The sequence below is a fragment of the Streptomyces sp. NPDC058145 genome, from assembly GCF_042884245.1.
GTDB lineage: Bacteria > Actinomycetota > Actinomycetes > Streptomycetales > Streptomycetaceae > Streptomyces.
The window spans coordinates 376034-430934 of the sequence record NZ_JBHVUH010000004.1; the positions used below are offsets into that span (position 1 = coordinate 376034).

Annotated in this window: 57 protein-coding genes, 5 tRNA genes, 1 other RNA gene and 3 pseudogenes (2 of these 66 cut by a window edge); 38 read left to right on the forward strand and 28 right to left on the reverse strand. The window is 71.1% G+C overall.

Going from position 1 to position 54901, the window contains the following annotated elements:
• Positions 1–638 carry the 3' portion of a TetR/AcrR family transcriptional regulator gene (locus ACFVVO_RS11685; protein ID WP_390053924.1) on the forward strand. Its footprint begins 121 nt before the window's first position, so the window shows 638 of its 759 coding nt (coding positions 122–759); the start codon falls outside the window, past its left edge; the stop codon is at positions 636–638.
• 72 nt (positions 639–710) lie between these two features.
• On the opposite strand, the gene ACFVVO_RS11690 is transcribed toward ACFVVO_RS11685, so the two are convergent.
• The gene (locus ACFVVO_RS11690; protein ID WP_390053925.1) at positions 711–1181 is read right to left on the reverse strand and encodes a PPOX class F420-dependent oxidoreductase; all 471 of its coding nucleotides are present in this window, start codon (positions 1179–1181) and stop codon (positions 711–713) included.
• Positions 1182–1386: 205 nt separating this feature from the next.
• On the opposite strand from ACFVVO_RS11690, the gene ACFVVO_RS11695 reads away from it, so the two are divergent.
• Positions 1387–2046: a GAF and ANTAR domain-containing protein gene (locus ACFVVO_RS11695; RefSeq protein ID WP_390053927.1), complete on the forward strand. Its 660-nt coding sequence runs from the start codon at positions 1387–1389 to the stop codon at positions 2044–2046.
• 66 nt (positions 2047–2112) lie between these two features.
• Here ACFVVO_RS11695 and ACFVVO_RS11700 read toward each other — a convergent pair whose 3' ends face one another.
• The 3 genes from ACFVVO_RS11700 to ACFVVO_RS11710 all read right to left on the reverse strand — a co-directional run bounded on the left by ACFVVO_RS11700 (position 2113) and on the right by ACFVVO_RS11710 (position 6065).
• Positions 2113–2934: a YceI family protein gene (locus tag ACFVVO_RS11700; RefSeq protein WP_390053929.1), complete on the reverse strand. Its 822-nt coding sequence runs from the start codon at positions 2932–2934 to the stop codon at positions 2113–2115.
• 103 nt (positions 2935–3037) lie between these two features.
• The gene (locus ACFVVO_RS11705; RefSeq protein WP_390053931.1) at positions 3038–5557 is read right to left on the reverse strand and encodes an MFS transporter; all 2520 of its coding nucleotides are present in this window, start codon (positions 5555–5557) and stop codon (positions 3038–3040) included.
• A 13-nt stretch (positions 5558–5570) separates the two neighbouring features.
• Positions 5571–6065 carry a MarR family winged helix-turn-helix transcriptional regulator gene (locus ACFVVO_RS11710; RefSeq protein WP_390053932.1) on the reverse strand — a complete coding sequence of 165 codons (495 nt, stop codon included), beginning with the start codon at positions 6063–6065 and terminating at the stop codon, positions 5571–5573.
• 205 nt (positions 6066–6270) lie between these two features.
• Between ACFVVO_RS11710 and ACFVVO_RS11715 the strand changes: the two genes are divergently transcribed.
• Positions 6271–6468: a hypothetical protein gene (locus tag ACFVVO_RS11715; protein WP_390053934.1), complete on the forward strand. Its 198-nt coding sequence runs from the start codon at positions 6271–6273 to the stop codon at positions 6466–6468.
• A gap of 79 nt (positions 6469–6547) precedes the next feature.
• Here the strand turns inward: ACFVVO_RS11715 and ACFVVO_RS11720 are convergent, their stop codons facing one another.
• The 8 genes from ACFVVO_RS11720 to ACFVVO_RS11755 all read right to left on the reverse strand — a co-directional run bounded on the left by ACFVVO_RS11720 (position 6548) and on the right by ACFVVO_RS11755 (position 11186).
• Complete coding sequence (locus ACFVVO_RS11720; RefSeq protein WP_390053936.1) at positions 6548–7483, reverse strand: RNA polymerase sigma factor SigF; 936 nt, start codon at positions 7481–7483, stop codon at positions 6548–6550.
• A gap of 312 nt (positions 7484–7795) precedes the next feature.
• Positions 7796–8632: an RNA polymerase sigma factor SigF gene (locus ACFVVO_RS11725; RefSeq protein ID WP_390054128.1), complete on the reverse strand. Its 837-nt coding sequence runs from the start codon at positions 8630–8632 to the stop codon at positions 7796–7798.
• Between the two features lie 175 nt (positions 8633–8807).
• Complete coding sequence (locus ACFVVO_RS11730) at positions 8808–9101, reverse strand: Dabb family protein (protein WP_390053938.1); 294 nt, start codon at positions 9099–9101, stop codon at positions 8808–8810.
• A gap of 10 nt (positions 9102–9111) precedes the next feature.
• Positions 9112–9291 (reverse strand): hypothetical protein, encoded by a 180-nt coding sequence (locus ACFVVO_RS11735; protein ID WP_390053940.1) that lies wholly within the window; start codon positions 9289–9291, stop codon positions 9112–9114.
• Between the two features lie 189 nt (positions 9292–9480).
• Positions 9481–9565 (reverse strand) — tRNA-Ser (locus ACFVVO_RS11740).
• A gap of 45 nt (positions 9566–9610) precedes the next feature.
• A complete protein-coding gene (gene tadA, locus ACFVVO_RS11745; RefSeq protein WP_390054130.1) occupies positions 9611–10042 on the reverse strand; it encodes a tRNA adenosine(34) deaminase TadA in 432 nt (143 codons plus the stop codon).
• A gap of 56 nt (positions 10043–10098) precedes the next feature.
• Positions 10099–10635: a hypothetical protein gene (locus tag ACFVVO_RS11750; RefSeq protein WP_390054131.1), complete on the reverse strand. Its 537-nt coding sequence runs from the start codon at positions 10633–10635 to the stop codon at positions 10099–10101.
• Positions 10636–10967: 332 nt separating this feature from the next.
• A complete protein-coding gene (locus tag ACFVVO_RS11755) occupies positions 10968–11186 on the reverse strand; it encodes a hypothetical protein (RefSeq protein WP_390053941.1) in 219 nt (72 codons plus the stop codon).
• A gap of 96 nt (positions 11187–11282) precedes the next feature.
• Here ACFVVO_RS11755 and upp point away from each other — a divergent pair, with 96 nt between their 5' ends.
• The gene (upp, locus tag ACFVVO_RS11760; protein ID WP_390053943.1) at positions 11283–11918 is read left to right on the forward strand and encodes a uracil phosphoribosyltransferase; all 636 of its coding nucleotides are present in this window, start codon (positions 11283–11285) and stop codon (positions 11916–11918) included.
• 12 nt (positions 11919–11930) lie between these two features.
• Here upp and ACFVVO_RS11765 read toward each other — a convergent pair whose 3' ends face one another.
• Both ACFVVO_RS11765 and ACFVVO_RS11770 read right to left on the reverse strand, forming a co-directional pair.
• Entirely contained in the window at positions 11931–12569 is a 639-nt protein-coding gene (locus ACFVVO_RS11765) for a LytR C-terminal domain-containing protein (protein ID WP_390053945.1), read from the reverse strand.
• A gap of 97 nt (positions 12570–12666) precedes the next feature.
• Positions 12667–12963 (reverse strand): type II toxin-antitoxin system VapB family antitoxin, encoded by a 297-nt coding sequence (locus ACFVVO_RS11770; RefSeq protein ID WP_004943146.1) that lies wholly within the window; start codon positions 12961–12963, stop codon positions 12667–12669.
• A 115-nt stretch (positions 12964–13078) separates the two neighbouring features.
• On the opposite strand from ACFVVO_RS11770, the gene ACFVVO_RS11775 reads away from it, so the two are divergent.
• Positions 13079–14650: a helicase HerA-like domain-containing protein gene (locus tag ACFVVO_RS11775; protein ID WP_390053947.1), complete on the forward strand. Its 1572-nt coding sequence runs from the start codon at positions 13079–13081 to the stop codon at positions 14648–14650.
• A gap of 17 nt (positions 14651–14667) precedes the next feature.
• Here ACFVVO_RS11775 and ACFVVO_RS11780 read toward each other — a convergent pair whose 3' ends face one another.
• The 4 genes and pseudogenes from ACFVVO_RS11780 to ACFVVO_RS11795 all read right to left on the reverse strand — a co-directional run.
• Entirely contained in the window at positions 14668–14793 is a 126-nt protein-coding gene (locus ACFVVO_RS11780; protein ID WP_390053949.1) for a hypothetical protein, read from the reverse strand.
• A gap of 45 nt (positions 14794–14838) precedes the next feature.
• Complete coding sequence (locus ACFVVO_RS11785) at positions 14839–15159, reverse strand: hypothetical protein (protein WP_390053950.1); 321 nt, start codon at positions 15157–15159, stop codon at positions 14839–14841.
• A 77-nt stretch (positions 15160–15236) separates the two neighbouring features.
• Entirely contained in the window at positions 15237–15905 is a 669-nt protein-coding gene (locus ACFVVO_RS11790) for an HdeD family acid-resistance protein (protein WP_390053952.1), read from the reverse strand.
• Positions 15906–15978: 73 nt separating this feature from the next.
• Positions 15979–16089, reverse strand: a pseudogene (locus ACFVVO_RS11795) (Fe-S cluster assembly protein HesB); the annotation flags it as partial.
• A 267-nt stretch (positions 16090–16356) separates the two neighbouring features.
• Between ACFVVO_RS11795 and ACFVVO_RS11800 the strand changes: the two are divergent.
• The 4 genes and pseudogenes from ACFVVO_RS11800 (at position 16357) to ACFVVO_RS11815 (ending at position 21691) form a co-directional block, all read left to right on the forward strand.
• Entirely contained in the window at positions 16357–18504 is a 2148-nt protein-coding gene (locus ACFVVO_RS11800) for a penicillin acylase family protein (protein WP_390054132.1), read from the forward strand.
• Positions 18497–19081 (forward strand): annotated as a pseudogene (locus ACFVVO_RS11805) (GNAT family N-acetyltransferase); the annotation flags it as partial. The gene ACFVVO_RS11800 and the pseudogene ACFVVO_RS11805, both read left to right, overlap by 8 nt.
• 94 nt (positions 19082–19175) lie before the next feature.
• Positions 19176–21062, forward strand: a complete 1887-nt coding sequence (locus ACFVVO_RS11810) for a copper resistance protein CopC (protein WP_390053953.1) — start codon at positions 19176–19178, stop codon at positions 21060–21062.
• Between the two features lie 23 nt (positions 21063–21085).
• Positions 21086–21691 carry a poly-gamma-glutamate hydrolase family protein gene (locus ACFVVO_RS11815; protein ID WP_390054133.1) on the forward strand — a complete coding sequence of 202 codons (606 nt, stop codon included), beginning with the start codon at positions 21086–21088 and terminating at the stop codon, positions 21689–21691.
• A 26-nt stretch (positions 21692–21717) separates the two neighbouring features.
• Here the strand turns inward: ACFVVO_RS11815 and ACFVVO_RS11820 are convergent, their stop codons facing one another.
• The gene (locus ACFVVO_RS11820) at positions 21718–24513 is read right to left on the reverse strand and encodes a SpoIIE family protein phosphatase (RefSeq protein WP_390053955.1); all 2796 of its coding nucleotides are present in this window, start codon (positions 24511–24513) and stop codon (positions 21718–21720) included.
• 246 nt (positions 24514–24759) lie between these two features.
• Here ACFVVO_RS11820 and ACFVVO_RS11825 point away from each other — a divergent pair, with 246 nt between their 5' ends.
• Complete coding sequence (locus ACFVVO_RS11825; protein WP_390054135.1) at positions 24760–25914, forward strand: MFS transporter; 1155 nt, start codon at positions 24760–24762, stop codon at positions 25912–25914.
• 28 nt (positions 25915–25942) lie between these two features.
• On the opposite strand, the pseudogene ACFVVO_RS11830 reads toward ACFVVO_RS11825, so the two are convergent.
• Positions 25943–26197, reverse strand: a pseudogene (locus ACFVVO_RS11830) (ATP-binding protein); the annotation flags it as partial.
• 29 nt (positions 26198–26226) lie between these two features.
• On the opposite strand from ACFVVO_RS11830, the gene ACFVVO_RS11835 reads away from it, so the two are divergent.
• Together ACFVVO_RS11835 and ACFVVO_RS11840 are read left to right on the forward strand one after the other, a co-directional pair.
• A complete protein-coding gene (locus ACFVVO_RS11835; protein ID WP_390053956.1) occupies positions 26227–26460 on the forward strand; it encodes a hypothetical protein in 234 nt (77 codons plus the stop codon).
• 44 nt (positions 26461–26504) lie between these two features.
• The gene (locus ACFVVO_RS11840) at positions 26505–26729 is read left to right on the forward strand and encodes a hypothetical protein (RefSeq protein WP_390054136.1); all 225 of its coding nucleotides are present in this window, start codon (positions 26505–26507) and stop codon (positions 26727–26729) included.
• A gap of 625 nt (positions 26730–27354) precedes the next feature.
• Here ACFVVO_RS11840 and ACFVVO_RS11845 read toward each other — a convergent pair.
• Positions 27355–27819, reverse strand: coding sequence for a very short patch repair endonuclease (locus ACFVVO_RS11845; RefSeq protein ID WP_390053958.1), 465 nt, complete (start codon positions 27817–27819; stop codon positions 27355–27357).
• Between the two features lie 89 nt (positions 27820–27908).
• On the opposite strand from ACFVVO_RS11845, the gene ACFVVO_RS11850 reads away from it, so the two are divergent.
• The gene (locus ACFVVO_RS11850) at positions 27909–29168 is read left to right on the forward strand and encodes a DNA cytosine methyltransferase (protein WP_390053960.1); all 1260 of its coding nucleotides are present in this window, start codon (positions 27909–27911) and stop codon (positions 29166–29168) included.
• Here the strand turns inward: ACFVVO_RS11850 and ACFVVO_RS11855 are convergent.
• A complete protein-coding gene (locus tag ACFVVO_RS11855) occupies positions 29161–29964 on the reverse strand; it encodes an HNH endonuclease (RefSeq protein ID WP_390053962.1) in 804 nt (267 codons plus the stop codon). The genes ACFVVO_RS11850 and ACFVVO_RS11855 overlap by 8 nt on opposite strands.
• 199 nt (positions 29965–30163) lie before the next feature.
• Here ACFVVO_RS11855 and ACFVVO_RS11860 point away from each other — a divergent pair, with 199 nt between their 5' ends.
• Both ACFVVO_RS11860 and ACFVVO_RS11865 read left to right on the forward strand, forming a co-directional pair.
• Positions 30164–30703, forward strand: a complete 540-nt coding sequence (locus ACFVVO_RS11860; RefSeq protein WP_390053963.1) for a hypothetical protein — start codon at positions 30164–30166, stop codon at positions 30701–30703.
• Positions 30700–31923 (forward strand): hypothetical protein, encoded by a 1224-nt coding sequence (locus ACFVVO_RS11865; RefSeq protein WP_390053964.1) that lies wholly within the window; start codon positions 30700–30702, stop codon positions 31921–31923. Before ACFVVO_RS11860 ends, ACFVVO_RS11865 begins: the two co-directional genes overlap by 4 nt.
• A gap of 471 nt (positions 31924–32394) precedes the next feature.
• Here the strand turns inward: ACFVVO_RS11865 and ACFVVO_RS11870 are convergent, their stop codons facing one another.
• Positions 32395–33153, reverse strand: a complete 759-nt coding sequence (locus ACFVVO_RS11870; RefSeq protein WP_390053966.1) for a GntR family transcriptional regulator — start codon at positions 33151–33153, stop codon at positions 32395–32397.
• Between the two features lie 195 nt (positions 33154–33348).
• Here ACFVVO_RS11870 and ACFVVO_RS11875 point away from each other — a divergent pair, with 195 nt between their 5' ends.
• The 13 genes from ACFVVO_RS11875 (at position 33349) to ACFVVO_RS11935 (ending at position 40825) form a co-directional block, all read left to right on the forward strand.
• Entirely contained in the window at positions 33349–33678 is a 330-nt protein-coding gene (locus ACFVVO_RS11875; RefSeq protein WP_390053967.1) for a hypothetical protein, read from the forward strand.
• A gap of 2 nt (positions 33679–33680) precedes the next feature.
• Positions 33681–35021, forward strand: coding sequence for an FtsK/SpoIIIE domain-containing protein (locus tag ACFVVO_RS11880; RefSeq protein ID WP_390053968.1), 1341 nt, complete (start codon positions 33681–33683; stop codon positions 35019–35021).
• A 10-nt stretch (positions 35022–35031) separates the two neighbouring features.
• Positions 35032–35304, forward strand: a complete 273-nt coding sequence (locus ACFVVO_RS11885; protein WP_390053969.1) for a hypothetical protein — start codon at positions 35032–35034, stop codon at positions 35302–35304.
• Positions 35301–35963: a DUF2637 domain-containing protein gene (locus ACFVVO_RS11890; protein ID WP_390053970.1), complete on the forward strand. Its 663-nt coding sequence runs from the start codon at positions 35301–35303 to the stop codon at positions 35961–35963. The genes ACFVVO_RS11885 and ACFVVO_RS11890 overlap by 4 nt, the downstream gene beginning before the upstream one ends.
• Before the next feature lie 20 nt (positions 35964–35983).
• A complete protein-coding gene (locus tag ACFVVO_RS11895; protein WP_390053972.1) occupies positions 35984–36166 on the forward strand; it encodes a hypothetical protein in 183 nt (60 codons plus the stop codon).
• A 1-nt stretch (position 36167) separates the two neighbouring features.
• Complete coding sequence (locus ACFVVO_RS11900; protein ID WP_388067065.1) at positions 36168–36356, forward strand: mobile element transfer protein; 189 nt, start codon at positions 36168–36170, stop codon at positions 36354–36356.
• A 15-nt stretch (positions 36357–36371) separates the two neighbouring features.
• Positions 36372–36671: a SpdD protein gene (locus ACFVVO_RS11905; protein WP_390053973.1), complete on the forward strand. Its 300-nt coding sequence runs from the start codon at positions 36372–36374 to the stop codon at positions 36669–36671.
• Between the two features lie 3 nt (positions 36672–36674).
• The gene (locus tag ACFVVO_RS11910; protein WP_390053975.1) at positions 36675–37223 is read left to right on the forward strand and encodes a GGDEF domain-containing protein; all 549 of its coding nucleotides are present in this window, start codon (positions 36675–36677) and stop codon (positions 37221–37223) included.
• A gap of 93 nt (positions 37224–37316) precedes the next feature.
• Entirely contained in the window at positions 37317–37496 is a 180-nt protein-coding gene (locus tag ACFVVO_RS11915) for a hypothetical protein (protein ID WP_390054138.1), read from the forward strand.
• Positions 37496–37702, forward strand: coding sequence for a hypothetical protein (locus ACFVVO_RS11920; RefSeq protein ID WP_390053976.1), 207 nt, complete (start codon positions 37496–37498; stop codon positions 37700–37702). The genes ACFVVO_RS11915 and ACFVVO_RS11920 overlap by 1 nt, the downstream gene beginning before the upstream one ends.
• A 4-nt stretch (positions 37703–37706) precedes the next feature.
• Positions 37707–39119 (forward strand): replication initiator protein RepSA, encoded by a 1413-nt coding sequence (gene repSA / locus ACFVVO_RS11925; RefSeq protein ID WP_390053978.1) that lies wholly within the window; start codon positions 37707–37709, stop codon positions 39117–39119.
• A gap of 237 nt (positions 39120–39356) precedes the next feature.
• Positions 39357–39590, forward strand: a complete 234-nt coding sequence (locus tag ACFVVO_RS11930) for an excisionase family DNA-binding protein (RefSeq protein ID WP_390053980.1) — start codon at positions 39357–39359, stop codon at positions 39588–39590.
• Positions 39590–40825, forward strand: a complete 1236-nt coding sequence (locus ACFVVO_RS11935; protein ID WP_390053981.1) for a tyrosine-type recombinase/integrase — start codon at positions 39590–39592, stop codon at positions 40823–40825. Before ACFVVO_RS11930 ends, ACFVVO_RS11935 begins: the two co-directional genes overlap by 1 nt.
• 79 nt (positions 40826–40904) lie before the next feature.
• On the opposite strand, the gene ACFVVO_RS11940 is transcribed toward ACFVVO_RS11935, so the two are convergent.
• Positions 40905–40992 (reverse strand) — tRNA-Ser (locus ACFVVO_RS11940).
• 72 nt (positions 40993–41064) lie between these two features.
• Here ACFVVO_RS11940 and ffs point away from each other — a divergent pair.
• The 6 genes from ffs to ACFVVO_RS11970 all read left to right on the forward strand — a co-directional run bounded on the left by ffs (position 41065) and on the right by ACFVVO_RS11970 (position 49872).
• An RNA gene (gene ffs / locus ACFVVO_RS11945) (signal recognition particle sRNA small type) lies at positions 41065–41163 on the forward strand.
• Between the two features lie 76 nt (positions 41164–41239).
• Positions 41240–43543 (forward strand): DNA polymerase III subunit gamma and tau, encoded by a 2304-nt coding sequence (locus ACFVVO_RS11950; RefSeq protein ID WP_390053982.1) that lies wholly within the window; start codon positions 41240–41242, stop codon positions 43541–43543.
• A gap of 106 nt (positions 43544–43649) precedes the next feature.
• On the forward strand, positions 43650–44900 hold the full coding sequence (purD, locus tag ACFVVO_RS11955; RefSeq protein ID WP_390053984.1) for a phosphoribosylamine--glycine ligase: 1251 nt from the start codon (positions 43650–43652) through the stop codon (positions 44898–44900).
• A gap of 274 nt (positions 44901–45174) precedes the next feature.
• Entirely contained in the window at positions 45175–47175 is a 2001-nt protein-coding gene (locus ACFVVO_RS11960; RefSeq protein WP_390053986.1) for a hypothetical protein, read from the forward strand.
• 232 nt (positions 47176–47407) lie between these two features.
• A complete protein-coding gene (locus ACFVVO_RS11965) occupies positions 47408–48904 on the forward strand; it encodes a N,N-dimethylformamidase beta subunit family domain-containing protein (protein WP_390053988.1) in 1497 nt (498 codons plus the stop codon).
• A gap of 68 nt (positions 48905–48972) precedes the next feature.
• Positions 48973–49872, forward strand: a complete 900-nt coding sequence (locus tag ACFVVO_RS11970; protein ID WP_390053990.1) for a phosphoribosylaminoimidazolesuccinocarboxamide synthase — start codon at positions 48973–48975, stop codon at positions 49870–49872.
• Between the two features lie 68 nt (positions 49873–49940).
• On the opposite strand, the gene ACFVVO_RS11975 is transcribed toward ACFVVO_RS11970, so the two are convergent.
• The 4 genes from ACFVVO_RS11975 to ACFVVO_RS11990 form a co-directional block, all read right to left on the reverse strand.
• Positions 49941–50016: transfer RNA gene (locus ACFVVO_RS11975), tRNA-Gly, on the reverse strand.
• Between the two features lie 332 nt (positions 50017–50348).
• Positions 50349–50421 (reverse strand) — tRNA-Gly (locus ACFVVO_RS11980).
• Between the two features lie 82 nt (positions 50422–50503).
• Positions 50504–50575, reverse strand: a tRNA-Gly gene (locus tag ACFVVO_RS11985).
• 158 nt (positions 50576–50733) lie between these two features.
• Positions 50734–51051, reverse strand: a complete 318-nt coding sequence (locus ACFVVO_RS11990) for an Lsr2 family protein (RefSeq protein ID WP_059249902.1) — start codon at positions 51049–51051, stop codon at positions 50734–50736.
• A gap of 312 nt (positions 51052–51363) precedes the next feature.
• On the opposite strand from ACFVVO_RS11990, the gene purS reads away from it, so the two are divergent.
• The 4 genes from purS to ACFVVO_RS12010 form a co-directional block, all read left to right on the forward strand.
• Positions 51364–51636 (forward strand): phosphoribosylformylglycinamidine synthase subunit PurS, encoded by a 273-nt coding sequence (gene purS, locus ACFVVO_RS11995; protein ID WP_250404436.1) that lies wholly within the window; start codon positions 51364–51366, stop codon positions 51634–51636.
• On the forward strand, positions 51633–52313 hold the full coding sequence (gene purQ, locus ACFVVO_RS12000) for a phosphoribosylformylglycinamidine synthase subunit PurQ (protein WP_390053992.1): 681 nt from the start codon (positions 51633–51635) through the stop codon (positions 52311–52313). Before purS ends, purQ begins: the two co-directional genes overlap by 4 nt.
• Entirely contained in the window at positions 52310–54568 is a 2259-nt protein-coding gene (gene purL, locus ACFVVO_RS12005; RefSeq protein WP_390053993.1) for a phosphoribosylformylglycinamidine synthase subunit PurL, read from the forward strand. Before purQ ends, purL begins: the two co-directional genes overlap by 4 nt.
• A gap of 208 nt (positions 54569–54776) precedes the next feature.
• Positions 54777–54901: the start of a sterol carrier family protein gene (locus ACFVVO_RS12010; protein ID WP_390053995.1), read on the forward strand. Its footprint extends 673 nt past the window's final position; only the first 125 of its 798 coding nucleotides appear in the window; the start codon lies at positions 54777–54779; the stop codon falls past the right edge of the window.

Sequence of the window (54901 nt, forward strand, 5' to 3'; positions counted from 1 at the left end):
TGCGGCTGCTGGACGCCGAGGGCATGGCGAAGTTCTCCATGCGGCGGCTGGCCGCCGAGCTGAACGTCACCGCGATGTCCCTGTACTGGTACGTCGACACCAAGGACGACCTCCTCGAACTCGCCCTCGACGCCGCCTACGGCGAACTCGGGCTGCCGGATCCGCGGGACGACGGCGCCGACTGGCGGGAGCAACTGCGGGAGCTGGCCGGCGAGTACCGGGCGCTGCTGGTGCGCCACGCCTGGCTGTCGCCACTGGCCGGGCGCTACCTCAACATCGGCCCCAACTCGCTGGCGTTCTCCCGCGTGGTCCAGCGGGTCGTCCGCCGCGCCGGGCTGCCCGCGCACGGCGTCACCGGCGCCATCTCGGCCGTCTTCCAGTTCGTGTACGGCTACGGCACGGTCGAGGCCCACTTCCTCGCCCGGACGGCGGACACGGGGCTGACCGCGGACGAGTACCACCGGCAGGCCATGAGCCTGGTCGCCGAGGACCCCGGGACCGCCGAGATGTTCCGGGAGTCCCGGGAGCTGATGGCGGCCCGGGGCGGCGACACGGTCGACGAGATGATGGACCGGGACTTCGGTTTCGCCCTCGACCTGCTGATCGCCGGCATCGAGGCGATGGTCGCCAGGGGCTGACCGACCGCCCGGCCGCCGTCCGGGAGCCGCACCGGGCCATCGACCGGCTGCCGCCGCTGCCGCAGCCCCTGGCTAGTCGCCCTCCGCCAGCCGTGCCGGGAACCCGCCGGTCGCCACCGGACCCCAGCGTTCCGGTGTCACCCGGATGATCGACTTGCCCTGCTTGCGCATCGCCTCGCGGTACTCGTCCCAGTCCGGGTGCTCACCGGCGATGTTGCGGTAGTACTCGACCAGGGGCTCGACCGAGTCGGGAGTGTCGATGACCTCGGCCGTGCCGTCGATCTGGACCCAGGGCCCGTTCCACTCGTCGCTGAGGACGATGAGACTGACCCGGGAGTCCCGCCTGGAGTTGCGGGTCTTGGCGCGCTCGGGGTAGGTGGAGGCCACGATCCGGCCCGAGTCGTCCACCCCGCAGGTGAGCGGAGAGCCCTGGGGGCTGCCGTCGGCCCGGCGGGTGAGCAGGATGGCGCGGTGCCTGGGGCGTACGAAGTCCAGCAGTTCGGCCTGCGATACACGGGTGTTCGTCGCGATGTTCGGTGCCATGGACGCAGCCTAGGACGAGCGGGGCCCGGTCAGCCTGACCCTGTCGGTCACAGGATCATCCGGACGTCACTTCACCTCAACGGAGCAGCTAAAGTGCAGATGTCGTGTGCTCGCAGTCAGGAATGTGCTGCGGAGCTCTCCTGAGCATGGCCGTAGGGCCATGACACCCGAGAGGTTCGTGGTGGTTACCCCTGACTTTTTCGACGTGACCCGCTCTCCGGCCGGCCTGGAGCTGGCGGAGGCGCTCACGCTGGCGGCTCGGCAACTGCACGAGACCACCACCCCGCAGGCCACGCTGCGCACCGCCGTCCGGCTGGCCGTGGAGCTGCTCCCCGGCGCCGAGCACGCCGGCGTCCTGGAGATCGACCGCGGGGAGGGCCGCCGCACGGTCGCCTGGACCGACGACATCGTGCGGGACGCCGAGGCCCCGGAGCTGCCGCACTGGGAACGGCTGTGGACCTCGCCGGTGGTGCGGCTGCCCGACGACGCCGAGACCGAGCGGGGACCGCTGCCGGACCTGGGGCTGCGCTCGGTGCTGTCGCTGCGGCTGCGCGCCGACCGGCGCCGGCTCACCGTGCTCACCGCCTATTCCGGCAAGCCGCGCGCCTTCGACGACACCACCGTCCGCCTCGGCCGCCTCTTCACCGCGCACGTCAGCCTCGCCCTGAACGCGGTGACCGTCCAGGAGCAGCTCACCGAGGCCATGCACACCAGGGACCTGATCGGCCAGGCCACCGGCGTCCTCATGGAGCGTCTCGACATCGACGCGACGGCGGCCTTCGAGAGCCTGGTGCGCGCGTCCCAGCGGGAGAACGTCAAACTGCGGGACCTGGCGCGGCGCATCGTGGGCGCCACCGACAACTGAGCCACCGGGAACGACGACGACGGCCCGCCGCCACTTCGAGTGGCGGCGGGCCGTCGGCCGTTCCCGTCAGGCGGCGGGCAGTGACTCGCCCTGGACCGCCTGGATGTCCAGCTCGACCCTGAGGGTCGTGCCGATGGCGGCGATGCCCGCCTGGAGGACCTGGTTGTAGTTCATCGCGAAGTCCTCGCGGTGCAGTTCGGTGGTCGCCCGGAAGGCCGCACGGGTGCCGCCCCACGGGTCGGCGCCGGTGCCGAGGTAGGCCAGGTCCAGGTCGGCCGGCCGCACCACGCCGTGCATCGACAGCTCGCCGTGCACGGTCCAGCGGTCCGGGCCGGCCACCGTCACGCCCGTGGAGCGGTAGGTGATCTCCGGGTGCCGCTCGACGTCGAGGAAGTCCGCGGACCGCAGGTGCGTGTCCCGCATGCCGTTGCCCGTGTCGACGGACGCGGCCCGGATCACCGCCTCGACGCGGGACTTGGTGACGTCGTCCGGGGCGATCTCGATGGTCCCGCCGAACTCCGTGAACCTGCCGTGCACACTGGAGATCCCCAGGTGCTGGGCGACGGCGGCGACGGAGGAGTGCGCCGGGTCGATGGTCCACGGGCCGGGCGGCGGCAGTTCGGTGCCGCCCTGCCGGGCCAGCGTGACGGTGCCGACCTCGGCCCGCCCGCTCGCTGTGACGATGGCGCTGGAGGCGGCGGGCGCGTAGCCGACGGCGGTCACGATCACCGTGTACGCCCCCGGTGCCAGCTCGGTGACGTCCCGTACGGCGCCCTCGGGGTCCGCCTCGGCCCGCAGCACCTGCGTACCGGTCATGTCGGTCATCGTGACGACGGCGTGCGACACGGCCCATCCGTCCCGGGTACGGATCCTCGCGGTCAGTCCCATCCCGTCTTCTCCCTGAAAAGCCAGATAAATCGGTCGTATGGAATCGGCCCGTGACGGGCGCGTCTCCGCTCAAGGCGCGCGCCGTCACGGGCCGGGGCTCGAACTACTCGCCGGGGTGGGCGAGTTCGATGTCGTGGCCGTCGACTCCGGTGCCGTTCACCGTCAGGGCCGTCGCCACCGGCGGGTAGCCCGTCGCGATGACCGTGTAGTCGCCGCCGTCCAGGTCGGTGAAGGCGTACGCCCCGTCCGTCCCGGTGGTGGCCGTGCCGACCACGTTGCCCGCCTGGTCGACCAGGGTCACGCGGGCGTCGGCCAGCGCGCCGTGCGGAGCCCGCACGACACCCTGCAGCCGGGCGCCGGCGTCCAGGTCGACCTCGATCCGGGTGACCCCGGTGGTGGCGACCTCGACCGGCAGCGCGCGCGGCCGGAACCCGCTCGCGTTGACCGCGACGGTCACCGCGCCCGGCACCAGGTCGGTGAAGGCGAACTCGCCCTGCTCACCGGAGGCGGCGGTGGCCAGCAGGTCGCCGCGCACATCGGTGACGATCACCATCGCGTCCTTGACCGGCAGCGCGCTCCCGGCCGAGCGGACCACACCGGTCAGCCCGCTGGTGCCGCTGAGCAGGATGTCGTAGGACAGCGGCTCCTCGCCCACCACGATCGTGGAGGCTTGCGGCTGGAAGCCGTCGGCGGAGGCGATCAGGACGTACGAGCCGGTGCCCGGCGCGTCCACCGCGTAGGAACCGTCGGCCTGGGCGACCGAGCGGCCCAGCTGGCGGCCGGACAGCGAGATCAGCGTGACCGCGGCCTGCGGGACCGGGGCGCTCTCGGCGCCGCGGACGAATCCGTGCACCGGGGTACCGCCGCCCGTGCCCGGCTCCGCGACCGTGGCGACCGCGGTCACCTGCTGCGCGGCGGCCGCCGGAGCGGTGCCCTCGGACCCGGTCCCGGTGGTCGCGGCGACCGCGGCCGGGATCGCTTGCGCCTCGGCGACGACCGGGGCGGCGGCCGGGTCCAGGGCGGGCGCCCCGGCGTCCGCGGCCTGGGCCAGCGCACCCTTGGTCTTCAGCGGGACCTCCTTGATGAACAGCGTGATCAGGAAGGCGACGGCGGCGAGGGCGGCCGCGATGTAGAAGACATCGGCGATGCCGTGGCCGTAGGCGCTCTCCAGCAGCGTCCGGATGGGCAGCGGCAGCTTGTCCATGTCCGGAATGGTGTCGGTGGAACCCGAGCCGGCCATGGCGGCCTGGTACTTGGGGCTCAGGGCCCCGATGCCGTCCGTGACGTAGTGGGTGATCCGGTGGGCCATCACCGCGCCGAGGGCGGAGACGCCGACCGCACCGCCGAGGGAGCGGAAGAAGGTGACCGTGGAGCTGGCCGAGCCGAGGTCCGAGGGCGCCACCTGGTTCTGCGTGGCGAGGACCAGGTTCTGCATCATCATGCCGATGCCGAGACCCAGCAGGGCCATGAAGATGGCCATCTTCCAGTAGTCGGTGTCGTACCGGATGCCGCCCAGCAGGGCCAGGCCGGCCGTCACCAGGAGGCCACCGCTGACCAGCCAGCCCTTCCAACGGCCGGTGCGGGTGATGAACTGACCCGAGACGGTGGAGGAGATGAACAGGCCGCCGATCATCGGGATGGTCAGCACGCCCGACATCGTCGGGGACTCGTCGCGGGCCAGCTGGAAGTACTGGCTGAAGAAGACGGTGCCGGTGAACATCGCGACACCGACGAACAGCGAGGCGAGCGACGCCAGCGTGATGGTGCGGTTGCGGAACAGGCGCAGCGGGATGATCGGCTCGCTCGCCTTCGCCTCGACGAGGACGAAGAGCGCGCCGAGCACGACCGAACCGCCGACCATCGCGTAGGTCTGCCAGGACACCCAGTCGTACTTGTCACCGGCGAAGGTGACCCAGATGAGCAGCAGGGAGACGGCCGCGGAGATGAGGGACGCGCCGCCCCAGTCGACCTTGACCTCGCGCTTGACCACGGGGAGGTGCAGGGTCTTCTGCAGCACGATCAGCGCGATGACGGCGAACGGGACACCGACGTAGAAGCACCAGCGCCAGCCCAGCCAGGAGGTGTCGGTGATGACACCGCCGAGCAGCGGGCCGCCGACGGTGGCGACGGCGAAGGTGGCACCGAGGTAACCGGAGTAACGGCCCCGCTCACGCGGGGAGATCATCGCCGCCATGACGATCTGGGCCAGGGCCGACAGACCGCCGACGCCGATGCCCTGCACCACACGGCAGACGATCAGCATGCCGGGGTTCTGCGACAGGCCGGCCGCCATCGAGGCGATGACGTAGATGATCAGGGCTATCTGGACGAGCGCCTTCTTGCTGTACAGGTCGGCGAGCTTGCCCCACAGAGGAGTGGCCGCGGTCATCGACAGCAGGGCGGCCGTGACCACCCAGGTGTAGGCGGACTGACCGCCGCCGAGGTCGCCGATGATCTCCGGCAGGGCGTTGGAGACGATCGTGGACGACAGGATCGCCACGAACATGCCGAGCAGGAGCCCGGACAGGGCCTCCATGATCTGCCGGTGGGTCATCGGGGCGTGGCCTGTGCCTCCCCCGTGCTTGGCGTGAGCCCGCACACCGGCTGGTGTGGTCGTTGCCATGGGCTTCCTTTACTTACGTGCTTGCGGGTGTACGGGTGGTCTCTTCGACTACGGGCGCGGGGATCCGGACCGGGGTCGAGCGGCAGTCGCCGAAGGACGCGCGCAGGCGCGCCATCAGCTCGATGAGCAGGCCGACCTCCTCGTCGGTCCAGTCGGCGAGCCGCTCCGCCAGCAGATGCGTGGTCCGCCGGGACAGCTCGTCCAGCTGCTCCAGGCCGTCGGGCGTCAGGCGCAGGATGCGCGAGCGCTTGTCCGCGGGGTCCGGGTGCCGTTCGATCCAGCCACGCGCGGCGACGTGCGCGACATGCCGGCTGGTGACCGACATGTCCACGGAGAGCAGCTCCGCGAGCTTGCTCATGCGCATGTCGCCGTGACGGCCGAGCAGGGTCAGCACGGCGGCCGAGCCGGCCGGGCACTCGGACGGCAGGATCCGCCCCAGGTCCCGTTTCACGGCTCCGAAGGCGCTGAACTGACGCACCAGCTCCTCGTACTGCGCCTGTTCGGCCATCACACCTCCCGTATTCGTTGCTTAGGGCAACCATAGAGGAGGTTGGTTGCTGCAGGCAAACAACCAGGGGTCGAGCGGCGCAAAAACTTGGCAAAGGCAAGTATTGCGATCGTAAACACGCTGTTCGGAGTGGGCGCCCGCACCCCGTCTGTCCCGGTGGACCCCCACTTGGGTCGCACCACCGGATTCGCTAGTGTCTCGGGCCATGGCTAACACCCAGGGCCCTCAGGGCAATTACGACCCCGCAGGCAGCACCCAGATGTTCCGCGCGTTCGTCGACGAGGGCCCCCAGGGGCGGCCGCAGCAGCAGCCGGCCTCCTCCGGACCCCGGGTCGGCCTGATCATCGGCATCGTGGCGGCCGTGGTCGTCGTCGCCGCCGTCGCCTGGCTCGCGCTCAAGTAGGACACCCGGCCGCCCGGACACACGAAGGCCGCCGACGCTGCCGCGAAGGCGCCTCGGCGGCCCTGTGTCCGTGTGCCCGTCAGTCCGAGATGAGGCCCTCCCGCAGCTGGGCCAGGGTCCGGGTCAGCAGCCGGGAGACGTGCATCTGGGAGATGCCGACCTCCTCGCCGATCTGCGACTGGGTCATGTTGGCGAAGAAGCGCAGCATGATGATCCGGCGCTCCCGGGGCGGCAACTTCGCCAGCAGCGGCTTCAGGGACTCCCGGTACTCCACGCCCTCCAGCGCGCTGTCCTCGTAGCCGAGGCGGTCGGCGAGGGAGCCCTCGCCGCCGTCGTCCTCGGGGGCCGGGGAGTCGAGCGAGGAGGCGGTGTAGGCGTTGCCGACCGCGAGGCCGTCGACCACGTCCTCCTCGGAGACGCCGAGTACGGCGGCCAGCTCCGTGACCGTCGGGGAGCGGTCCAGCTTCTGGGACAGCTCGTCGCTGGCCTTGGTGAGGGCCAGACGCAGTTCCTGGAGCCGGCGCGGGACGCGTACCGACCACGAGGTGTCGCGGAAGAAGCGCTTGATCTCACCCACGACCGTCGGCATCGCGAACGTCGGGAACTCCACGCCCCGTTCGCAGTCGAAGCGGTCGATCGCCTTGATCAGGCCGATGGTGCCGACCTGGACGATGTCCTCCATCGGCTCGTTGCGGGAGCGGAAGCGGGCCGCCGCGTAGCGCACGAGGGGGAGGTTGAGTTCGATCAGGGTGTCCCGGACGTACGCGCGCTCCGGGCTGTTCTCGTCGAGTGCGGCGAGCCGCAGGAACAGGGAACGGGACAGGGTCCGGGTGTCGATGTTCGCCGCGACCGGCGGGGCCGGGGCAGGGGCGGCGGCCGGGTCGGCCTGGGCCGGCACGGCATCGAGGGCCGTGACGCCCTCGATGCCGTCGAGGACGTCGAGAGCGTGGAGCTCCTTGGGCGCTGCCTCGCTCGTGGGCGTGAGGACCTTCGAGCTGCCCTGGTCTGCGGACATGCCACCCCCTTTGGGTCGCGGGACGGTCGCGGCGGCGCTGCCTTTCGAGCAACGCAGCCTTCACCTGAATACCGGCGCCGGAGCTCCGGCAAACGCGCTTCCCGCAGAATGTCACATGTCGGCAACACGCTGTAGTGACATGTCGACATGCAGGCGGTGAATCGGCCCTGGAAAGAAGGGGTCTGACGGCCTTTCGGCGCACAACTGTCGGGAACCGCCCTGGTGGGCGATTCGCTCTTACCGGTGAGTGATCGATCCCGCTTTCGATCCGCCGTGGGCTGGTGTTTTCCGGCGTGTGCTCCCGTGCGCCGGTTATGCCTCGATGCGATTCGCGGATCGCAGCCGCTGGAAGCTACGCGCGAGTAGCCGGGATACGTGCATCTGGGACACACCGAGTTCCGCGCTGATCTGCGACTGGGTCAGATTGCTGTAGTAGCGCAGCAGCAGGATTCTCTGTTCCCGTTCCGGGAGTTGGACCAGGAGATGGCGGACCAGGTCGCGGTGCTCCACGCCGTCCAGGGCCGGGTCCTCGAAGCCGATGCGGTCCAGCAGGCCGGGCAGTCCGTCGCCCTCCTGCGCGGCCTCCAGGGAGGTGGCGTGGTACGAGCGTCCCGCCTCGATGCAGGAGAGCACCTCCTCCTCGCTGATCCTGAGCCGCTCGGCGATCTCGGCGGTCGTCGGGGAGCGTCCGAAGGCCGTGGTGAGGTCCTCGGTCGCGCCGTTGACCTGCACCCACAGCTCGTGCAGCCGGCGCGGTACGTGGACCGTGCGGACGTTGTCCCGGAAGTACCGCTTGATCTCGCCGACCACGGTCGGCATCGCGAAGGTCGGGAACTGCACCCCCCGGTCGGGGTCGAAGCGGTCGATGGCGTTGATCAGGCCGATGGTGCCGACCTGGACCACGTCCTCCATCGGCTCGTTGCGGGAGCGGAAGCGGGCGGCCGCGTAGCGCACGAGCGGGAGATTGGCCTCGATCAGCGCTCCGCGCACCCGGTCGTGCTCCGGCGTGCCCGGAGTCAGATCCTTCAGCTCGGCGAAGAGCACCTGGGTCAGGGCGCGGGTGTCGGCGCCGCGGCGCTTCTCGGGAGTCGGAGGGGAGGGGCTGGGCACCTCGTCCTGGGGCGGCGCAGTACTGGCCGACACGGTCAACGCCACCTCTTCATCGGTCAGTCATCCGTCAAAAGCGGTCATAGCATCACAAGACATGTGCACTGTGTGCAAGCACCGCATAACGTCGTGTTGTGGTCAAATGGCGCCCAGTTCGGGACCCGGGACGCGGAAAAGCCCCCCATCTTTCCCATGGGGGGCTTTCGGCGCGCGCGGGTCAGAACTCGTAGTCGGCGATCACCCACGTGGCGAACTCCCGCCACAGCGCGACGCCGGCCTGATGGGCCGGGTGCTCGAGATAGCGCCGCAGGGCGTCCTGGTCGTCGACCGCCGAGTTGATCGCGAAGTCGTAGGCGATGGGCCGGTCACTGATGTTCCAGGCGCACTCCCAGAACCGCAGCTCCTCGATCAGGCCGCCGAGCGCCCTGAAGGCCTCCACGCCCGCCACGACCCGCGGATCGTCGCGCTCGACGCCCTCGTTGAGCCTGAAGAGGACCAGGTGACGGATCATGGGGTGTACCTCAGCTCTGTGCTCCGTCGGCGACCCAGGTCATGAAGTCGCCTATGGCCTTGGCCGCGTCCGATATGCCCTCGAAGCCTATCTGGACGTAGTCGGCCGCCTTGGCCGGGTCAGTGATGATCACGTACAGCGCGAAGACCGCGAGCACGTACACGGCGATCTTCTTGGCGTTCACCGCCACCGCGGCCTCCCCTGTACCTGCTGCGACTCTTCGGTGCCCTGTTGTCGGCGGTGAGTTTATCCGCCCGCTCGTGTGTTCCGGCCGGGGAATTGTGTGCGAGTCGTGGCGCACCGGAACGCGCTCCGGTGTGCGGGGAGTTGGGGAAACCGCGAGAGGCCCGGTCCACTGGACCGGGCCTCTCGTTCGGAGCGGTAGCGGAGGGATTTGAACCCTCGGTGACTTGCGCCACACTCGCTTTCGAGGCGAGCTCCTTCGGCCGCTCGGACACGCTACCGAGGGAGACCCTACAGCAAGCTGGGGCAAGGTTTGAAATCAGAATTCAGCGGTCCCGGAAGAACTCCGTGAGCACCCGGGCGCAGTCCTCGGCCAGGACGCCCTCGACGACCTCGGGGCGGTGGTTGAGCCGCCGGTCGCGCACGACGTCCCACAGCGAGCCGGCCGCTCCCGCCTTCTCGTCCCGGGCGCCGTAGACCACCCGGTCCACCCGGGACTGGACCAGCGCGCCCGCGCACATCGTGCAGGGCTCCAGCGTGACGACCAGCGTGCAGCCGGCCAGCCGCCACTGTCCGAGCGTCGCGGCGGCCCGCCGGAGCGCGAGGATCTCCGCGTGGGCCGTCGGGTCGCCGGTGGCCTCGCGCTCGTTGTGCCCGGCGGCCAGCACCGTCGTGCCGTCCGGGGACAGCAGGACTGCGCCTACGGGGACGTCGCCGCCCTTCACCGCCAGCCGGGCCTCGTCCAGGGCGAGCCGCATCGCGGCCCGCCAGGGGTCGCGCACCGGGTCGGGTGCGCCGGTGGTGTCCTCGGTGCTCAGCGGACGGTCTCCAGCACCTCCGAGGCGCCCAGGGCCTCGGCGATGGTGCCCAGCGCGTCCTCGGCCTCCAGGGTGCGCAGCTCCTTCTCGCTGATGCCCAGGTCGTCGAGGATCTCGCTGTCGCCCACCGGGCTGTGCGGCACCGCGTCGTCGTCGGCGGCGTCTCCGTCGTCCTCCTCGTCGTCGGACTCGCCGTCCTCCGTGCCGTCGAGGTCCAGGGAATCCAGGTCGGGGCCGTCGTCGGCACCCGGCTCCCGGCCCAGCAGCTCGTCGGTGAGCAGCAGCTCGCCGTAGGCGCTGCGGGCGGCGGCGGCCGCGTCCGAGACGTAGATGCGAGGGTCTTCCTCGCCGTCCACGCGGACGACACCGAACCAGGAGTCCTCCTGCTCGATCAGGACGAGCACGGTGTCCTCTTCGGGAGAGGCTTCCCGGGCCAGGTCGGCGAGATCCGACAGGGTCTCCACATCGTCGAGCTCTGTGTCGCTCGCTTCCCACCCGTCTTCGGTGCGCGCGAGCAGTGCGGCGAAGTACACCGTGACTCTCCCACTGGTCATAGGCGTGCCGGTTGGGGGTCCCCCCGGCGGAGGTTCTGGGCGGGTGGAGCTGGGCTCCGGGCCCCGCCCACTCGGCATCGTGGCAGAAACAAGACGTTCAGGGGACGTCTTCGGCTCCCTGTGTCCGGCAGTTTTGATCGTGGATCCGTGACCGGCCCACGTGTGCGTCCGTTGCCGCCACCTGCGGATCGTACGCGGCCCCACCGGCGCTCACGCACGTCCACCCGGGCAACACCGGTGCGTTCGCCGGTCTTTCCCACCGGCTTCCTTCCCACGGGTCTCTTCCCACCCGACCGTACGACGGAATCCCCCTACCAGCGGAAGGTTCGCATCCGCATGGCGTGGCGCAATCGGGCCGTCTTGGCGCGCCGGGGCTGGACGCGGTCGCGCAGTGCCCGGGCCTCGGCGAGGTCGCGCAGGAACTGGGCGCGGCGGCGCCGGCGCTCGGCGTCGGTCTCGGGCCGCCGGTGGCCTGTCGCGCTCCTGGCGTCCACGGCGGCGTCGGTCTCATGATCAGGCAGGTCAGGCACAGTCACACCACCCCGGGTCCGTCCCTCCCACTTTCCCTCGGACGGGCGGTTTGATGCCAGCGCCGACCGCGGCTGAGCGCGGTTACTGTTGGGGGCATGCGTCTCCACGTCGTCGACCACCCCCTGGTCGCTCACAAGCTCACCACGCTGCGCGACCAGCGCACCGACTCCGCGACCTTCCGCCGGCTCGCCGACGAACTGGTCACCCTGCTCGCCTACGAGGCCACGCGGGACGTGCGCACCGAGGCCGTCGACGTCCAGACGCCGGTCGCCCGGACCACCGGCGTCAAGCTCGCCCGGCCGCGCCCGCTGGTGGTGCCGATCCTGCGGGCCGGCCTCGGCATGCTGGACGGCATGGTCCGGCTGCTGCCGACCGCCGAGGTGGGCTTCCTGGGCATGATCCGCGACGAGGAGACGCTGCAGGCCTCCACGTACGCCTCGCGCATGCCGGAGGACCTCTCGGGCCGCCAGGTGTACGTCCTGGACCCGATGCTGGCGACCGGCGGCACGCTGGTCGCGGCCATCCAGGAGCTGATCAAGCGCGGCGCCGACGACGTCACCGCCGTGGTCCTGCTCGCCGCGCCCGAGGGCGTCGAGATCATGGAGCGGGAGCTCGCGGGCACCCCGGTCACGGTCGTCACGGCGGCCGTCGACGACCACCTCAACGAGCACGGCTACATCATTCCCGGCCTCGGGGACGCGGGGGACCGGCTGTACGGCGCCGCCGAGTAGGACCGGCCCCGCTCAGCAGCCCTTCTGCGACGCGGCGGTCGTCCGCTTCGGTTCACTCAGCCGGGCGAGGGCCTGGTCGGCGGCCGCCCGCCGCGTCAGGCTGCCGAACTTGTCACCGATGATCAGGTCGAGGCCGGCCCCCTTGCGGCCGGCCTCGGTACGGCGCTCGGCGCCGGTCAGCTGGGTGGCGAGCACCGGTAGCGAGGTGTCCAGCGCGGAGGCGGGGCCCAGGAGCACCCCGGCGCCCTTGACCTTCTTGTCGAACTCCTTGGGCGCGTTGCCCACGTCGCCGATCTTGAAGCCGCGCTTCTTCAGCTCGTCCGCGGTGGCCTTGGCGAGCCCGCTGCGGGTCGTGGCGTTGTAGACGTTCACGGTGATCGTGCGGGGCTCCGGCAGGACCCTGACGGGCGCGGCGGAAGCCTTCGCGACGGGGCACTCGGCCTTGGTGCCGGCCGCCGCGGACTTCTTGCCGCCACCGGTGAAGACGTCGATGAGCTGCAGAGTGCCCCAGCCGATCAGGCCCAGCGCGGCGACGGAGGCCACGACGGCGGCCACAAGCCTGCCGCGCCGCCGGGGAGGACGCATCCGAGGGTATTTGTCCCCCGTGACCCGGTACTGGCCGCCCATGCCGGGAGGAGTCAGCATGCTCATGAGCGCAGCGTAGTGCGCCCGAGCGGCGATGCCTATTAGATGATCAGCAGACGCCGCTCAGCGGAACCCGAAAGGGGCAACGGCCGTGTCGTGCGGATCAGTCGAGTTCGAGCACGCGCGCGTGCAGCACTTGGCGCTGCTGGAGCGCGGCGCGCACCGCTCGGTGGAGGCCGTCCTCCAGGTACAGGTCGCCCTGCCACTTCACGACATGCGCGAAGAGGTCACCGTAGAACGTCGAGTCCTCGGCCAGCAGGGTCTCCAGATCGAGCTGCTGCTTGGTGGTCACGAGCTGATCGAGGCGGACCGGGCGCGGCGCGACGTCCGCCCACTGCCGGGTGCTTTCCCGGCCGTGGTCGGGGTACGGCCGGCCGTTTCCGATGCGCTTGAAGATCACACGGAAAGCCTACCGGTCCAGACGTTCCGGGCGCAGCCATGGCGCCGCAGTGCGACGCTGGAAATGCCGGAGCGAAGGCGCTCATACCGGGTGCTATCGGAGACAGGGGCCGTGGATGAGTGACAGTGAGACGCTCCCTGCCGAGGCCGAGCGGATCCGGGCCGGCTACGCCTTCACCGGCCCCGCCCTGGATCTCGGGGCCCTGCTGTGGGACGCCCGGTGTCTCGCGCGGGTGCCGGTGCGCATCCCGCTGCCCATGCTCAACCGGCACGGACTGGTCGCGGGTGCCACGGGCACCGGCAAGACCAAGACGCTCCAGCTGATCGCCGAGCAACTGTCCGCGCAGGGCGTGCCGGTCTTCCTCGCGGACATCAAGGGCGATCTCTCCGGCATCTCCCGGCCGGGCGTGTCGAACGGCCGGGTCCAGGGGCGCGCGGCCGAGGTGGGCCAGAGCTGGACGCCGGCCGCTTTCCCCGCGGAGTTCCTCGCGCTCGGCGGGCTCGGTCACGGCATCCCGGTGCGGGCCACCATCACGAGCTTCGGGCCGGTGCTGCTGTCCAAGGTGCTCCGGCTCAACCAGACCCAGGAGCAGTCCCTCGGCCTGATCTTCCACTACGCCGACACCAAGGGCCTGGAGCTGGTCGACCTCAAGGACCTCAGGGCCGTGGTCGCCTTCCTGACCTCGGACGAGGGCAAGGCCGAGCTGAGGAACATCGGCGGGCTGTCCACCGCGACGGCCGGGGTGATCCTGCGCTCGCTGACCGCCTTCGAGGCGCAGGGGATGGCGGACTTCTTCGGCGAGCCGGAGTTCGACACGGCCGAGCTGCTGCGGACGGCGCCGGACGGGAGGGGCGTCGTCTCCGTCCTCGAACTCCCCGCCGTCCAGGACAGACCGCAGCTCTTCTCCACCTTCCTGATGTGGCTGCTGGCCGACCTCTTCCACGACCTGCCCGAGGTGGGCGACGCCGACAGGCCCAAGCTGGTCTTCTTCTTCGACGAGGCGCATCTGCTGTTCGGCGACGCCTCCCGGGCGTTCCTCGAGTCGATCACGCGGACCGTGCGCCTGATTCGCTCGAAAGGGGTCGGCGTCTTCTTCGTCACCCAGACCCCGAAGGACGTGCCGTCCGACGTCCTCGGCCAGCTCGGCAACCGTGTCCAGCACGCGCTGCGGGCCTTCACGCCGGACGACCAGAAGGCCCTGAAGGCGACCGTGAAGACCTTCCCGGACTCCGCCTACGACCTCGAGGAGCTCCTCACCGGCCTCGGCACCGGTGAGGCCGTGGTGACCGTGCTCAGCGAGACCGGTGCCCCCACCCCGGTCGCCGCGACCCGGCTGCGCGCCCCGGAGTCCCTGATGGGCCCGGTGGACGGGCCGGGGCTGGACCAGGCGGTGCGGGAGTCCGCGCTCCACGGACGTTATGCACAGGCTGTGGACCGAGAGTCGGCGTACGAGCGGCTGAGCGAGCGGCCGGCGGCCGAGACACCGGAGCCGGGCCGGGCCCAGGAGCCCGCGCGGGCCCCGGAGGCCGCCCGCACCGCGGAGGCGAAGGCGCCGAAGGAGGAGCCGTCGCTCGTCGAACAGGTGGTGGGCAGCGGCATGTTCAAGTCACTGGCCCGCTCGGTCGGCACCCAGATCGGCCGCGAGATCACCCGCTCCCTGTTCGGTACCGCACGGCGGAGGCGGTGACCGCCTCCGCCTGCTGATCAGCGGCCGTCCTCCTTCGCCGGCCCCTGCGGTTGCGGGTTCGTGTCCTTCGGCCGGGCCGGCGCGCTGCGCCTGGCCTCCGCGCGCAGCAGGGCGCGCAGGACCGCGTACGGGTCTGTGGGCATGGTCGTCCCTCGCGTAGAGCTGACTGGGCTGGGGGAAAGGCCCGGTCAGCAGCGCAGGACCACCGTCCGCAGCAGGGGCACGGCGCCCGGCGGCCGTGGCAGCGCGGGGCACGGAGGCGCCGCCGCGGGGGCGGGCGCCGGTTCGGGCAGGGGCGCGGGGCGTTCGGGGGCCCCGGCCGGATGGGAGACGCGGGCGGGCGGCCGCGGCAGGGTGTCCAGGTGGTCGTGCTCGGAGGTGCCGGCCGACGTGGCCGGGGCCGGCGCCGCCTGGGCCTGCAGATGGGCGCCGGGCACCCACACCGCCAGGAGCAGCACGAGCACCCGCAGCCAGGTACGGCTGCGGGGGATGCGCGCGGTCCTGCTCACACCGGGTCTGTGCCCGCCCGGCCACCCCGCCGCATCGCGCGCCGCCCGGGATACGCCCGTTCGGCGTACCGCCGGCCTCACACCGTGCGCGGGACCTGCCGCGCCATGCCCCGGACGCGGATCGCGGTGACGATCTCCACGATGCCGACGATCACCAGCCACCAGCCGGCGACCAGGGTCAGCACGGTGACCGAGGTGAAGGGCGAGTCGATCAGCACGATGCCGGCGACGAAGGTGACGACCCCGAGGAAGATCTGCCAGCCCCGGGCCGGCATACGGGAGTCGGAGGCGGCGGCCAGGGTCTGGGTGATGCCCCGGATCACCCAGCCGATGCCGATCCACAGGGCGAGCAGCAGGGTCGACTGCATCGGCCCGCGGAAGCAGAACAGGCCCAGCAGGATCGACAGGGCGCCGCTGATGAAGGCGAGCACGCGCAGCGAGGTCCGCTGGTGGGTGCCGAAGGCGGCGGCCAGCTGGAAGACGCCGCTGATGACGAGGTAGAGCCCGAACAGCACTCCGGCGACGGCCAGGGAGGGGCCCGGCCAGATCAGCACCAGGATGCCGAGGATCAGCGAGGCGATCCCGGTGCCCAGGACGACTTGCCAGGCGGCCCGGGAGAGGGCGTGCAGGGGCCCTTCGAGGGGCGGTTCGGGCTCGTGGCGTCCCTGCGGGGCGTGACCCCCGTGGACGCTCCGGTCGTCGTATTCACGGTCCCAGGAGGGGCCGCCGCTGGGTGCCTCGGTCATGGTTCATGCTCGGATCGTCCCGGGCGGCCCCGCCACCCGGGCGGGACCATCCGGCTGAGGTCTCCTTGCCCGTGGTCTTCGCCGCCGCGGCGGACTTGGCCGCCGCCTTCGTCTCCTGCTTGTGCGCCCGCACCTCGGCCGGCGACTCGGGCCCGGTGAGGCCGGCGACGGACCGGAAGGACCTTTTGAGTCGTCCTGTACGGCGGCGGTGTTGGCCCCCTTGTAGGGCGCGGCGGCGGAGGCCACCGGGGTGAGCGGGACGGCGGCGACCGCGGCCAGCACGGCGGCCGCGGTGACGGCTCTGCGCGACGAGACTCCTCGACTTGGTGAACGCTGCCCCGCCGGACCCGTGAACCCCGCGAAAGGTTTCTCTCCCCCGGCCGCCGGGAGTCGCGTACGATTCGCGCATCAACTTAGGCAAGGCTTACCTAAAATGGAGAGCTGCTCCGAGGTGACCAGCGAGATCCACCGCGATGCCTGGGGCATCCCCCATCTGCGGGCCGCCGACGCCCGCGCCCTGGCCCGCGCCCAGGGCCGGGTGACCGCCCTCGACCGCGCCTGGCAGCTCGAGGTCGAGCGGCACCGGGCCCGTGGCACCTCGGCCTCCTTCCTGGGCGCGGCCGCCCTCTCCTGGGACGTGTTCGCCCGCCGCGCCCGCCTCGACGACACCGCCAGGCGCTGTTTCGGCGCGCTGGCCGGCCGGGACCCCGAGACGGCGGACTGGGTCCGGGCGTACGTCGACGGCGTCAACGAGGGCCTGGCGGACGGCGCCCGCCGGGCGCCCGAGTTCGCGCGGTCCCCTCTCGCCCCGGGGCGCTGGGAGCCCTGGACCCCGCTCGGGGTCTGGCTCGCCACGCACATCCTGTTCGCCGGCTTCCCGGCCAAGCTGTGGCGCGAGGAGGCGATACGGCACCTCGGCCCCGAATCGGTCGGCCTTTTCGCCACCGACGGCCCCGGCACCGCCGGCAGCAACGGCTGGCTCCTGTCCGGCGACCGCACCGTCACCGGGCGGCCCATCGTCGCCGGTGACCCGCACCGCTTCATCGAGGACCCGGGCGTCTACCAGCAGATCCGCCTGTCCTGCCCGGAGTTCGACGTCATCGGCCTCGCCGTCCCCGGTGTTCCCGGCATCGCCCACTTCGGCCACACCGGCACCGTCGCCTGGGCCATCACCAACGCCATGGCCGATTACCAGGACGTCTACCGGGAGTGGCTGCGGCGCACCGGCGCGGGCGTGGAGGCGCTCGGCCCCGACGGGGTCTGGCGCCGGGCACTGCGGCACACGGAGACCGTGGAGGTCGCCGGGGAGGCCCCGGTCGGGATCGAGGTGCTCGAGACCGAGCGGGGGCCGGTGATCGCCGGCGGTCCGGAGGGCCTGGAGGCGGGCGTCACGGCCACCCCGCCGCACGGCCGGAACGCCGCTGACGAGGAGACCGGCCCGACCGAGCCGCCCACCGCCCTCGCCCTGCGCTACCCGCCCCGCGTCACGGAGGACCTCGGCTTCGGCTGTCTGCTCCCCCTCCTGCGCGCCCGCCGGGTCGGCGACGTCGACCGGGCGCTCGACGGCTGGGCCGAGCCGGTCAACGTCGTGCAGGCCGCCGACACCGAAGGCGGTCTGCTGCACCGGGTCGCCGGCCGCGTCCCCGTGCGCGCGGCGGACAACCGGGTCCGGGTGGTCCCCGCCTGGCGGCCGGGCCACGAGTGGCGCGGCTGGCACGAGACGCCGTACGCCCCACTGGCCGACGGCATCGCCGTGATGGCCAACCAGCGCGGCCCGGCCGCTCCCCTCGGCGTCGAGTTCGCGCCGCCGCACCGCGCCGCCCGCATCCGCGCCCTGCTCCAGGAGCGCCCCGTCTGGTCCGCCGCCGACCTGCACACCGTCCACACCGACACCCACCTCGCCTCGGCCGGTCCGCTCCTCGACCGCGTCGCCGCCCTCGACGGCCTCACCCCCGAGGCGGGCCGCCTCCGCGACCGGCTGCTGGCCTGGGACCGCCGCATGGACGCCGGCAGCACCGGCGCCGCGGCCTACGCCGCGGTGCGCACGGCGGTCGTGCGCCGGCTCGCCGCCCACCCGGCGTTCGCCGCCCTCACCGAACCGCCCGCCTACCCCGAGGTCCTGCTCCCCTGGCTGGCCCTCGTCCCGCGCATCGGCCACGCCCTCGAACACCTGCTGACGGCGGAGGAGTCGTACGGCGTCGACCGGGACGCCGTCGTACGGGACGCCCTGGTGGCGACCGCCGCCGCGGAACCGGCCGGCACCTGGTCGGACACCCATCGGCTCGCCCCCTGGAGGGCCCTGCCGGGGGAGGAGCCGTACGCGGAACCGGGCCTGGCCGGCGACCACGACTGCGTGCTGTGCACCTCGGCCGTCCCCGGCCTCACCGACCTCGCGGCCCGCGGCCCGGCCGCCCGCTACGTCTGGGACCTCGCGCGCCGCGAGGACAGCCGCTGGGTGGTCCCCTTCGGCGCCGACGGCGTCCCCGGCGCACCCCACCACCGCGACCAACTCCCCCTGTGGCTCGAGGGGGAGCTCGCCCCGGTCGTCACCGACTGGGCCCTGCTCACCGCCGAAGACACCCAGGAGAACGATGTCTGACCTGTTCGAACGGCACATCGACGGTTACGGCACCGTCCGCATCCGTCCCCTAGACCCGGCGGGCGACGCGCAGGTGGTGCACGCCTGGGTGAGCGAGGAGCGCGCCGCGTTCTGGGGAATGACCGGCCTGACCCGCTCCCAAGTGGCCGAAATCTACGCCCACATGGCCACCCTCGACACCCACCACGCCCACCTCGTCACCAAGGACGGTGAACCGGCCGCACTGCTGCAGACCTACGAGCCCGGCGCCGACCGGGTCGGCGAGTGCTACTCGGTCCGCCCCGGCGACATCGGCGTCCATGTGCTCCTCGCCCCCGCCGGATCCGCCGGCCGGCGCCCCGGCTGGACCTCGGCCCTGCTGACCGGGGTGACGGCGTACGCCCTGCTGGGGCTCGGCCGCCGCCGGATCGTGGTCGACCCGGACGTCCGCAACACCAGGGCGGTCGAACGCTTCTGGCGCCAGGGCTTCGAGCAGGGCCCCGCTGTCGTGCTGCCCGAGGTCGACATCCCCGGGGTGTACCTGCCCGCGAAACACGCCCAACTGGCCTTCCTGGACCGGGAGGCAGCCTTCCCGGGAGATCCGGCCCGATGCGCCGCCCGGACGAGGACCGTCCTTCCGGACACACCGGGCGGCCGGTGCGGTGAGCACGGCGGCCGATCGCCGCGTACGTATGGGGAGGCTTGACGTACCCGGAGCGCATGCGGCCGCCCGGGCCGGTGGACGGAGGGGTGAGGTGCGCGACGCACACCGGTGGCTGCGGCGGCTGACCGTGCTCGGCACGGGCCTGCTCCTGCTGCTGCTCGGCACCGCGGTCCCCGCCTCGGCCCACGCGGCCCTGCGCGAGACCGACCCCACCGATGGCACCGTCCTGAAGTCCGCCCCGCGCCGGGTGACGCTGACCTTCACGGAGTCCGTCGGCCTGCTGACCGACTCGTTCCGCGTCTACGACCCGGAGAACCACCGCCTCCGCACCGGCGAGGCGGACCACGCCCCCGGCCGCTCCGACACGGCCCGCGTACCGCTGCCCGCCCGGCTCGGCACCGGTACCTACACGGTGACCTGGCGGGTGGTCTCGGCGGACAGCCACCCGGTGTCCGGGGCCCTCACCTTCTCGGTGGGCAAGCGCACGGCGGCACCGGCGGGCCCGCTCCCCGACCGCGCGGAGAACCGGGCGACGACCAGCCTCTACAACATCGCGCGCTACCTCGCCTACCTGTCCGTGGCGCTCCTGCTCGGCACGGTGACGTTCGTGGCGTACTGCCGCCCGCCCGGCCGGGCCCGGCTGCGCCGTCCGGCACTGGCCGCCTGGTGGATCCTGCTCGTCTCGACCGCCGCCCTCTTCCTGCTGAGGGCGCCCTACGAGGAGGGCACCTCCCCCACGCGGGCGTTCGTGCTGTCCTCGCTCACCCGCACGGCCACGACCCGGCCCGGTGAACTCCTGCTCGCCCGCCTGATCCTGCTGCTCCTGGCCGCGGCCTGCGTCCTGCTACCGCGCCGGGGCCTGCGGCGGCGAGTCCCCCGCCGGGCCCTGCCGGCCTCGGCCGCGCTCGGCTCCGTGGCCCTCTCCCTGACCTGGGCCGCGGCCGAACACGCCTCGGCGGGGCCGCAGGTACCCGTCGCCGTCGCCTCCGCCGCCCTGCACCTGCTGGCCATGGCCGCCTGGCTGGGCGGCCTCGCGGCCCTGCTGCTGACACTGCGCCGGGACACGGCGGTGGAGCCGGCTCCCGTGGGAACGCCGGAGCCGGTGGCGCGGACCGTCGCCCGCTTCTCCCGCCTGGCCGTCGCCTCGGTGACGGTCCTCGCGGTGACCGGCGTCTACCAGTCCTGGCGGGGCCTCGGCTCCCCGCAGGCGCTCACCGGTACGACGTACGGACACATCCTGCTGGCCAAACTGGCGGCGGTGGCCCTGCTCCTCGCGGCCGCCTCCCGCTCCCGGCGGTGGACGGCCCGCCTGGCGAGTCCGTCCCCGGCGGCGCGCCCGGTCCGCGTCCCCGAGCCGGCCACCGGCCCGCCGCTCCCCGCCGCACCCCGGCCGGAGCCCACCGGACCGGACACCCCGTCGGCCCCCGCCCCGCACCAGCTGCGCCGCCCGGTGCTGGCCGAACTGGCCACAGGTGTCGTCGTCCTCGTCCTGACCACCCTCCTGACCAGCACCCTGCCGGGCCGGGCGGCGGCCGAGGCGGCGCGGTCCGAGGCGACGCCGGCCGCTGTCCCGGCCGCCTCGGTCACCACGATCCCGTTCGACGTCGGCACCCCCGGCGGCCACGGCAGGGTGCAGATCACCCTCGACCCCGGCCGGGTCGGCACGAACTCCGTCCAGGCGGTGGTCTACGGCCCCGACGGCGGCCTGGCCGCCGTCCCCGAACTCCGCCTCGCGATGATCCTCCCCGCCCAGCGGGTCGGCCCCCTGGACGCCAGGGTCACCGACCGCGGCGGCTACTGGGCGGCCGACTCCTTCGCCCTGCCGATCCCGGGGACGTGGACCATGAGGGTGACGGTGCGGGTGTCGGACGTGGACCAGGTGACCGTGTCGAAGACCGTACGGGTGGTGCGGTGACGGTCCCGGGGGAGAGGGGCGTGATGGAGCACGGCGAGCGAGTGATCATCGAGGGCGTGGAGTTCAAGGCCGCTCTGACCATCCGGTCGGACATCGGTCTGCTGGCCCTGCACGGCGCCAAGGAGGGCGGTACGGCGGAACTGGCCCACGAGGTGGCGGCCCGCACGGGAGCGACCGCACTGGTCTTCACCCAGCCCTTCGGCTCCCCGGTCCACATCCCCTCGCACCGGATGTCCGAGGCATCCTGCGAGGCCCTGCGGGAGTTCCTCTCCCATGTGTCCCTGACGGTCTCCCTGCACGGCCACCTACGTCCCGAAGCCCCCCGCTCGATCTTCCTGGGCGGTGCCAACCGCGAGGCGGCAAGGGTCCTCGGGCGCCCGCTCGCCCTGCTCACCCCCGCCTTCGACACCGTGACGGACCTGGAGCTGATCCCGAACGGGCTGCGGGGCCTCAACCCGCGCAACCCCGTGAACCTGACCCGCGCCGGAGGCGTCCAGGTGGAACTGCCGCTGGCCGCGCGGACCTCGCGCCCGGAGAAGGTCCAGGGCGCGCCCGAGACACCCCCGCGAGCGGTGGCGGACGCCCTGGCCACCGGCGTCGGGAAGCTGACGGCGGAGCGGCTCGGCTGACCGACCGCGCAAGCACCGGGCCGGGCTCACAGCTCCAGGTCGTCGAACTGTTCGAGGAGGAAGTCGACCGGCGCGTGTCCGGCGGCGGTGGTCGCGCCGTCGTGCAGCTGCTGTTCCGTCCAGATGACCTTGCCGCGGCTCGTGTACCGGGTGCCCCAGCGCTGGGCGAACTGCGCGACCAGGAACAGGCCCCGGCCGCCCTCGTCCGTCGTCGCCGCCCGCCGCAGCCGCGGCGAGGTACTGCTGCCGTCCGACACCTCGCAGCTCAGACAGCGTCCGTGCAGCAGCCGTACGGTGACCGGCGGTGAGCCGTACCGGATCGCGTTCGTGACCAGCTCGCTGAGGATCAGCTCCGTGGTGAACCCGGCCTCCTCCAGCCCCCACTCCAGCAGCGTCTCCCGGCAGCGCGCCCGCGCCGAGGGGACCAGCGCCGGGTCCGCCGGCACGTCCCACTCGGCCACCCGCGAGGGCGGGAACCTCCGGGTGCGTGCCGCCAGCAGCGCGATGTCGTCGGAGGAGTGGGCCGGCTTCAGGGTGTCGATCACCGTCCGGCAGGTCTCCTCCGGAGTGCGGTCCCCGGACCCGTCCAGCGCCCGGCGCAGCCGCTCCATGCCGACGTCGATGTCCTGGCCGCGGTCCTCCACCAGGCCGTCCGTGTACAGCAGCAGCTGTGAGCCCTCCGGCAGGGACAGCTCGGCGGTCTCGAAGGGGTAGCCGCCCAGGCCGAGCGGCGCCGACGCCGGAACGCCCGGGCAGGCGACCGTGCCGTCGGGGTGCACGAGCACCGGTTCCGGGTGTCCCGCGCGGGCCATCGTGCAGGCGCCCGTCACGGAGTCGTAGACCGCGTACAGGCAGGTCGCCCCGGTCACACCCTCCCCCTCGAGGCCCTCCACGGCCTTGCTCTCCTCGTTGTCCATGCGGACGACCAGGTCGTCCAGGTTCCCGAGCACCTCGTCCACGGGCAGGTCCAGGGTGGCGAAGTTGTGCACCGCGGTGCGCAGCCGGCCCATGGTCGCCGCCGCGTGCAGTCCGCGTCCGACGACGTCGCCCATCACCAGGGCCACCCGGGCGCCGGGCAGCGGGATGACGTCGAACCAGTCGCCGCCCACCCCGCCCTCCGCGGGCAGATACCGCCAGGCGACCTCCAGCGCGTCCTGCTCCGGCTGCCCGCGCGGCAGCAGACTGCGCTGAAGCGTCACGGCCATCGCGTGCTCCCGGGTGAACCGGCGGGCGTTGTCGATGGCGACCGCCGCCCGCGCGGCCAGTTCCTCGGCGAAGTGGAGGTCGTCCGGCTCGAACGGCTTCGACTCGCGCCGCCGGTAGAAGTTCGCCACGCCCAGCGGCACACCCCGGGCCCGCAGCGGCACGGTCACCAGCGAACGCAACCCGCACTCCAGGGACAGCCGGGCCCGCTCCGGGTCCTGGTCCCGCCAGCCGTGGGCCTGCCGCAGGTCCGCCTCCAGCATGCCCTGCCCCTCCTGCAGCGTCCGCATCTGCGGGGCCAGGGGCGAGAAGGTGATCACCTCACCGAGCGGGTACACCGGCACCTTCCGCTGCTCGCCGGCGATCGCCGCGCGCCGAAGATGCCGCCAGCCCTCCGCCGTCGGCTCCCACCCGCGCAGCACCGCGTCCAGTAGGTCCACCGTCACCAGGTCGGCGAACCGCGGCACCGCCACATCGGCCAGCTCCTGGGCCGTACGCCCCACGTCCAGCGTCGTGCCGACCCTCACCCCGGCGTCGTACAGCAGGTTCAGCCGCTGCCGCGAGACCTCGGCCCGGCCGGTGATCGCCGCCAGCTCCGTGGTGTCCCGCAGCGTCACCACGCTGCCTCTGCGCCCGGACCGCGGGTACGTGGGCCGCTTGTTCACCGCCAGCAGCCGGTCCCCCGCGAGATGCACCGCGTCGGTGACCGCCTCCGGTGAGGCCAGCAGCCGCTGGACCGGCTCCGGCAGGTCCAGCTCCCACACCGGACGCCCCCGCGCGTCGTCCGACAGCCCGAGCAGCCGCGTCGCCTCCTCGTTGGCCAGCAGCAGCCGGTCCTCGGCGTCGGTGATCAACACGCCCTCCCGCACCGCGTGCAGCACCGCCTCGTGGTGCTCGTACAGCTCCGCCAGCTCCCCGGGGGCCAGGCCGCGCGTCTGCCGCAGCAGCCGCCGGGACACCAGGGTCGTCCCGGTCACGGCCAGCACCAGCGCGACCGCGCCCGCGCCCAGGGCGATCGGCAGCTCCGGCATCCACAGCGCCGCCACGTTCCTGACCGTGATCCCGGCGGAGACCAGGCCGACGACCTTGCCCCGCGCGTCGGTCACCGGGACCACCGCCTGCACGGCCGTCCCCCTGCCCGTCGGCAGCGGCGGCCCGCCGGCCTGCTCGACGACTGTCTGCCCCCGCAGCGCCGGCCCGATGGTGCCGACGAACTTCTTCCCGATCTCGCTCGGGTACGGATACGTGTAGCGAATGCCCTCCGTGTTCATGGCGACGACGAAGTCGACGCCCGAGCGCTTGCGGGCCACCTCGGTCCGCGGCTGGAGCACCGCCGTCGGATCCCGGCTCCGCAGCGCCCTGGCCACGCCGGGGGCGCTCGCGAACGACTGGGCCGCGATCACCGATTCGCGGCGTCCTTCCCGCAGCGCGTCACGGGCCGCCTGGAGCATCACGGTCGCCACCGCGGTCAGCACCAGCAGCACCACGACCACGATCTGCAGCAGGAGCACCTGCCCGGCCACACTGCGCAGGTCCAGCAGGGAGGTACGACGCGCCTGCGGGCGTCCGGCGGACCCATGCTCCGCCGAGCCCGGAGAGTGCCCGGAAAATACCTCCATATCCCCTTGATAGCACCACTGGGCGACCCGAGAGCGAGCGAGGCCGTCCTGCCCCGGCCGAACCGCTCGGCACAGCGGCTCTGTCGGCGTCCTTGCCCTGCCGCGCCTCCCGGCCCGGCCCTCAGCGGGGTACGGTCAAGGGCCGTCCCGGCGTGGTGGCGCCGTCCGGTGCGAGCTGCCGAAGGGCGGGGAGAGGGACCTCCGATGAGCCGGGCGAGCACCGCGCGGTCCGCGTCGGCCCGGCAGATGTGGCCGCTGTACGCGGCCGGGTTCACCACGGCCTTCGGCGCGCACGGGATCGCCGCGAGCCTCGGCAGTGACGCGGCGGGCGCGGTCACCTCCCTGCTGGTGCTGGGCGGACTGCTCGCCCTCTACGACGGTGCCGAGGTCGTCCTCAAGCCGGTGTTCGGCACCCTCGCCGACCGGATCGGCGCCCGTCCGGTACTGCTCGGCGGCCTTGTGGCCTTCGCCGCCGCCTCCGCGCTGTACGCGGTGGTGGACAGCCCGGGCTGGCTCTGGGCGGCGCGCCTGGGGCAGGGCGCCGCGGCCTCCGCGTTCTCACCGTCCGCATCCGCGCTCGTCGCCCGGCTGAACCCGGCGGCCGGGCACGGTCGCGCGTTCGGCGGCTACGGCTTCTGCAAGTCCGTCGGCTACACGCTGGGTCCACTGCTCGGCGGCGTCCTGGTCCGGGTCGGCGGGCTGCGGCTGCTCTTCGCCGTCCTCGCCGTACTGGGCGCGGTGGTCGCCGTCTGGGCCACCGCCGCCGTACCCGGCGTGGCCCCGCTGCCCAAGGTCCGGCAGACGGTGCTGGACCTGGCCCGGCGGCTGGCCGACCCGGCGTTCCTCGCCCCGACGTCCGCACTGGCCGCGGCGACCGCCGCCCTGTCGGCCGGGGTGGGGTTCCTGCCGGTCTCCGGCCGGGCCGCCGGGCTCGGCCCGGTGGCCACCGGTGCCGCCGTGTCGGTGCTGGCCGCGTGCGCGGCGGTCCTCCAGCCGAGGGCCGGGCGGGCTCTGGACGAGGGCCGCCTCACCACACGGAGCGGACTCACGGCGGGTCTGCTGCTGGCGGCCGTGGGTCTGGGCTGCGCCATGCTGCCCGGCCTGGCCGGCGTGCTGTCCGCGGCGGCCCTGATCGGCGCCGGCACCGGCTTGATCACCCCGCTGGGCTTCGCCGCCCTGGCCTCCTCGACCCCGCCGGAACGCCTGGGCCAGACCATGGGCGCCGCCGAACTCGGCCGTGAACTCGGTGACGCGGGAGGACCGTTGCTGGTCGCGGTGGTCGCCTCGCGGACCACCCTCACCCACGGCTACGCGGCCCTGGGCGCCCTGCTCGCCCTCGGCGCGGCACTCGGCCTCGCCCATCGCCGTTCCACGGTGGACCAGCGGCCCCGGAGCCGGTGAGGCGGGCCGGGCCCCGGGCGCTCGCACATGCCCTGCGCCATGCGCCGAGCAGTTCCTCGGGTCCGTACGCCGCTTGCGGCCCGGAGCAGTCGATCCCGTTGCGCGAGACCGCCCACGAGCGGCACGGGCTCGTCGGTGATCGCCGCCCGGTGCTGGTGAGATCTCCCCGCATCCGCTCGATCTCCGACATGGGCGGATCCAGAAACGCCGACCAGAACCGCAGGTAGGGATCGGACATCCGGTAGCGGCGTTCCTTCGACGGCCAAGCGCTGCAGCTGGCCTCATAAATCGAACACGTGATTGAATTCAGTCATGCGAACGTTCCCCGACGACCTCGCGCAGGCTCAGAAGGAGTGGAGTGCCACGTACCGGCAGCTCGCCGAGCATCCTGGCCGCACCGATCTGCGCCGGCGTCTGTACCGGCTGTCGACCCAGACGTTCTTCCATCCGTACTGGCGGCGACGGCGCCCCGGCCCCGCGGCCTGGTGGGAGCTTCGTGAGCTGGGACGGTCGGACGGGCTCATGAGCGAGCGGTTTCACCGATGACGCGCTGGAACGCGGGCCCGCACGTCCCGGACGAGTCCGAGGGCATGTCCGGACCGATTCGCGTGAGCGTGCATCCGCCGTCGCCCTCCGGAGGCCGACGCGTGCGCGTGGACGGGGAGATCCTCGGCCTGGCCCACAACGTGGCCGACATAGCGGAGTTTCTCCGCCGAGCCGGGCTGGAGATCGACCCGGCGGACGTGGCCGAGGCCCCATGGATCGACTGGCGCGGAGCGGGGCCGGAAGGGTGGGACCCGGAGACGAGTGGCTGACGGGTACTGGTCCGCGGGTGCGCTCACGGGCCCGGTCGGAAAGGCGTCGGTCGCTCAGCCCGGTGGTGCGGTCTCCAGTTCTGCCGGTTCCGCGAAGGGCCCCACTGCGAACAGTGGGGCCCTTCGACATCGTGCCCGGTGAGGCACTGGCGGAGGATACGAGATTCGAACTCGTGAGGGGTTGCCCCAACACGCTTTCCAAGTGTGCTGGTGTGCCTTGGACGGCCGTACGCAGCCGTTCACCTGCGTTTATGAGGGCTCGCCACCCTGATGTCCGACCTGCGTAGGTACTCATCTGGACGGGGCGGTACGTCTGCGAATGAGACCAGAACTGAGACCAGCGCCGGGGCCCGCTTTGCCGGTCGAGGGAAGCCCGTCACAGCCGACTTGCCCCGCTGATCTGCGCTGCCTGCCGCCCGTTGCTTGCGGGGGCCGCCGAGGCATAGGAGGCTCTGTCCCGTGCTCAGGGAACCTATCCAGTTGACGATCGCTGAAGACGGCTCAGTCGTTCTTCCCCTCGGGGTGCTCGCCGAGGCAGGGCTATCGCCCGGGAGCTCTGTGCTGGCCTACAGCAGTGGCGACGGTCGGATCGTTCTGCGCAGGGAAGAGGACGCGGTGCAAGACCTCATTGAGTTCGGGCGCCTCGACTAGGCGGGGCAGCGGCGTCCACAACCTTGATGATGCGCTCCACGGCCTCTTCTGGAGGCTCGTGTTCCCACACGCGGACGACTACCCACCCTGCGGCTGTCAGGGCCTCGTCGGCCGCCCTGTCCCGCGCCACGTTGCGCTCTAGCTTCGGCCCCCAGTAGCCGCCATTTACACCAGGCTGCCGACCGTGCTCGGGGCAGCAGTGCCAAAAGCACCCGTCTACGAAGACAGCCACCTTGGCGCGTGTGAAGAGGATGTCTGGCCGCGGCCGCGCGCCCTCCAGCAGCAAGCGGACGTCCACGCGGTACCGCTTGCCTGCAGCGTGAAGCAGGGAGCGGATGGTTCGCTCCGGCTTGGTGTCCCGCCGCTTGATCGCGGCCATGTTGCGTGAGCGGCCGGGAGTCGGCGGCGTCGACGTTGCGGGGTCACTGTTGAGTGCCATCGCTTACACCGTAGCCAAGACTGTCAGACCCTCGGTGTTTGATGCGTCAGGATGGTAGACCTGTGCAATCACGACCTGGAGGTACGAGCGTGGCTGATCTGACGGCCGTGGAGATCTGCGCGGGCGCTGGCGGCCAGTCGCTCGGCCTGGAGCTCGCAGGATTCGAGCATGCACTCGCCGTTGAGCTCGATGAGAATGCGGTGAACACGCTCAAGAAGAATCGCCCAGACTGGGACGTGCGGCACGGTGACGTAGCTGACGAGACTGTCTGGGACCCTAAGGCGGTCCCCCCCGTTGACCTGCTCGCTGGCGGAGTTCCCTGCCCTCCCTTCTCCATTGCGGGCAAGCAGTTGGGCGCCACTGACGAGCGGGACCTTTTCGCATGGGCCGTTGAACTTGCCTCGAAGATGGAGCCGAGGGCTGTCCTTTTGGAGAACGTGCGAGGGCTTTCTATGCCGCGCTTCTCCGCATATCGCCAGCACGTTAAGGACCGGCTAAAAGAACTTGGTTACTGGTCCGACTGGAAGCTTCTGCACGCTAATGACTATGGCGTGCCGCAACTGCGGCCCCGTTTCGTCTTGGTCGCGCTGCGCAATGAAGACGCCCCGTGGTTCGAGTGGCCCCAAAAAACACCATGCAAGGAAACTGTCGGGACAGCACTGTTTGACCTGATGGCAGCAAATGGCTGGCCAGGTGCTGAGGCGTGGAGAGAGAAGGCCAACGACATTGCACCCACTATTGTGGGCGGCTCTAAGAAACATGGCGGAGCCGATCTTGGCCCGACTCGTGCCAAGGCTGCTTGGCGCGCGCTCGGTGTAGACGCGATGGGCGTCGCTAATTTCGCTCCGGGTGATTCGGACCCCGTTGACTTCGTGCCTAAGCTCACGACGGAGATGGTGCAGCGCATTCAGGGGTGGGGGCCTGACCCGGACTATGCCTGGGAATTTACAGGCCGCAAGACGTCGAAGTACAGGCAGATCGGTAATGCCTTCCCTCCACCGGTGGCTAGGGCGGTCGGTACGTCAATCGCCGATGCATTGAACCGGAAGGGGAAGCCTAAAAAGCTGTCCGAGGTGGAGAACGAGGTCATGCATGACCGGCTCTACCTCGCCCTCAAGAACGCGCCAGCTCCACTCACGGAGAAGGAGCTAGTCAAGCTGGCCGGAGAAAAGATCGATTCCTCCACCTTCGAGCGACGCATGGCCATGCTCGCTAGAGACTTCGTGATCGATGAGGATGACCAGCTTGGCGGCCGTGCGTACCGGCTCGCAGGCTTCAAGGGCTTCATAGGGCAGGAAGACCACGAGCGGCACGCACGCTTTGCCGAATCCCGCTCTCGTATCAGCTAGTTTCGCCGAGGCGCTTGGCAAGGTGATCGATTAGCGCCGCCCGGTCATTGTGGGGCAGCTTGCGCGCACGGTCGTAGGCTTGGTCAACCCTTGATCGGGGGCGCTCACCTTTACGCATCCAGTTGAGGAGCTCGCCCGCTTCCTTGCTAGTGAGCCGCTTCAACCCCGCGAGGACTTCGTCGTACTGTTCTGGGTCGGGCACTTCGTCTCGAACTGTCTCGTTGCAGCGAGAACACTCAACGCGCCAGTTGTCCATGTCATCTCTAGCGCCACGGGACTTAAGCCGCTCCTGCGGCACCAGATGGCCGATGGTCAGTCGGACCTTCGTTCCAGGCTCTCCGGGGTACTCCTCGTCCACACCCACTCCGCAGATCCTGCAGCGAGACTCATCGCGCTCCATGACGAACCGTCGGACCCGGGCACTTGGGGCGAATTTCTCGTACTTCGCTCGCTCGCTGTCGATCCACAGCTTTCCCCCCTTGACCTCAAGGCGGTACTCGTCGTGGGCGAGACTGGCGTCGTTCCGCTGTGACGGGATGACCCAGTCGCATTTCCGCAGTTCCCGCAGCCTGCGGTTCAGGTGCTCTGAGCTTTCGGCTATGTCGGGGCCAAGAGCGGTGCGGAGCTCCCGCATCGTGAACGTGTCACCGACGTCCTTCTTGAACCAGAGCCAGGCCGCCAATCGGCACTCTTGGCCGAACCGCTGCTTCTTCGTGCCGGGCCGGATGGAGACCTCCCACCACGGCGTCCCGTCCGGGGCTCTCGACTCGTCGTGTTCGTTGGCGTCCGTAGGCATGCACGGGAGTATGGCCGGCTCATTGGATCTTGACTAGAGATGATCAGATATGGCCGCGACCACGTCAAGAACGTGCATATTGTGATCATCCTGACCAACCGACCCTCGGGCCTTCTCTTCCGTGGGTACCGTCGTGCGGAGGTGTAACGGCCAGCAGAAATTGGGTACTTAGAAGCGTGACCAGGCGAGGGTGCAAAGCGTGAGTGAGGAGGGCCTTCGCCGCCTGGGTGCACCAGGAAGCGCGCTCAAGGAACGCGTCAGCTACTTGACGTTGGGCCTCTTGGCGACCGGCGCAGGCTGCTTCCTCAGTGATCCTCAGCTGGACTACGACTGCCTAGACGTGACGATCATTGGCTCTGGCCCGCATCGACGCCGACGCCCGCGCTTCGATGTCCAGATCAAGGCGAGCAGCGTTGGCGGCACTGTCCGGGCCTTGGCCGGTGGCGACTTCGCGATCTCGCTACCGCGGCATCAGTACGAAAACCTCCGGGCACCGGCCTTCCTGCCGATCAAGTTCGTGGCACACATCTTCCCGAGAGGTACCGAGATCCCCCAGTTTGTCACTGAGGGAGATCGCATGACCCTCGATGGCATCATGCTTATGTCAGACCCGCGTGAGTGGCGCCCACTGCCCGACGGACAGGAGTCCGGGACGGTGCATCTCCGGCGCGACCGCCTATTCGACAGCGAATACATCAAGAGCGAAATCAAGGTTCTGGGTGATGGAGGTGGGCGATGAGTCAAAATCTAACCGATGATTTCTACGCCCTCGCATCACTTATCCCTCCATCGCGCACTTCGCGTTACATGCATGCGCAAGGCTGGGATCTAGTCGATAGAAGGGAGGGTCTCCTTGAGGAATGGGCAGAGCCGGTAGAGCTTGATGGCGAAGACGATTCCGAAATCTATCTCCTGCCGATAAATAGCGAATTTCGAGACTTCGAGCGAAGGTATGTTGAATTCTTGAAGGCGGTCGCTGACTACTATGCGATCGACGCCCATGAACTATCTCATCGACTTCGCCTAGGCGACACTGATGTTCTCTTGTTCAGGATTTCTGGCGACCGAGACTTGCGTGATTCCGTAAGTCTTGATGAGGCCGGTGGAGTCCTGAGCGTCGCACACCGTATGCTGAAAGCGTCGGCCCGCTACACCGCCAGTCCCGGTAAAGAGTTGACCGGGCGCATGAGACCCCAAGCGGCACATTACATCAGGAATCACGTTGCCCTTGGTCATACTCGGCAAGGCAGCTTTGTTTTTCCGATCCTCTCCGGCCCGCGAGTAAGTGAGAGAGAAGCTGCCAGTTTCGCCCGCCGAGTGGTGGAAAACCTGGCTATCGGGCTTTGGCGTGTTCAATCTATCGCTGGTGATAGGCACTCCGCAGTTAGGGATGAGTTCGCTCCTCTCGTGGTGGCGCTAGCAGATTCCGTGCACCGGTTGTCTGCGGTGTCAGGGCTTCAGGCTGTGGAAATCTCCTTCAGGTGGGCGCCTGACCGTGGAACTCCTGTCCGCATTCCCGATAGAGGCATCACTCTAAAGCCTGACGCGATTAGGCAGCTCGGCATGACCGGGCCACGGGTTAGAGAGATCCTTGCCGGAAATTATGATGGGCCCTTTGTGGCGGGCGCGCTGGGGGGATCGAAGGTTCGGCCTGCGTCTTCTGCTGCTCCGGCATTGCCTGCGGTGGAGTACACCGAAGTTCGCGGCCAGGTCGTTGCGCTGCAAATCGATGATAGAAGAATCGCGGACTGGGGAACCCGGTATTCAATCGTGCTTCGTTCAGGGGTCGATGATGCAGTCTTCGATGTTCAGATCCCTGTGAGTGAGCGCGACTATGAGAGGGCGGCTGAAGCGCGGGGCCGAGGAATCGCGGTAACCGCCATGGGGAGCTTGATCAGAGTGGATAGCGGCGCTCTGCTTGAAGGGGAAGTGCTTTTCGATGGCGAGCCGAGCAGATAGCCAGGGCCTCGCACTTCCTATGCACCTCAACCAACTACTCACCCGGCTCCCATCCCGTCTGCCGTCGACCCACACACCGTGGAGCGGGCGTGGTTCCTGGCGTCCAGGTGGAGCGCGCCACTGTACGAACGACCTGGACGCCAGGGGCCGCGTCTGCTCGGCTCTGCCTGGGTTGACGGTAGACGGGATGGGAGCTCCTCGCGTACGCCACACTCGACCGGCGCTCGCGAACGGTGCCCCGTCCATCTCGGAGCCTGAGCGCCCCCGCCGGAGGCTGTCTTGACCGTTGCCGCGTCATGCGGTGATCGACTCATGGCCTCCGGCCCTGTCCACTAGTGGGCGCGCGTCGGCGCAGCGCGGGCGGAGCGGGCCGGAGGCAGGAGCGGCGCCCGCGGCGGAGCCGGGAGCGCGCCCGGCGGAGCGGAGCGCAGCCGGGGCTTGATGAGGTAGAGAAACCTGTAACAACACAGGTCACGCGTCGAAGTCGTACTCCAGGATGTACGACGCGGCGTCGAGCGTCATCTCGTTGATTTCGACGGGGCGGCCTTCATCCGCGAACGCGGTGCGACAGATGAGGATGACCGGCGTACCCGAGGACATGCTCAACTGCGCCGCCTCATCCTTCGACGGCATGCGTGAGCGGATCTCCTCGCGGAAGTGCACGGGCTTGTAGCCGAGTTCGGCAAGCCTGGCGTACGTTCCGCCTGGTCCCGTGTCCTCCTGAGTGATAGCGGACCCCGCAACCACTGACGTGGGCAGATAGCTCGTTGCGAGCAGGACGGGTTTCCCCTCCAAGACGAAGCGACGGCGCCTCACGCACACCGTCTCCTCCTCGGCCAGGTCCAGAACCGCGCTGATGCGGTCGGGCGCGGCCTCCTCGGACACGGTGACCTGGTCCACCTCGAGCGCGCGGTTCTCGATGTCCGCGGACCAGATGGAACGGCCGCTACCCCACTGCTGCTCGGAAAGCCGCTGGATGCCTCGGCGTCGAAGGGGGCGAAACGCTCGGACGAACACGCCCGCACCCTTGCGGGCCTCTGCGACGCCTTCGTCTCGGAGCACGCTCAACGCCTGTCGGGCCGTCATGCGAGCCACGCCGTGCGCGGCCATCAGCTCGTTTTCTCCGGGGAGGCGATCACCGGGGCCGTACTCGCCCGACTGGATCGCCTCGCGCAGGGAGTCCGCGATCCGCTGGTACTTCGGCCGACGGTCGTCGTCGGTGTTGGCCATTCCGGAGCCCTCCTCTCTTCTCTAGACACCCCACTCTAGGGGACCGACTGTCTCGCGTCGCTCTCTGCGTGTTGCCGCGATCTTCGACTTGCAACCTCTCTATACATCCCACTTGACATCTCTAGAGACGAGCACTCAAAGTGGAGATGTCTAGAGAGGTTGCATCGGGCGGCCTCCTGAACGAGGGATGTGCTCATGCCGTCTTTCAAGATCGACACCTCTACCGCTGTGGTGTTCGTGGCTACCGCGCCGACGCCGAAGCTGGCCAACGCCAAGACCGGTGAGCGGGCGATGGACCGGGAGACCGGTGCGGCTCTGTCGACGGTGGGCCTGCTGGTCTCGGACGAAGGGGAGGGGAACCTCTACCAGGTCACCATCCCCGAGACCGGTTACCCCGAGGGCCTGGCGCCCGGCATGCCGGTGAAGGTGATCGGGCTGAAGGCGCGGGACTGGGAGAACGAGTTCAACGGCCAGAAGAGGCACGGCATCTCGTTCCGAGCCGTCGCGATCACTTCGGCGGTCTGATCATGACCGACCTGTCCATGATGCTGGAGACCACGGGCGCCCTCGCGAGCGTCGGCGGTCTCGGCTACGCGAAGGTCCGCGCGCCGCGCGTGTACTGGTCGCTCGTCGGCCTGCCGGTCACCTGGGCCCGGTTCACCCTCTCCTACCGCTCCACGATGGACGTGTGCGGACTGACGGTGCAGCCGTCGCGTATGCGGGCCTTCATCGCGCGGAACGTGGCCCGGCGCGAGGTGCTGCCGGTCCCGCCCAAGGTGCGCCGGGTCCGGGGAACGTCGACGGGGCTGCGGGTGACACTGCGGCTCCCCGCTGGCCTGGAGCCCGCGGACCTGATGGCCGCCTCGGAGCGGCTGCGGCATGCCTGGGGCGTGCATTCGGTGACCGTCGCCGAGACCAAGCCGGGCTATGTCGAGCTGCGCATGACGGGCTATGACGTGCTGCGTCAGGTCCGGATGCCGCGCGGGGCTCGCCCTGACGGGCTGGCGGTACCGGTGGCGCTGCGGGAGGACGGGACGGCGTTCGTCCGGGACTACCGCAAGGTGCCCATGGCGCTGACGCTGGGCGCCAACACCTCGGGCAAATCCGTCTTCCAGCGGAACCTGGTCAAGGGCTTGGCGCGACTGCCGGTGGCGCTGGTCGGGATCGACTGCAAGCGCGGGGTAGAACACTCCGCCTACGCGCCCCGGCTGTCAGCCCTGGCCACCACCCCGGACGACTCCGCCTCCCTCCTGGACGTCCTGGTCGGGGAGATGGAATCCCGGTTCGACGTGCTGAGCCTGCACGGGGTGTCGGACATGTGGGAGCTGCCCGAGCGGTTACGGCCGGTGCCCGTCGTCGTCCTGGTCGATGAGGTGGCGGAGCTGTTCCTGATCTCCTCGAAGAAGGACGAGGAGCGGCGGGAGCGGATCGTGACCGCACTGGTCCGGCTGGCGCAGATGGCCCGCGCGGTCGGGATCTACCTGGAGGTGTGCGGGCAGCGCTTCGGCTCCGAACTCGGCCGTGGGGCGACCATGCTCCGCGCCCAGCTCACCGGCCGCGTGGTCCACCGGGTCAACGACAAGCAGACCGCCGAAATGGGCCTCGCCGACGTCGCCCCGGATGCCGTCCAGGCCGCGAGCCTCATCCCCGCCGAGCGCCCCGGCACCGCTGTGGCAGCGGATTCCTCGGGTGGCTGGGCGAAGATCCGCACCCCGCACACCTCCCGCGATGAGGCGAAGGCAGTGTGCCGGAAGTTCGCGCACCTCGTCCCGGACCTGCCCGTCCTCGCCCCGTACCGGCCACACGTGCCCGCCGACGCCTCGGCGTCCGGTCCGTCTCTGGTCAAGCCGCGCCCGGTCACCGAGTAGGAGAGCCACCATGCCCCAGCCGCTGACTGCCCTGGACACCCTGGCCCCGACCGACTTCCTTCGTCAGCTCGCCGCACTGCGAGAGCAGCGGGACGAGATCGACCGGCAGATCCGCGCCCACCTGGCCTACGCCCGGGAGTTCACCGGTCCCCGGCCCTACACGCTGGCCTCGCTGGCGGATGCGTCGGGACTGTCCATCTCCGGTGTGCGTACCGCCTACACCCCGGCCGACTGCGACACCGTGGCACGTGCGCTGGGCCGATCTTCCCGGGATCAGTCATGACGTCGCCGACCCGCCGCCTTCGTCCGGACGCCGTCCTGATCCAGGCCGTGATCGCCGGTGCTCTCTCCTTCGCGCACCTGCACGACCTGGCGGCGGCGGCCGGGCAGTCCGGATGGAAGGCATGGGCCTACCCGGTCTCGGTCGACCTGCTCCTGGTCGCCGCCTGGCGACGGCTCCGCGTCGGCCGCGACCGCTCCTCCTGGACCTGGTTCGCCATCGCCCTGGCGGCCTCGCTCGGCGCGAACGTCGCCACGGCCGGACTGCTCGACCTGCACCAGGTGCCTGCCTGGCTGCGCATCCTCGTCGCCGGATGGCCCGCCCTCGCCTTCCTTGGCGGAACCCTCCTCGTCCACGCCCCCACCCCGGACGCCCCGGCCCCGGTCATGGATGAGGAACCGGCGGCGGAAGTCGAGATGCATCGCACCGATACACCCGACGAGTCGGCCCAGGCCCCGATCCGAGCGCCGGAACTCGCACCGGCGCCACCTAAGCCACCCGGTGCGGCCGTTCCGCCAGCACTGCTCGACCACGCCCGCTCGATCGCCGACACCCACCGCACCACCACGGGTGAGCAGATCACCGCCGAAGCGCTCACCGCCCGGCTCGGCCTTCCCGCTCCGACCTGCCAAGAGATCGCCGCGCAACTCCAACTCACCTGACGCCGAGAGGAGATCACCCCATGTCTTGGTCCTACGACCGCGCCACCGACTACCTGGACGCCGCTCGCGAGATGGCCGACTCCGGCCGTCCCACTCTGGCCCGGCTCCTCGCCGAGGAAGCCGCCGACCGCACCCCGAACCCGAACGAGGCGGCCCGCATCCTCGCCGAGTTCGCCGGCCACAGCCTGCGACAGGAGAGCTGACGTGGCCGCCTACCGCCGCTTCCGCGACGTGCGCCGCTTCGGACCGGTCACGGTCGGCACCTACCACAACGGCCGTGGCCAGACCCGGCACACCGCCGCCTGCACCGCCCCCGGCTGCGGCTTCTCCACCGACCACCGCGACCGCTCCGCCGCCGAACTCGCCGCCCGCACCCACCGCTGCAACGCCTGACAGGAGGAAAAGCCCGTGTTCACACCGAAGTACCCGCCCCAGGACACCGCACCGGCACCGGCGACCGTTCAGACGCCCGCGGTTCAGGCTCCGGCCCCGGCCGTACCGGTGGCGGCCCCGGCCTCGAACCGGCCGACCGTCCAGCTCACCCCCGGCAGCGCGCTCGGCCTCGCGGCCGGTGGCGGGGCTGTGGTCCTGGTCGTCGGTGCGGTCCTGGTCTCGATGCTCCTCGCGGTCGCCATCACCGCCATCTCCGTCGCCGTGACCGCCGTCGTACTCCGCTTCCTCATCACCGACCTGCGAAAGGGGCACTGAACCATGGACACCCACGTGATCGCCGCCGCGTTACCCACGCTCGGCTGGGCCGTCCACGGAGGCCTCCTCGTGCGCCGCCTGGCCACCGCCCGCCGTGACCCACTGACCGGCCTGCACACCCGCGCCGGATGGACCACCCGCGCCGAACACCTGCTCGCCAAGCACCCCGGCGCCCTGGTGCTCCTGGTCGACCTGGACGACTTCAAGGCCACCAACGACACCCACGGCCACGCCGCCGGAGACGCGGTCCTCACCGCCACCGCCCGCCGAGTGAACACCTGGGTCGGGCGCTACGGCATCGCCGCCCGCCTCGGCGGGGACGAGTTCGCCGCGATCGTCACCGACCCCGGCCGCACCCCCGGCTTCGACGCCCTGCAACGCGCCTTGAACGGGTCCCTCGACCACGACGGCCGCACCCTGCCGGTGTCGGCATCGGTCGGCCGCTGCTACTGCTCCCACCTGCCGGTGAGGACCCTCACCGACGCCCTGTCCGCCGCCGACGCGGCGATGTACCAGGCCAAGGGGCACGGCAGGCGCAACACCCGACCATGACGGCCCCCGGAGCGGCCTCGGTCGCCAAACTTCCGCCGCTCCGGGCGCCTGCACCACTTCCAGATCCAACGGACCCGAAAGGGAAACTTCATGATGCCCCAGCACGCCCGCGGTACGCGTGTCTGCCGCGACTGCGACGGCCACGCCACCGCCCACATCACCACCGGCGCCCGTCACCGCGACGGCACCCGCGTCACCCTCCGCGTGACCTGCCCGGCCTGCAAGGGCACCGGCACCACTCGCCTCGGGCGCCCGCAGGAGGTGACCGCCTGATGCCTCGCAACTGGAGCCGTGGAGTCGACCGCATCCACTACGAAGGCATTGACGGCGACTACGACCGCTTGAAGAAGACCGCCAAGGCGCACGAGCTGCACGACGGCCAGCGGAGCGCGAAGCCGTCCCGGCCTGGCCGCACGGACCTGTCCGGGCCGACCAGCAGCGACGCCAGCACGCCGAAGAAGCGGCGTTGGGGCCGGTGATCAAGTGACTGACACCGCCACGATGGCGGGCCTGGACCCGGCCACCCTCGCCGACGTGCTGAGGCTGGCCGGGTCTACCGGCTTCGACCGCATCCAAGACCAGATCCGCCGCACCGGCGGCTGCACCGACCCCATCCGCCTGCAAGGTTCCGTCGTCGTCCGGGACAAGAAAACCCGGCACGTCCTGCACTCATACTCGACCGACACCGAGCCGGGCGGCGTGCTGCGTGTGGCCTGCGGCAACCGGCGGGCCTCCCGCTGCCCGGCCTGCGCCTGGACCTACGCGGGCGACACCTACCACCTCATCCGCGCTGGACTCGTCGGAGACCCGGCCAAGGGAACTCCCGAGACCATCCGCGATCACTCGCGTGTTTTCGCCACCCTGACTGCGCCGTCCTTCGGCCCGGTTCACAACCGGCCCGGCAACCGGCCCTGCCGCTGCGGCACCCACCACCAGGAGGACGCCCCGGAGCTGGGCACCCCGCTCGACCCGGAGACGTACGACTACGCGGGCGCGGTGCTGTGGAATAACCACGCCTCTGACCTGTGGCGCTACTTCACGATCTACCTCCGACGCGAGATCGCCAAGCGGGCCGGTCTCACGCAGAAGGATGCCCGCGAGCAATCCCGGATCTCCTTCGGCAAGGTCGCGGAGTACCAGAAGCGTGGTGCCGTGCACTTCCACGCGGTGATTCGCTTCGACGGCCCGGACGGACCCGATAGCCCGCCCCCGGCCTGGGCCACCCTCGATCTGCTCACCGACGCCATCCATGCCGCCGCCGCACGCGTCGCGGTCGACGTCCCTCCGGCCCGCTATCAACCGGACCCCGAGCAACCGGCACGTACTGAACCCGCGCGCACGCTGCGTTGGGGCGAGCAGATCGACGTACGCCCGATCCGGGCCTTCGGGGACGGTGCCGAGATCACCGAACAGGCCGTCGCCTCCTACGTCGCTAAGTACGCCACCAAAGCAGCCGAGACCACCGGCACCGTAGACCGCCGCATCGGCAACGAAGAGGCCCTGGTCCTCCTCGACGTGCCTGACCACCCGGCCCGGCTCATCGCCGCCTGCCTCGACCTCCACCCGCTCTACCCGGACCGGAAGTTACGGGACTGGGCTCACATGCTCGGCTTCCGCGGCCACTTCTCCACCAAGTCCCGCCGCTACTCCACCACCCTCAGCGCACTCCGCCAGGTCCGCGCCGAATACCGCGCAGCCCAGCAACGCGCCGCCCTCGGCCTACCCGACCCCAACGCCGAAGAGGCAACCACCCTCACCCTCGCCCACTGGGCCTACGCCGGACACGGCCACACACCCGGCGAATCCTGGCTCGCTGCCAACATCCGCCGCGACATCCAGCACAACCGCGAGACCGCCCGCGAAGAACTGGCTGCCTCAGGAGACGACCATGCGTGACCCCATGCGGCGCGTGCCGGGCTCCGATTGCCCCGTGTGCCGCGAACTGTGTTGCGCCGATTGCGCCGCTTGCTGGGCCGCCTTCGCGGCCGATGAGTGGACGGCGTGCCTGGAGTGCGGCGGCTACGGACGGCACTCGACAGAGCCGCGCTTCCCGTGCCCCGTCTGCTCTGGCTCCACTCTCGTGCCGGCTCGCCCCGTCTTGATCTTGCTCGGTCTGGATTTCAAGGAGGAGAAGTGACCACAGCCACACCTGCCCCGACTACCGCGGATCCGACCCTCCTCCTCCTCACGGTCGAGGAAGCTGCCCGCCGACTGGGCATCGGCCGTACTACGTGCTTCGCGCTCATCGCCTCATGCGAACTGGAGTCGGTCAAGGTTGGCACTCTGCGGCGCATCCCCGCTGATGCGCTCGTCGCGTACGTCGGCCGCCTGCGTGGCGCCTCTGCTGCCTCGATGGGGGATGAGTGATGGTGGCGAAGCGGAGCCGGGAGCCGAACGGGGCTTCCTCGATCTACAAGGGCGCCGATGGCCGGTGGCATGGGCGTGTGACTGTCGGCGTCCGCCCAGACGGCAAACCCGATCGGCGGCACGTCAGCCGCAAGACCAAGGCCGAAGTCGTCAAAGCCGTTCGAGAGATCGAGCGCAAGCGCGAGTCGGGACGCCTCAGCAAGCCGGGCGAGAAGTGGACGCTTGGGAGCTGGCTGGAGCACTGGGTACACGAGATCGCCAAAAAGTACGTCGCCGAGAACACGTACGCCGGGTATGAGGTTGACGTCCGGGTGCATCTGGTCCCTGGCATCGGAGCTCACCGGCTTGACCGCCTGGAGCCGGAGCACTTGGAGGCCTTCTACGCCAAGATGCAGCGCGAAGGCAGCAAGGCCGGGACAGCGCATCATGTCCACCGAACCGTGCGTGTGGCGCTCGCCGAGGCCAGGCGGCGCGGACACGTCTCCCGGAACGTCGCCGAGATCGCCCGGGCTCCTCGGCTCGAAGAGGAGGAGGTGGAGCCGTACACCATTGAGGAGGTGCAAAGCCTGCTCCTGGAGGCCTCCAAGCTCCGCAACAGCGCGCGCTGGGTCGTCGCCCTCGCCCTTGGTCTCCGCCAAGGGGAAGCACTCGGGCTCCAGTGGGATGACGTCGATCTAGACGCCGGGTACGTGCGCATCCGGCGGAACCGGCTCCGGCCCAGGTATCAGCACGGCTGCCAGAACGAGTCGTGCGGCAGGAAGCCGGGCTACTGCCCCAAGCGGGAGCAGATCCGGCGCGAGCACAAGAGCACGAAGTCGCGCTCTGGCCGCCGGACAGTCGGCCTGCCTGACCCGCTGATCAAGCTGCTCCGCAAGCACAAGGAGGAACAGGACCGGGAGCGAGCGGAGGCCGGAGCCGACTGGGAAGACAAGGGCTACGTCTTCACGTCGCCGACGGGTGGGCCGCTGAGCCCGAACACCGACTACCACGTGTGGAAGCGGCTTCTTCGAGACGCGGGAGTGCGGGATGGGCGCCTTCACGACGCCCGGCACACAGCGGCCACGGTTCTCCTCGTGCTCGGTGTCCCGGACGTCATCGTGGACGCGATCATGGGCTGGGAGCCGGGCGGCGCCGCACGGATGCGAGCTCGCTACATGCATGTGACCGGGCTCATGCTCCGGAAGGTCGCGGATCAGGTCGGAGAGAAGCTGTGGGGCTCCTCGGGAGCCAACTGAGACCAGAACTGAGACCACGCACGTCGAAGGCCCCCACCGCGAACGGTGGGGGCCTTCGACATCGTGCCCGGTGAGGCACTGGCGGAGGATACGAGATTCGAACTCGTGAGGGGTTGCCCCCAACACGCTTTCCAAGCGTGCGCCCTAGGCCTCTAGGCGAATCCTCCGCCAGGAACATTACATGACCGAGGGGAGTGCTCGCGAACTCGTTCTCGCAGGCCGCCATCGGGTACTGTGGGCGCAGCCCCTCACGCGGCGCTATCTGACTGAACTCCCCCAGGGCCGGAAGGCAGCAAGGGTAGGTCGGCTCTGGCGGGTGCGTGGGGGGCGCTTGCGTTCGCGGGGCGGGACCGGGCCCGGGCGGGGAGCCTCGGGCGGGGTGGGTTGTCGGTGGGCGCCTATAACCTCGTATGCGTGTCGTCTCTCGCGCTGTACCGCCGCTATCGCCCGGAGACCTTTGGCGAGGTCATCGGGCAGGAGCATGTCACCGACCCGCTGCAGCAGGCGCTGCGGAACAACCGGGTCAATCACGCGTACCTGTTCAGCGGGCCGCGTGGCTGCGGGAAGACGACCAGCGCGCGCATCCTGGCCCGCTGCCTCAACTGTGAGCAGGGCCCCACCCCGACGCCCTGCGGCGAGTGCCAGTCGTGCCAGGACCTGGCCAGGAACGGGCCGGGGTCGATCGACGTCATCGAGATCGACGCGGCGTCCCACGGTGGTGTGGACGACGCCCGTGAGCTGCGCGAGAAGGCCTTCTTCGGGCCCGCGAGCAGCCGGTACAAGATCTACATCATCGACGAGGCCCACATGGTCTCCCCGCAGGGCTTCAACGCGCTGCTGAAGGTCGTGGAGGAGCCCCCGGAGCACCTCAAGTTCATCTTCGCCACGACCGAGCCCGAGAAGGTCATCGGGACCATCCGGTCGCGGACCCATCACTACCCCTTCCGGCTCGTCCCGCCGGGCACCCTGCGGGACTACCTGGCCGAGGTGTGTGGTCGCGAGGACATCCCGGTCGAGGAAGGCGTGCTGCCGCTCGTCGTGCGGGCCGGCGCCGGTTCCGTTCGTGACTCGATGTCCGTCATGGACCAGCTCCTCGCCGCCGCCGGGGAGGAGGGTGTGACGTATGCCATGGCCACCTCCCTGCTCGGGTACACCGACGGGTCGCTGCTCGACTCCGTCGTCGAGGCCTTCGCCACCGGCGACGGAGCCGCCGCCTTCGAGGTCGTCGACCGGATCATCGAGGGCGGCAACGATCCGCGCCGGTTCGTCGCCGACCTGCTGGAGCGGCTGCGGGACCTGGTGATCCTGGCGGCGGTTCCGGACGCCGTCGAGAAGGGGCTCATCGACCGCCCGGCCGATGTGCTGGAGCGCATGCAGGCGCAGGCCTCCACCTTCGGCGCCGCCGAGCTGAGCCGCGCCGCCGATCTCGTCAACGACGGCCTCACCGAGATGCGCGGCGCCAACTCCCCGCGCCTCCAGCTCGAACTGATCTGCGCCCGGGTGCTGCTCCCCGCCGCCTACGGCGACGAGCGGTCCCTCCTGGCCCGCCTCGACCGGCTGGAGCGCGGCGTCGGCTTCTCGGGCGGCGGCGGTGCGCCCGCCATGGGGTACGCCCCCGGTCCCGACGCCCACGCCGGCATGGCCCCGAGTGGCGCGCCGGTGCCGCCCGGCGGCGGTCCCGCCGCGGCCCGCGCGGCCGTACGGGGACCGGGCGGACAGCCCGCCGGGCCCGGTGTCCACGGAGGTGGCTCTGGTGCCGGGGAACCCTCGGCACCCGCACCCGCACCCGCGCCCGCTCCGGTGACGCCCCCCGCCCCGGCGGCCCCCGCACCCGTGGCGCAGGCCCCTGCGCCCGCCGCGCCCGCCCCCGCCGCTCCCGAGCCTTCGGCCCCTGCCGCTGCCCCCGCCCCCGGTGCCTGGCCGACCGCCGCCGCGGCCGGTGGCGGGCGGCGGCCCGGTGGGTGGCCCACGGCCGCCGCGACGGGCTCGCAGCAGGGCGGCGCCGCTCCGGCCCGCTCCCAGCCGCAGCGCCAGGAGCCGCCCGCTCCGGCGGCTCCGGCGGCTCCCGCGGCGAGCGCCCCGGCCCCGGCGGCTCCCCAGGTCGGCGGGCTCGACCCCCGCATGCTCTGGCCCAACATCCTCGAGGCCGTCAAGAACCGCCGGCGCTTCACCTGGATCCTGCTCAGCCAGAACGCCCAGGTGGCCGGCTTCGACGGCACCACCCTCCAGATCGGCTTCGTCAACGCCGGTGCCCGGGACAACTTCGCGAGCAGCGGCAGCGAGGACGTGCTGCGGCAGGCGCTGGCCGAGCAGTTCAGCGTGCAGTGGAAGATCGAGGCGGTCGTCGACCCCTCGGGCGGCTCCGCACTCCCGCCGTCCGGCGGCGCACCGGGCTTCGGCGGAGGTGGCGGAGGCGGTGGCGCGGGCTACGGCGGCGCACCCGCCGGCGATTACGGCGCCCCGGCCGCCCCCCGTCCCGCGGCACCCCAGCCGGCCTCGCCGGCGCCCGCCTCGTCCCGGGGCGGCGCTCCGGCAGGACCGGCGCAGGCCGCCCCCGCTCCCCAGCCGGCCCGGGCGCCCGAACCGGCCCCCGTCGCGCCCGAGGACGACATCCCCGAGGACGACGACCCCGACCTCGACGAGTCCGCCCTGTCCGGCCAGGGCCTGATCGTGCGGGAGCTGGGAGCGACGGTGGTGGAGGAGATCACCAACGAGTAGCGGGCCCCCTGGCCCCGTCCGCCGACGGGGCCCGACCGCCGTTCGTAGGAACCCACAAGAAGCCCGCCCGGCGGACTTCGGCAACCTTGCCATTAGGCTGAGCCCCGTGAAGGTCCTCGTCATCGGCAGCGGTGCCCGCGAACACGCCCTGTGCCGCTCCCTGTCCCTCGACCCCGACATCACCGCCCTGCACTGCGCACCCGGCAACGCCGGGATCGCCGAGGTGGCCGAACTGCACCAGGTCGACGCGCTCGACGGCAAGGCCGTGGCCGCGCTGGCCGGTGACCTGGAAGCCGACCTCGTCGTCGTCGGCCCGGAGGCCCCGCTGGTCGCCGGTGTGGCCGACGCGGTCCGCGAGGCGGGCATCCCGGTGTTCGGCCCCTCCGGGGAGGCCGCGCAGCTCGAGGGTTCCAAGGCCTTCGCCAAGGACGTGATGGCGGCGGCCGGGGTGCCGACCGCGCGGTCGTACGTCTGCACCACGGAGGCCGAGGTCGCCGAGGCCCTGGACGCCTTCGGGGCGCCCTACGTCGTCAAGGACGACGGTCTCGCCGCGGGCAAGGGAGTCGTGGTCACCTCCGACCTCGACGCCGCCAAGGCGCACGCGGCGGCCTGTGAGCGCGTGGTCATCGAGGAGTTCCTCGACGGTCCCGAGGTGTCGCTGTTCGCCATCACCGACGGCCGGACCGTCGTACCCCTCCAGCCCGCCCAGGACTTCAAGCGCGCCCTGGACGGCGACGAGGGTCCCAACACCGGTGGCATGGGCGCTTACTCGCCGCTGCCCTGGGCCGAACCCAAGCTGGTCGAAGAGGTGCTGCAGACGGTGCTGCGGCCGACCGTGGACGAGATGCGGCGCCGGGGCACCTCGTTCTCCGGGCTGCTGTACGCCGGTCTCGCGATCACCTCGCGCGGCATGCGCGTCATCGAGTTCAACGCCCGCTTCGGCGACCCCGAGACCCAGGTCGTGCTGGCCCGCCTGCGGACCCCGCTGGCCGGCGTGCTGCTCGCCGCCGCGAACGGCACCCTGGCCGACCTCGAGCCGCTGCGCTGGAGCGAGGACGCGGCCGTCACCGTCGTCGTCGCCTCGCACAACTACCCCGGCACCCCGCGCACCGGCGATCCCATCACCGGTCTGGACGAGGTGGCCGCCGAGGACGCCCCGCACGCCTACGTCCTGCACGCCGGGACGAAGCGGGACGGCGACGCGGTCGTCAGCGCGGGCGGGCGGGTGCTCTCGGTCACGGCGACCGGCGAGGACCTGGCCGGAGCCCGCGAGCGGGCGTACCGGGCGGTGGACCGCATCCGCCTCGACGGCTCCCAGCACCGCACGGACATCGCGGCACGGGCGGCGGGCGCCTGACCGGCCCTCCCGACCCTCCCGCACACCCCAGGCCCCGGACCCCGAATCCGGGGCCTGATCATTGCTGCCTGTCGCCCAGCTCTGACCAAAGCCATTCCATCGAGTGAGCAATCCCCCATACGGCTGACGGGGACCGGGGCCCCAACTATGGTGCGGCGCAAGCGTTCCGGCACTTGGCCCACCGGCATTGCGATGTCAGTGACGGGTGCCACAGTGGGGGAGTGAGCAACGCCAGGACAGCGCGGGATCGGCAGGGAGGGGGTGAGGTCCGATCATGACCGGAACCGGAGTCGAGGCGGGTGCGCAGGCCGCGCGCTCGTGGGCCCTGGCCGTGCTGCGCGTCCGAGGCCGGGCACTGGGCGTGGCCCTGCTGCCCGCGGCCGTCGAGGTGGTCCTGCTGACGGGCGGTGCCACCGGCCGGCTCACCGGTCCGGGCTGGGACAGCGCCCGCTGGGCCGTGGGCGTGCCTGCCGCGCTCGTGCTGCTGGCCGCGGCCGGCGTCGCGCTGGTGGTGGCCCGTGCCCGGCCGGCCGTGAGTCCCACGGTCCCGGTCGCCGAGAAGTCGGCCCCGGACCTGTACCGGCTGGTGCGCGACCTCGCCGACCGGCTGGATGTTCCCGCGCCCTCGGCCATAGCGCTCACCCCGGACTGCGACAGCTGGCTGGAGGACCGGGCCCACCCGGCCCACGGCCCGCCCCCGCGGCCCGCGCACGACGAACCGGCGGCCCCCGGCCCTGGACCGGGCCCCGACGGCCGGCGGCGGGCCGTCACCGCCCCCGTCCTCGTCATCGGCTCTCCGTTCCTGTGGTGGATGCGCGTCGGTGAGCTGCGCGCGGTCCTGGCCCCGGTCGTCGCGGGTACGGGTCCCTCCGCGCACCCGGACATAGCCGCCGCCCGCCGCTTCGTCCGCGGACTCGACGCTGCGGTGGCCGTCGCCTCGACGCCCGGCCGCTGTCCGCTGACCCGGGTCGTGTGCGCGGCCCTCGACTGGGTCGTCCGGCTGATGCTGCGCGGTTGCCGCGAGCACGCGGCCCTGATGGAGCGCGGGGTCGCCGCGGCCGCCGCCGAGCGCGCGCAGACCGTGGACTACGGACTGCGGATCGTCGCCCAGGAGCAGGTCGGCCTCGCCTACGCGGGCTGGGACCGGCTGCTGACCAAGGTGGCGCTGCCCGCCTGGCGCATGGGCCGCTGGCCCTCCCGGCTGGACGCGGGTGTCGTGTCCGCCCTGACCGAGCTGTCCCGGCGCGACCGTCTGGCCGAGGGCTTCGCCTCCCGCCTCGGTGAGCGCCCCGCCTGCGACCTCCTGGAGGAGCCCGGCGCGGTGGACGAGGCCGCCTCCCTGCTCGCCGCCCGCCTGTTCCACGGCGGCCCGGCCGAGACCGGCCCGGACTGGGCACCGGTGGACTGGCAGGCGTATCCGGAGGAGGTCGTCGACCGCACCTGGCGCGCCCACGCGGCACGGCTGCACCGCGTCCTGGACTCCCTCGGCGTCCGCCCCGCCCCCACCGCTCCCGGCCAGGGCGGCCCCACGCTGGCCCGGGTCCTGGACCACCTCGCGGAGCACGGCCACCCGTCCACCGGCTCCGCGCCCGACCCGGCCGGGAGCCCGGACGACGGCCGGCCGACGACCCCGGAACCGGCCGCCGGCGACGAGCCCCCCGCCTCGATCGGCCCGGCCGGTGAGCGGGCCGGCGTCGTCGCGGGCACCCCCACCGCGGACGCGGGCACCCCCACCGCGGACGCGGGCGCCCCCTCCGCCGACGTCGACGCGACCCCGACCGACCACTCCACCCCGTCCCCCGAGCCGACCGCCACTGAGGACGACACGGCCGCCGAGGACGACACCGCCGCCGAGGACGACGACACCGACCCCGGTACCGAGCGCAGCGCGGTCCTCGCCGCCGGGCTGAGCGCGGAGCTGGCCCGGGAGGAGGCCGCGGCGCCGAAGGGCGCGACCGCCGCCGGGCTGTTTCCGGACAGCTCGCTCTGGGACGACGGCGCCCTGCCGCTGTTCCCGCTCCAGCCCCCGCGCACCGGACGCGACCTGCTCGCCGATCACGTCGCGGCGATGGTCTGCTGTGCCGCCGTGGACACGGCCGGCGCGGCCCCCGCCCTCGACTGGCTGGACGGCCCCTCCCTGCTGCTGGACGGTGAGCGGGCCGCCGACCTCGGGCCCAAGGTGCTGCACCTGATCGAGGAGGGCGACCCCGGCCCGCTCCGCGACTGGCTGAGCGCGACCGGGATACGCCCGGAGAAGCCGGTGCGGCTCGTCTGACCCCCCGCTCGGCGCCCGCCCGGCACCCCGCCGGGGGCCATAGCGGATCCGGCGCCGTAACGGAGGGTGGACTTCCAGTTCAGGTCAATTCGCAACGAACAGTGACCAAGTCCGTGCGTTATGTGATGTGCTGGGACCGACCGCGCACATGGCAAAGGCATGCGACATACGACAGCACGACCGAGCAGCACGCACCACGCTGGCAACGGGGGCATGAGGGAGGGGAGCGTCCATGGCCTCGGACCACATCCGCCGCTGGGAGTCCGGAGCGCTCGCGCACGCCGTCACGGACCCCTTCGGCCAGGGACCGGTTCCCTGGCTGCGCGGCAGTGAGACGTACTTCGACGACACCGGGCACGTCGTGCCCTGGTACGTCGACCCGAGCCCGCAGCAGCTCGCCGGCGAGCGGCCGCGCGTCCCCGCGCCGCGCACGGCCGGGCCGGGGCCCCGCTCGGCCGACGACGTGTACCGCCAGATCAAGGGCTTCACCTCCACGGGGGCGGTCGCGCCCGGCGAGGCGATCGACTTCCACATCACGGTCGACCCGCCGCAACAGTTCGGCGTCGACATCTACCGGATCGGCCACTACGGCGGCGACGGCGCCTCGAAGATCACCACCAGCCCCCGGCTCTCCGGCATCGTCCAGCCCCCGCCGCTGGCCGCCGACCGCACGGTGTCCTGCCACCACTGGTGGCTCTCCTGGCGCCTCCAGGTGCCCTCGCACTGGTCCGTCGGCGCCTATGTGGCCGTCCTCACCACCGCCGACGGCTACCGCTCCCACGTGCCCTTCACGGTCCGCGACAACCACCCGGCCGACCTGCTCCTGCTGCTGCCCGACATCACCTGGCAGGCGTACAACCTCTACCCGGAGGACGGCCGCACCGGCGCCAGCCTGTACCACGCCTGGGACGAGAAGGGCTGTCTGCTCGGCGAACCGGACGCGGCCACCACGGTCTCCTTCGACCGCCCGTACGCGGGCGCCGGACTGCCCCTGCACGTCGGCCACGCCTACGACTTCATCCGCTGGGCCGAGCGCTACGGCTACGACATCGCCTACGCCGACGCCCGCGACCTGCACGCCGGCCGCGTCGACCCCACCCGGTACCGGGGACTGGTCTTCCCCGGCCACGACGAGTACTGGTCGGCGCCGATGCGCCGGGCCGTCGAGAACGCCCGGGACCACGGCACCTCCCTGGTCTTCCTCTCCGCCAACACCATGTACTGGCAGGTGGAGCTGGGCCCGTCCGCGTCCGGCGTCCCCGACCGGCTGCTGACCTGCCGCAAGCGCAAGGGCCCCGGAAAGCCGGTGCTGTGGCGCGAGATCGACCGGCCCGAGCAGCAGCTCGTCGGCATCCAGTACGCGGGCCGCGTCCCCGAGCCGCATCCGCTGATCGTCCGCAACGCGGGCCACTGGCTGTGGGACGCGACCGGGGCGCACGAGGGCGACGAGATCGACGGCCTGGTGGCGGGCGAGGCGGACCGTTACTTCCCGCGCACCCCGCTGCCCGAGCACGACGAGCGCATCCTGCTCGCCCACTCCCCCTACACCGACAACGACGGCGTCCAGCGGCACCAGGAGACCTCCCTCTACCGGGCCCCCTCCGGCGCCTGGGTGTTCGCCTCCGGCACCTTCGCCTGGTCGCCGTCCCTGGACCGCCCCGGCCATGTGGATGCGCGTATCCAGCGGGCCACGGCGAACCTGCTGGACCGCATCTGCAAACGGGACTGACCCGCTGTCGTCGGCGCTTGTCCGATACGGGACAATCGAGCCATAGGACAGAACCACGGGGAGGAACCGTGTCCGGATTCGTAGAAAAGCCCGAGCCGATTCAGGTTCCGGGCTTGGTGCACCTGCACACCGGCAAGGTGCGCGAGCTGTACCAGAACGAGGCGGGCGACCTCGTGATGGTCGCCAGCGACCGCATGTCCGCCTACGACTGGGTGCTGCCCACGGAGATCCCCGACAAGGGCCGGGTCCTCACCCGGCTCTCCCTGTGGTGGTTCGAGCAGCTGCGTGACCTGGCTCCGAACCATGTGATCAGCACCGACCTCCCCGAGCACGCCCCCGCCGACTGGGCGGGCCGCACGCTGGTCTGCAAGTCCCTGCGGATGGTCCCGGTCGAGTGCGTGGCCCGCGGCTACCTCACCGGCTCGGGCCTCGCCGAGTACGACGAGTCCCGCACCGTCTGCGGACTGGCCCTGCCCGAGGGCCTGGTGGACGGATCGGAGCTGCCCGCCCCGATCTTCACCCCGGCCACCAAGGCCGAGGTCGGCGAGCACGACGAGAACGTCTCCTACGAGGAGGTCGCCCGCCAGGTCGGCGCGGACACCGCCGCCCAGCTCCGGCAGGCCACGCTCGCCGTGTACTCCCGCGCCCGGGACGTCGCCCGCGACCGCGGAATCATCCTGGCCGACACCAAGTTCGAGTTCGGCTTCGACGGCGACACCCTGGTCCTCGCCGACGAGGTGCTCACCCCGGACTCCTCCCGCTTCTGGCCGGCCGACCAGTGGCAGCCCGGCCGCGCGCAGCCGTCGTACGACAAGCAGTACGTCCGGGACTGGCTGACCTCCGCCGAGTCCGGCTGGGACCGCAGGAGCGAGCAGCCCCCGCCGGCGTTGCCCCAGCGGGTGGTCGAGGCGACCCGGCAGAAGTACGTGGACGCGTACGAGCGGCTGACCGGCACCGCCTGGTCCTGACGCCGAGGCCCCCGGCGAAGAGCCGGGGGCACGCGGAAAGCCCCCGGCCGGAACCGGGGGCTTCTCCATGGAGCGGACGACGAGGCTCGAACTCGCGACCTCAACCTTGGCAAGGTTGCGCTCTACCAACTGAGCTACGTCCGCATTGCGCCGTGGCGCGAGAGCAACTATACCCAACCTCGCGGGTGCGCGGGACGCACTGCGGCCCGACGGTCCCGGCACCGGACTCCGTCGGGCCCGGGGCAGACCGGTCCCGCCCGCCCGGCGAAGCTCCGTCGGGGGTCAACTCCACGTCGGCACAGCGGTTTCCGGGGTGCGTGGTGCGGATGATGCGGGTGAGCCGTCGCGCGCCGGCCTCCCCTGGTGCGGGCCGTGAGGATGTGGCGACCTTCACATGTCCGGTGCCTGCGGGGAGCGTTTGGGAAGGACCTGGCGCACGAAAAAGCCCCGGTCCAGAAGACCGGGGCTTTTTACCGAGCGGACGACGAGGCTCGAACTCGCGACCTCAACCTTGGCAAGGTTGCGCTCTACCAACTGAGCTACGTCCGCACTGCCCCCGAGCGGCTCCCACCGATCGGTGCGAGCACCAGCCTACCTGATCCACAGGAGTGGTCGGTACGACCGATGCCAGAGCGGGTGACAGGAATTGCACACTGCGCCTTCCCCCTGGAAGGGGGATGTTCTACTACTGAACTACACCCGCACGGTCCGTGGGATCCGGCCTTCCGGCCTCGCCCCTCGGCGTGTTCCAGACATTAGCTGATCAGCAGGGGGGTAGCGCAAGTCGCCCCCCGGTGCGACCAAGTGCACGGCCCCCAGGGCCCGCTGACGGACCCTGAGGGCTCGCCCCTTCGCGGGCCCTCACTGCGCGGCGCTGAACGCCTCGTAGACCTTCTTCGGGATGCGTCCGCGCGCCGGCACGTCCATCTTGTTCGCCTGGGCCCAGGCCCGGACGGCCGCCGGGTCGGGGGCGACCTCCGTCTGCTTGTACGCCTTGCCGGAACGCGAGCGCTTGCGGCCCGCCTCCACGTAGGGCGCGAGCGCCTTGCGCAGTTTTTCGGCGTTGGTTTCGTTCAGGTCGATCTCGTACGACTTGCCGTCGAGCCCGAAGGCGATCGTCTCCGCCGCTTCCGAGCCGTCGATGTCGTCAAAGAGAGTGACCACGACCTTTTGCGCCACGAATATCGGTCCCTTCGTGCGGCACGTCGATACAGCTCATCTGGCGATGACGTGCCGAGTATCGGCTATTGCCAATTCATTTGTACAGTGCCCGGCAATGCAAAGTGAAGCCCGACTAAATCCGCCCGCGTGTCCCCGTGCAATAGATGTCGTGGGTGGGTCTGTGGAACTTTCCCAGAACTTTTCGCGAGGGGGCGCGCCTGTCACCCGATCGTGATGCGGCTCACGTAGTTTCCTACAACTCTACCCGCGTAGAAATTTTGTGCGGGTAGTCTGAAGGAACCTGCTCAGCACCACACACCGGGAGTGCCAGTGGCACGCGTCGTAGTCGACGTCATGCTCAAGCCGGAGATCCTCGACCCCCAGGGCCAGGCGGTCCAGCGTGCGCTGCCGCGCCTGGGTTTCGAAGGGATCTCGGACGTCCGTCAGGGAAAGCGTTTCGAACTGGAAGTTGACGGGCCGGTCGACGAGGCCGTGCTCGCCCGCATCCACGATCTTGCGGAATCCTTCCTCGCCAACACGGTGATCGAGGACTTCATCGTCAAGGTGGAAGAGGGTGCGGAAGTCGCGGAGGCGGCCAAGTGACCGCTCGTATTGGCGTCGTCACTTTCCCGGGAAGTCTCGATGACCGGGACACCCAGCGCGCGATCCGCCTCGCGGGTGCCGAACCGGTCGCGCTGTGGCACAAGGACAAGGACCTCAAGCAGGTCGACGCCGTTGTGCTGCCCGGCGGTTTCTCCTACGGCGACTATCTGCGGGCCGGCGCCATCTCCCGGTTCTCGCCGGTGATGGAGGCGGTCATCGAGCAGGCGAAGGCCGGACTTCCGGTCCTCGGTATCTGCAACGGTTTCCAGGTCCTCACCGAGGCGCACCTCCTGCCGGGCGGCATGCTGGGCAACGACCACCTCCACTTCATCTGCCGTGACCAGAAGCTGCGGGTGGAGAACGCGGAGACCTCGTGGACCGGCGACTACCGCCAGGGCCAGGAGATCCACATCCCGCTGAAGAACATGGACGGCCGGTACGTCGCCGACCAGTACACGCTGGACAAGCTGGAGGCGGAGGGCCGGGTCGCGTTCCGGTACCTGGACTTCAACCCCAACGGCTCGCTCAACGACATCGCCGGCATCACCAACGAGGCCGGGAACGTCGTCGGCCTCATGCCGCACCCCGAGCACGCCGTCGAGCCGCTGATCGGTTCGGGCCGCACCGACGGCCTCCCCTTCTTCACCTCGATCCTCAAGAAGCTGGTCAACGCATGAGCCGGACGCCTCTGGACACGGTCGAGCACGCGGCCGCGACCCCCGACGTCGAGCTGCCCTGGGCCGAACTCGGTCTGAAGAAGGACGAGTACGAGCGTGTGGTGGAGATCCTCGGCCGCCGCCCGACCGGCGCCGAACTCGCCATGTACTCGGTCATGTGGTCCGAGCACTGCTCGTACAAGTCCTCCAAGGTCCACCTGCGCCAGTTCGGCGAGAAGGCGCCCCAGTCGGACGCGCTGCTCGTCGGCATCGGCGAGAACGCCGGCGTGGTGGACGTCGGCCAGGGTTACGCGGTCACCTTCAAGGTCGAGTCGCACAACCACCCGTCGTACGTCGAGCCCTACCAGGGCGCGGCCACGGGTGTCGGCGGCATCGTGCGCGACATCATCGCGATGGGCGCGCGCCCGGTGGCCGTGGTCGACCCGCTGCGCTTCGGCGCGGCCGACCACCCCGACACCAAGCGCGTGCTGCCCGGCGTGGTCGCGGGTATCGGCGGCTACGGCAACTGCCTGGGCCTGCCCAACATCGGCGGCGAGGTCGTCTTCGACGCCTGCTACCAGGGCAACCCGCTGGTCAACGCCGGCGCCATCGGTGTGATGCGGCACGAGGACATCCACCTCGCCAAGGCCTCCGGCGCGGGCAACAAGGTCATCCTGTACGGCGCCCGGACCGGCGGCGACGGCATCGGCGGCGCGTCCATCCTCGCCTCCGAGACCTTCGACGACGCCAAGCCGAGCAAGCGCCCGGCCGTCCAGGTCGGCGACCCCTTCCAGGAGAAGCTCCTCATCGAGTGCACCCTGGAGGCGTTCAAGGAGAAGCTGGTCGTCGGCATCCAGGACCTCGGCGCGGCCGGCCTGTCCTGTGCCACCTCCGAGCTGGCCTCCAACGGCTCCGGCGGCATGCGCGTCACCCTGGACGACGTACCGCTGCGCGACTCCACGCTCTCGCCCGAGGAGATCCTCATGAGCGAGTCGCAGGAACGCATGTGCGCGGTGGTCGAGCCGGAGAAGGTCGACCGGTTCCTCGAGATCTGCGACAAGTGGGACGTCATCGCCACCGTCATCGGTGAGGTCACCGACGGCGACCGGCTGGAGATCTTCTGGCACGGCGGCAAGATCGTCGACGTCGACCCGCGCACGGTCGCCCACGAGGGCCCGACCTACGAGCGCCCGTACGCCCGCCCGTCCTGGCAGGACGTGCTCCAGGCGGACGACGCGAACAAGCTGCCGCGGCCGGCGACGGGCGAGGAGCTGAAGGACCAGGTCCTGAAGCTGGTGTCCTCCCCCAACCAGGCCTCCAAGAAGTGGATCACCTCGCAGTACGACCACTTCGTGCAGGGCAACACCGTCCTCGCCCAGCCCGAGGACTCCGGCATGATCCGCATCGACGAGGAGACCGGCCTCGGCGTCGCCATCGCGACGGACGGCAACGGCCGCTACGCCAAGCTGGACCCGTACGCGGGCGCCCAGCTGGCCCTCGCCGAGGCCTACCGGAACGTGGCGACGACCGGCGCCAAGCCGCTCGCCGTCTCCGACTGCCTGAACTTCGGTTCGCCCGAGGACCCGGCGGTGATGTGGCAGTTCGCGGAGGCCGTCCGCGGACTCGCGGACGGCTGCCTGCAGCTCGGCACGCCGGTGACCGGCGGCAACGTCTCGCTCTACAACCAGACCGGTGAGGCGGCCATCCACCCGACGCCGGTGGTCGCCGTCCTCGGCGTCATCGACGACGTGGCCCGTCGCACCCAGGTCGCCTTCCAGGAGGACGGCCAGCTCCTGTACCTCCTCGGCGACACGCGTGAGGAGTTCGGCGGCTCGGCCTGGTCCCAGGTGGTCCACGACCACCTCGGCGGTCTGCCCCCGAAGGTCGACCTGGAGCGCGAGCGGCTGCTGGCCGAGATCCTGATCTCCGCTTCCCGCGACGGCATGATCGACTCCGCGCACGACCTGTCCGACGGCGGTCTGGTCCAGGCGGTCGTGGAGTCGGCGCTGCTCGGCGGCAAGGGCGCGCGGCTGGTCGTCCCGGACGGCCTGGACGCCTTCACCTTCCTGTTCTCCGAGTCGGCCGGCCGCGCCGTCGTCGCCGTGCCGCGCTCGGAGGAGGTCCGCTTCAACGACATGTGCGGCGCACGTGGCCTGCCGGTCACCCGCATCGGTGTCGTGGACGGCGACTCTGTCGAGGTGCAGGGCGAGTTCGCGCTCTCCCTCGGCGAGCTGAGCGAGGCCCACGAGGCGACGATCCCGGCGCTGCTGGCGTAACCCTCACTCGCGCACCGCGCACACAGGCCCCGTCCGGCGCACCGGACGGGGCCTCGTGCGTCCACCGGGGCCGAGCCCGCGAGATTGCCACCGCGACGGCCCAGGGTGGCGGCGGGCCGAAGGACTGCGCGGTGAAGCGCCGAGGTGCGCCGCGCACCGGGTGGAAACCGGCTGAGGCCGGGCCCCGGTGCGGCATAGGGTCACTGTCATGTCTCCGGCCAAGAGGCGCGCCCGCGCCTACGACCCCGCCAGGACCCGTGCCGCGGTTCTCGCCCAGCTCGGCCACGTACGGGAGGCCGTCCGGGGCCTCGGCCCCGAGCAGCTCGCCCTGCC

What these genes read in the sequence shown, in the direction of transcription:
- ACFVVO_RS11690 (WP_390053925.1), bottom strand. Translation starts at nt 1,181, where the DNA reads ATGGCACCGAACATCGCGACGAACACCCGTGTATCGCAGGCCGAACTG.
- ACFVVO_RS11700 (WP_390053929.1), bottom strand. Translation starts at nt 2,934, where the DNA reads ATGGGACTGACCGCGAGGATCCGTACCCGGGACGGATGGGCCGTGTCG.
- ACFVVO_RS11705 (WP_390053931.1), bottom strand. Translation starts at nt 5,557, where the DNA reads ATGGCAACGACCACACCAGCCGGTGTGCGGGCTCACGCCAAGCACGGG.
- ACFVVO_RS11710 (WP_390053932.1), bottom strand. Translation starts at nt 6,065, where the DNA reads ATGGCCGAACAGGCGCAGTACGAGGAGCTGGTGCGTCAGTTCAGCGCC.
- ACFVVO_RS11715 (WP_390053934.1), top strand. Translation starts at nt 6,271, where the DNA reads ATGGCTAACACCCAGGGCCCTCAGGGCAATTACGACCCCGCAGGCAGC.
- ACFVVO_RS11720 (WP_390053936.1), bottom strand. Translation starts at nt 7,483, where the DNA reads ATGTCCGCAGACCAGGGCAGCTCGAAGGTCCTCACGCCCACGAGCGAG.
- ACFVVO_RS11730 (WP_390053938.1), bottom strand. Translation starts at nt 9,101, where the DNA reads ATGATCCGTCACCTGGTCCTCTTCAGGCTCAACGAGGGCGTCGAGCGC.
- tadA (WP_390054130.1), bottom strand. Translation starts at nt 10,042, where the DNA reads ATGCGGCTCGCCCTGGACGAGGCCCGGCTGGCGGTGAAGGGCGGCGAC.
- upp (WP_390053943.1), top strand. Translation starts at nt 11,283, where the DNA reads ATGCGTCTCCACGTCGTCGACCACCCCCTGGTCGCTCACAAGCTCACC.
- ACFVVO_RS11765 (WP_390053945.1), bottom strand. Translation starts at nt 12,569, where the DNA reads ATGAGCATGCTGACTCCTCCCGGCATGGGCGGCCAGTACCGGGTCACG.
- ACFVVO_RS11775 (WP_390053947.1), top strand. Translation starts at nt 13,079, where the DNA reads ATGAGTGACAGTGAGACGCTCCCTGCCGAGGCCGAGCGGATCCGGGCC.
- ACFVVO_RS11780 (WP_390053949.1), bottom strand. Translation starts at nt 14,793, where the DNA reads ATGCCCACAGACCCGTACGCGGTCCTGCGCGCCCTGCTGCGCGCGGAG.
- ACFVVO_RS11790 (WP_390053952.1), bottom strand. Translation starts at nt 15,905, where the DNA reads ATGACCGAGGCACCCAGCGGCGGCCCCTCCTGGGACCGTGAATACGAC.
- ACFVVO_RS11810 (WP_390053953.1), top strand. Translation starts at nt 19,176, where the DNA reads ATGGGGAGGCTTGACGTACCCGGAGCGCATGCGGCCGCCCGGGCCGGT.
- ACFVVO_RS11815 (WP_390054133.1), top strand. Translation starts at nt 21,086, where the DNA reads ATGGAGCACGGCGAGCGAGTGATCATCGAGGGCGTGGAGTTCAAGGCC.
- ACFVVO_RS11820 (WP_390053955.1), bottom strand. Translation starts at nt 24,513, where the DNA reads ATGGAGGTATTTTCCGGGCACTCTCCGGGCTCGGCGGAGCATGGGTCC.
- ACFVVO_RS11825 (WP_390054135.1), top strand. Translation starts at nt 24,760, where the DNA reads ATGTGGCCGCTGTACGCGGCCGGGTTCACCACGGCCTTCGGCGCGCAC.
- ACFVVO_RS11835 (WP_390053956.1), top strand. Translation starts at nt 26,227, where the DNA reads ATGCGAACGTTCCCCGACGACCTCGCGCAGGCTCAGAAGGAGTGGAGT.
- ACFVVO_RS11840 (WP_390054136.1), top strand. Translation starts at nt 26,505, where the DNA reads ATGTCCGGACCGATTCGCGTGAGCGTGCATCCGCCGTCGCCCTCCGGA.
- ACFVVO_RS11845 (WP_390053958.1), bottom strand. Translation starts at nt 27,819, where the DNA reads ATGGCACTCAACAGTGACCCCGCAACGTCGACGCCGCCGACTCCCGGC.
- ACFVVO_RS11855 (WP_390053962.1), bottom strand. Translation starts at nt 29,964, where the DNA reads ATGCCTACGGACGCCAACGAACACGACGAGTCGAGAGCCCCGGACGGG.
- ACFVVO_RS11865 (WP_390053964.1), top strand. Translation starts at nt 30,700, where the DNA reads ATGAGTCAAAATCTAACCGATGATTTCTACGCCCTCGCATCACTTATC.
- ACFVVO_RS11870 (WP_390053966.1), bottom strand. Translation starts at nt 33,153, where the DNA reads ATGGCCAACACCGACGACGACCGTCGGCCGAAGTACCAGCGGATCGCG.
- ACFVVO_RS11875 (WP_390053967.1), top strand. Translation starts at nt 33,349, where the DNA reads ATGCCGTCTTTCAAGATCGACACCTCTACCGCTGTGGTGTTCGTGGCT.
- ACFVVO_RS11880 (WP_390053968.1), top strand. Translation starts at nt 33,681, where the DNA reads ATGACCGACCTGTCCATGATGCTGGAGACCACGGGCGCCCTCGCGAGC.
- ACFVVO_RS11885 (WP_390053969.1), top strand. Translation starts at nt 35,032, where the DNA reads ATGCCCCAGCCGCTGACTGCCCTGGACACCCTGGCCCCGACCGACTTC.
- ACFVVO_RS11890 (WP_390053970.1), top strand. Translation starts at nt 35,301, where the DNA reads ATGACGTCGCCGACCCGCCGCCTTCGTCCGGACGCCGTCCTGATCCAG.
- ACFVVO_RS11895 (WP_390053972.1), top strand. Translation starts at nt 35,984, where the DNA reads ATGTCTTGGTCCTACGACCGCGCCACCGACTACCTGGACGCCGCTCGC.
- ACFVVO_RS11910 (WP_390053975.1), top strand. Translation starts at nt 36,675, where the DNA reads ATGGACACCCACGTGATCGCCGCCGCGTTACCCACGCTCGGCTGGGCC.
- ACFVVO_RS11915 (WP_390054138.1), top strand. Translation starts at nt 37,317, where the DNA reads ATGCCCCAGCACGCCCGCGGTACGCGTGTCTGCCGCGACTGCGACGGC.
- ACFVVO_RS11920 (WP_390053976.1), top strand. Translation starts at nt 37,496, where the DNA reads ATGCCTCGCAACTGGAGCCGTGGAGTCGACCGCATCCACTACGAAGGC.
- ACFVVO_RS11935 (WP_390053981.1), top strand. Translation starts at nt 39,590, where the DNA reads ATGGTGGCGAAGCGGAGCCGGGAGCCGAACGGGGCTTCCTCGATCTAC.
- ACFVVO_RS11960 (WP_390053986.1), top strand. Translation starts at nt 45,175, where the DNA reads ATGACCGGAACCGGAGTCGAGGCGGGTGCGCAGGCCGCGCGCTCGTGG.
- ACFVVO_RS11965 (WP_390053988.1), top strand. Translation starts at nt 47,408, where the DNA reads ATGGCCTCGGACCACATCCGCCGCTGGGAGTCCGGAGCGCTCGCGCAC.
- purL (WP_390053993.1), top strand. Translation starts at nt 52,310, where the DNA reads ATGAGCCGGACGCCTCTGGACACGGTCGAGCACGCGGCCGCGACCCCC.